Origin of the sequence: Streptomyces sp. NPDC050534, from assembly GCF_044457745.1 — a bacterium.
Taxonomy (GTDB): Bacteria; Actinomycetota; Actinomycetes; order Streptomycetales; family Streptomycetaceae; genus Streptomyces.
The window spans coordinates 110,981-166,111 of record NZ_JBITHF010000019.1; the positions used below are offsets into that span (position 1 = coordinate 110,981).

The window sequence follows — 55,131 nt, forward strand, 5'->3', positions numbered from 1 at the left end:
GGGGCGCGGGGAACTGCGCGATCGACCCGATACGACCCGCACCCGCCGGACGTCCGGAGTCAACCGGGCTCTCAGGCGACCACCACCCCCGAGTCTGCCCGCTCCGCGCGACGCAGCAACGCCGCGGCCGACAGCCCACCGAGCAGGACGGCCACGGCACCTGCCAACTGCCCCGTCTCCAGTCCCGCTGCCAGCCCCGCGGCCGGCACCCGCGACGTCAGCACAGCGCCGAGTACCGCCACCCCCAGGCCGTTGCCGAACTCCGCGAGTGTCCCGTTGATCCCGGCACCGACCCCCGCCTTCTCCGGAGGGATCGCGCTCATGATGGCGTGCGCCATCGCCGGGTTGGCGATCGCGCAGCCGCCGCCGATCAGCAGCAGCCCCGTCAGCGTCCCGGCGTAACCGCCCGTGTCCAGCGTGGCGATGGACACCAGCCCCGCCGACATCAGGACCATGCCCAGCGCGATGGACACGGGCGTGCCCATCCTGGCCGACCACTTCGCCGACAGGCCCGAGAAGTTCAGGGCCACGACGGTCAGCGCGAGCGGCGCCGTCCGCAGTCCGGCCTCCAAGGGGCCGTAGCCGAGGACGAACTGGAGGTGCTGGGTGAGCAGGAAGAGCGCGCCGCCCATGCCGAAGGTGATCAGCACCGCCCCGGTGACGGCGCCCGTGAACCTGCGGTCCCTGAAGAAGTGCGGGTCGAGCATGGGGTACGGGACACGGCTCTCCCAGTACGCGAACGCCGCCAGGACCACGACCGCGACGGCTGCCGTGAGCAGGACGCGTCCCGACGTCCAGCCGTGCCCGGGGCCGGAGATGATCGCGAACACCAGCGAGGCCATGCCGATCGTGGAGAGCAGGGCCCCGAGGAGGTCGGGGCGGTCGCAGCGAGGGTTCCTGGATTCGGGGACCATGACCACGACGGCCACCAGGGCGAGTGCCGCGACCGGCAGGTTGATCAGGAAGATCGCGCCCCACCGGAAGTGGTTCAGCATGAAGCCGCCGATCAGCGGTCCGGCGGCGAAACCGAGCGCGTTGACCGCGGCCCAGATGCCGATCGCCTTGGGCTGCTCCCCGGCCGTGAAGATCTGCATCACCACGGCGAGCGTGGTGGTCAGCAGGAGTGCTCCGCCCACGCCCATGCCGGCCCGCGCCGCGATCAGCTGACCGGTGGTGTCCGAGAGGCCGGCCACCAGCGAGCCGGCGCCGAACAGGACCAGCCCGACGATCAGCATCCTCTTACGGCCGTAGCGGTCGGCCGCGCTGCCCGCGGTGAGCAGCAGGCCGGACTGCACGAGCGAGTAGGCGTTGATCATCCACTGGATGTCGGAGGTGCCGGCGTGCAACTCCCTGGTGAGGGAGGGGATCGCCACGTTCAGCACGGTGTTGTCGAGCAGCACGGTCAGCTGCGCGAGACAGATGACACCGAGGATCAGCCAGCGTCGTGGGTGGCCTTGGGGAGCAGACATGTTGTACACCGTATGGCACTAGCCATACGGTGTACAACGACGTTCTTTCGGCCGCTCCTGCGCCGCGTCAGCCGCTCGCCTTCTGCGTCAGGTCGTAGAAGGCGGCCGAACCGGCCGTCACCTTCTTGAAGTTCTTCTCGACCCACGACGTGATCTGCGAGGAGGTGCCGCTGCTGCTGCCGCCCATGCCGCCGCCGGTACCGGACGAGATGAAGTAGTGGATCTTTCCTTCCGCCACGTACTTCTTGAACTGGGCCAGCGTCGGGGACGGGTCGGTGCCGTTGAAGCCGCCGATCGCCATCACCGGGTCGCCGGTGGAGAGCTGGTAACTCGCCGCGTTCTGGGCGCCGATGGCCGCGGCGGCCCAGGTGTACTTCGAGGAGTCCTTCTCCAGCAGCTTCTTGGCCTGGGAGCTGACGCTCGCGCCGTTCAGCAGGCCACCGGCACCGCCGCCTCCGCCACGCGTGCCACCGCCGGTCCGGCCGCCGGGGGTGCCCTGCTGGTTCTGGCCCGGCATGCCGCCGAGGCCGCCGCGCGGGAAGCCGTTGCCGTTCTGGGTGCCGCCGTTGCCGTTCTGCTGGCCCTGCTGGCCCTGCTGGCCCTGCTGGCCCTGCTGGCCCTGCTGGCCTTGCTGGCCTTGCTGGTTCTGGCCGTTCTGGCCGGGCATGCCGCCGCCGAAGCCGCCGCGCATGCCACCGCCGCCGGGGCCGCCGCCCATCATGCTCGCGCCGGACGGGCCGGCCGTCACGATGGAGCCGGTGTGGCCCTCCTGAAGAGTGCTGAGGGTGTACGCGGTCGGACCGGCCAGCGCGGCCACGAGGCCCACCGCCGCTGCTCCGAGGGCGAGTCGGCGGTCGATCCGGCCCGCGAAGATCAGGCCGAGCGCGGCGGCCAGGCCGCCGATCAGGACCAGGTACTTCAGCCAGGGCAGATAGTCCGAGGTGCGGTTGAGGAGCACGTAGCCCCACGCGGCGCTCGCCACCACCGCGGCCGCGAGGGTGAGCGACGCCCAGGTCTCGCGCCGCTTCTCCCACAGGAGCGCGGAACCCATGCCGATCACGGCCGCGAGGTAGGGCGCGAGGGCCACTGTGTAGTACTGGTGGAAGATGCCCGCCATGTAGCTGAAGACGATCAGGGTCATCAGCAGCGAGCCGCCCCAGACCAGGAACGAGGCACGGGTGACGGACGTCCGCCTGAGCTTCCGGGTGGCCACCAGAGCGGCGACGAGGAGGATCAGCGCGGCCGGCAGCAGCCAGGAGATCTGGCTGCCGATCTCGGAGTTGAACATCCGGTTCCAGCCGGTCTCGCCCCACATGCCGGAGCCGGTGCCGCCGCCACCCCCGCCCACGCTGCCGGTCTCGTCGCCGCTCAGGCGGCCGAATCCGTTGTAGCCGAAGGTCAGTTCGAGGAAGCTGTTGTTCTGCGAGCCGCCGATATAGGGGCGCGAGGACGCCGGCCACAGCTCGACGATCGCCACCCACCAGCCGCCGGAGACGATCAACGCCCCGGTGGCGACGGCCAGTTGACCGAGCCGCTTCTTCAACGACACCGGCGCGCAGACGGCGTAGACGATCGCCAGCGGTGGCAGGATCAGGAAGGCCTGCAGGGTCTTGGCGAGGAACGCGAAGCCGATCGCGGCACCCGCCCACACCAGCCACTTGGTACGGCCGTCCTCGACCGCGCGGACGACCATGTAGCAGGCGACGGCCATCAGCAGCGCCAGCATCGCGTCCGGGTTGTTGAACCGGAACATCAGCGCCGCGACCGGAGTGAGCGCGAGCACCGCGCCCGCGATCAGACCGGCGGCGGGGCTGAACCGGCGCCGTACAGCCGCGTACACGACGGCGACCGTGGCCACGCCCATCAGGACCTCCGGGGCCAGGATCGCCCAGGAGTCGAGGCCGAAGACGCGGACCGACAGCTCCATCGGCCACAGGGAGGCCGGGGGCTTGTCGACGGTGATGGCGTTGCCCGCGTCCAGCGAGCCGAAGAAGAACGCCTTCCAGGACTTGCTGCCGGCCTGGACGGCCGCCGAGTAGAAGGAGTTGGCGTAGCCGGAGGCGCTCAGGTTGTAGAGGTAGAGCAGCAGGGTGGCGGCCAGCAGGCCGAGGAAGGCCGGGCGCGCCCAGCGCGGGTCCTCGGGCCGACCGCGCCACAGTCTGCGGACGAAGGGCTGCTTCGGCTCGCCTCCCTGGGGGGCCGTGGGGGTCACCGGCTCCGGCGGGGTCACCGGCTCCGGCGGGGTCACCGGCTCCGCCGCGGCCGGGCCGGCCGTGGCGGGCGGGCCCCAGGAGGACGGTGCGGGTCCTCCGTCGTAGGTCGTGCGGTCGTAGTGGGTCGTCATCGGGGATCCCTCGGATCGGTCTCGGTCGGACGCACCGGCTGAAGGTGCAGGGTGGCGTCCTCCCAGCTGCGGTCCGCGACTTCACCGGCGCGGATCGGGGTCGTCTCGTGGTGCTGGTGCGCGGCCGGGTACACGACCGGGCGCTGCGGCAGCGGGGACTGGTACGTCCGCTGTCCGTGCGGCTGCAGCCGGTACTGCGGGTACGGGGCCGTGGCGTAGGTCGGCGAGGACGGATTGTGCGAGGCCACCACGGTGGAGTTCTCGCCCTCGGCTCGGTCGGGGAAGACCCACGCGCGGAAGAGCAGGAAGCGCAGGACCGTCGCCGCGAGGTTGGCGGCGATCAGGACCGCCAGCTCGGTCGAGTGCGCGGGGTTCGACGTCGCCGTGTTCAGGGCGGCGAGCGAGCCGCTGGTCAGCGCGAGGCCGATGCCGAAGACCACGAGGCCCTGCGCCTGGTGGCGGACGGCGCCGCCGCGGCCGCGCACGCCGAAGGTCAGGCGCCGGTTGGCGGCCGTGTTCGCGACGGCCGAGACCAGCAGCGCGAGCGCGTTGGCGGTCTGCGAGCCGCCGAACTGCCGGAAGAGGCTGTAGAGGAGGAGGTAGAAGAGGGTCGACAGACCGCCGACGACGCAGAACCCGACGAGCTGGCGGGCCAGCCCCTTCGGCACGTCCTGGATGTCGCGGTCGCGCGGGTCGTCGCCGAACGGCCGGGTGATCCGGTCCAGCGGCAGCGAGCCGGTGGCCAGGGCCCTGCCCACCCGCCACACCCCCTTGAGGTCCTCGGTCGCCGTCTTCACGATGTGGACGGTGGAGTCCGGGTCGTCGACCCAGTCGACGGGAACCTCGTGGATACGGAGCCCCGCGCGCTCGGCGATGACCAGCATCTCGGTGTCGAAGAACCAGCCGGTGTCCTCGACCAGCGGCAGCAGCACCTGGGCGACGTCACGCCGGATCGCCTTGAAGCCGCACTGCGCGTCGGAGAAGCGGGCCTGGAGCGAGCCGCGCAGGATGAGGTTGTACGCCCGGCTGATGAACTCACGCTTGGGGCCGCGCACCACGCGGGAGGAACGGGCCAGCCGGGAGCCGATCGCCAGGTCCGAGTGGCCCGAGATCAGCGGTGCCACCAGCGGCAGCAGGGCGTTGAGGTCGGTCGACAGGTCCACGTCCATGTAGGCGAGGATCGGCGCCTCGGCGGCGGACCACACCGTGCGCAGCGCGCGGCCCCGGCCCTTCTGCTCCAGACGGAAGGTGGCGACCTCGGGGATCTCCGCCTCCAGCCGCGCCGCCACCAGGGGGGTGGTGTCGGTCGAGGCGTTGTCCGCGATCGTGATGCGGAACGCGTACGGGAACGTGCGCCTGAGGTGCTCGTGCAGTCTCAGCACACACGGCTGGAGGTCCTTCTCCTCGTTGTAGACGGGGATCACTACATCCAGGACGGGTGTACCGGCGTCGCCGGCCGGGAGGTGCTCCCGCGCCGGCAGGGTGCCGGGAGAAGAGTCGGTTCGCATGCGAACGACTCTGGTCAAGTGCCCTGTTGCACCCATGTGGTGGCACTGTGCTGCGCCTGTGAGTGCGATTGCCAATTCGTTTCGGGGGCCGGATGGGGCAGGGCCGGGGCAAGCGCCGGCAGATACACGGTGAACACGGTGCGTCCGGGCACGCTGTCCACGGTCACGGCACCGCCGTGCGCGGTCGCGACGGCCTGCACGATCGCAAGTCCCAGGCCGGTGGAGCCTGTTGCCCGCGAGCGCGCCGAGTCGCCGCGCGCGAACCGCTCGAAGACGTGCGGCAGCAGCTCGGCCGGGATGCCCTGGCCGTTGTCCTCCACGTCGACGCACATCCACGGACCCCGCCGCTGCACGCGTGCGGTGACGGTCGTGCCGGGCGGGGTGTGCTTGCGGGCGTTGCCGAGCAGATTGACGAGCACCTGCTGGACACGGGCCGCGTCCGCACTGACCAGCGCGGGCTCGTCGGGCAGGTCGAGGCGCCAGTTGTGGTCCATGCCGGCCGCGCGGGAGTCGCTGATCGTGTCGACGACCAGCGGGATGAGGTCGGTCTGCTCGAACTGCAGCGGCCGTCCGGCGTCCAGCCGGGCGAGCAGCAGCAGGTCCTCCACGAGGAGCGTCATCCGGCCCGCCTCGGACTCGATACGGCCGAGGGCGTGCCGGGTGTCGGGGCCGACCTGCTCCCTGCCGCGTCTGGTCAGTTCGGCGTACCCGCGGATGGAGGCGAGCGGTGTTCTGAGCTCGTGGCTGGCGTCCGCGACGAACTGCCGTACCCGCATCTCGCTCTGCTGCCGTGAGTGCAGGGCGCCGTGGACGTGGTCCAGCATGCGGTTGAGCGCGGCCCCGACCTGGCCCACCTCGGTGTGCGGGTCGGTCTCGGACTCGGGCACGCGCTCGCTGAGGTTCACCTCGCCGGTGTGCAGGGGGAGTTCGGAGACCCGGGTCGCCGTGGCGGCGACGCGGCGCAGCGGGCGGGTGGCCACGCCGACGAGCGCGTAGCCCGCGATGACGGCGGCGCCGAGGCCGGCGGCGGTGACGCTGACTTCTACGAGGATGAGGGTGTTGATGGTGCTGTCGGGATCACTGGTGGGGACGGCCACGTAGTAGTTGCCGGTGGCACCGGTGACGTACTTGACGCGGTAGGTGCCCAGCCCGCTGATGTCCACCGTGTGGATCTTGCCGTCCTGCGAGACGGTGTTGAGCGAGCCGCGGGCAGCCTCGCTGAGATTGCTGGCGGCCATGCCGCTGATGTCGGTACTGTCGTCCGACTTCTGGCCGTACTTGGCGTCGGTGATCTGGCCGTTCTGGACCTGGGCGATGACCGTGCGCTCCGGCTGCGGCCCGTGCGTGACGAACTCACCCAGGTCGAGGGTCTGCGGGTAGGTCTTCCCTCTCCCGCTCTTCTTGACGGGGCCGCCACCGCCGATCGGCCCGCCGATCCCCGCCGCCCGGCCGGAGACCTCGCTCAGCCGGTCGTCCAACTGGCTGTACAGATGCGAGCGCAGCGCCAGCGTCGTCACCGTTCCGATCACCGCGCACACGACCGCGATCAGCACCACGGACGCGACGACGAGCCGTGCCCGCAGGGTGCGCGGCTGTCCCGCCCCCACTCTCGGCTTCGCTCGAGCGGGGGGACCCCCACGTCGCTTCTGCGCCCGCGGTCGTCGCCGTCCGCTCATGAGGCGACGGCGGGCTTGATCAGGTAGCCGGCACCGCGCCGGGTGTGGATCATCGGCTCACGGCCGGCGTCGATCTTCCGGCGCAGATACGAGATGTAGAGCTCGACCACGTTGGCCTGCCCGCCGAAGTCGTACGACCACACCCGGTCGAGTATCTGCGCCTTGCTGAGCACGCGCCGCGGATTGCGCATCAGGAAGCGCAGCAGCTCGAACTCGGTGGCGGTGAGGTGGATGTTGTCCCCGGCCCGCGACACCTCGTGGCTGTCCTCGTCGAGGGTGAGGTCGCCGACGACCAGCACGGAGTCGGAGCGCCGGTCGGCGGCGCCGGAACGGCGGATGAGACCACGCAGCCGCGCGACGACCTCCTCCAGGGAGAACGGCTTGGTGACGTAGTCGTCGCCGCCGGCGGTGAGACCGGCGATACGGTCCTCGACCGCGTCCTTGGCGGTGAGGAACAGGACCGGCACGTCCGGGAGCTCGCGGCGCAGCCGCCCGAGGACGGTCAGGCCGTCCATGTCGGGCAGCATCATGTCGAGAACGACGGCGTCCGGCCGGAACTCCCGCGCGGTCTGGAGGGCACCCGTGCCGTCTCCGGCGCTCCGGATCTGCCACCCTTCGTAGCGGAGGGCCATGGACAGCAGTTCGGTGATCGACAGCTCGTCGTCCACCACAAGCACGCGGACGGGGCTCCCGTCCGGCCTCAGCAGTTCGGTGCGCCCCTGGGGCGAGGTCGTGGTCATGGTGGAAACAGTGTCGGCGCGCTCTGAGAGCACCCTTTCGGCAACCTGTGAATTGCCTGAGAAACGCACAGGTGCCTCTCAGGGGACCCCTGGGAAGCACCTGCCGGGCGCTCGCCGCACGGACCGACCATCATCCGCCGGGCCCAGGTGATCAGGGCGTAAAGCCTGCCTGTGCGCCTGCCTGTGCGCCTGCCTGTGCGCTCCTCACAGCCCGAACAGCCGCGCGCCGTTGTCGTGGCAGACGGCCCGCAGCCAGTCCTCGCCGAGCCCCAGCCGCTCCAGGGAGTGCAGCTGATGGACGTACGGATAAGGGATGTTGGGGAAGTCGCTGCCCAGCAGGATGCGGTCGCCGAGGTCGCCGAGGCGGGACAGGGCCCGGCTCGGGAACGGCGCGAACCCCTCGCTGAAGTCGGTGAACGCCATCGTGGTGTCCAGCCGCACCTCGCCGTACTGCTCGGCGAGGTCGAGGAAGTCCTCGTACTCCGGCATGCCCATGTGCGCGATCACCAGCCGCAGCCGGGGATGCCGGGCCAGCACGCGCGCGATCGGCTCGGGCCCGGTGTGCTTGCCGGGCGCGGGCCCGGACCCGCAGTGGATGACGACCGGGATCCCGGCCTCGGCGAGCAACCCCCAAGCGGGGTCGAGCAGTTGGTTCGCCGGGTCGTACGCCCCCACCTGCACATGGGCCTTGAACACCCGCGCGCCCGCCTCGACGGCCTCCCGTACGTACGCCTCGACGCCCGGCTCCGGGAAGAGGGTGGAGGTGTGCAGGCAGTCGGGCGTACGGCGGGCGAAGTCGACCGCCCAGCCGTTGAGCCACTGCGCCATGCCGGGCTTGTGCGGATAGAGCATGGCGGTGAAGCGGCACACGCCGAACTCCCGCAGCCGCGCGAGTCGTTCCGCCTCCTCCTCGCGATAGGTGATCGGCCACTCGACGCCGCCGGTCAGCGGGCCGAGCGCGTCGAAGTAGTCCCAGACCTTGTGCAGCACCCGCTCCGGCATGAAGTGCGTGTGCACATCGACGAGTCCGGGCAGGCCGAGCCGCTCCCAGAACTGCCGGACCTCTGCGGCCTCCACTGTCTCCGTCATACGCCCTCTCGAACCCTCAGCCGCTTCAGAACAGGCCGTCCTGAACTCCCGCCGCCTCCCTGAACTCCCGCACAGGCACGGTGCATCCATCCTCACCCACGGCCGGGACGATCTCCCACCCGGTCATCAGCCGCGTGTCCAGCACGACGACCCCGCGGCCCGCCGCGAGATGCAGGTCCGGCCCGGCGGCCGCGAGCAGTTCGCCGCTCACCCGTCCGCCGGCGACCAGCTCGCTCACCTCGCCGATGGCGTCCGGCAGCCCGGTCAGCCCGAACACGCCAACGTGATCGACGACTTCACACGGCTCGCGCGCCAGCGACTCCGGCCACCGGTCAAGCGCCACCGCCCGCGCGTGCAGCGCCTCGACCTCGGCCGCCCGCCCGCCCGCGGACTCCGGCAGCCGCGAGCGCACCGCCCGCTTCGCGGCGTACGGAATCCGGTCCGGGACCTGGAGCGCGGCGCGCAGCAGTTCCTCCGTGCGCCGGGCGGCCATCAGCGGTCCCAGGCCGAGCCAGCTGAAACAGACGGCGCCCTGCTCCAGCAGCCGCGCCGAGCCCCGCTCCCCGGCCGTGATCCCGACCTTGACCAGACCGGGCCCGAACCACGCCAGATATACGTGGTACGGCCGCGGGTCGTCCGCGATCGTGTCGGCCGCCACGGAGTGCGCCCGGTCCAGCCGCGCGCACTCCTCGCACCGCGCCCCCGTGCTCCGCCCCGGCACGACCGCCCGCACCGGACACGCATGCCCCCGCGCTCCCACACATGTCCGCACACCCCCGTCCGCGACCCCGAAGGCCAGCCGCTTGCCCCGGGCCGGCGCGCTGCGCCGCCCGCCGTCCCACACCAGCACGGGACCGTCCGCCGACCAGCGCAGCCCCGAGCACTTCCATGCCTGTGCCATCGCTGTCGAGACTAGAGGGCGGCACTGACAACGTGACGTGAGCCGGTGGACGGACTGGGTACCTGCAGGTGCGATGCCGCACGTACCGGACGGGAGAGGGGAGGAGGAGCACTGGAGGAGCGCTTCATGGTGCCGGAAGGACGGAGGGGGCATCGTGGAAGCCGGCGAACCAACTCATACAGACGCTCTCTCCGAAGGGAGACTCACATGAAGCCGCAGCAGTCCTCCCGGCCGAGCACCACCCTGAACAACCTGGTCACAGGCCCCGACGAGAGCGAACTTGCTCCCTTCCTGACCGCCTGGGACACGGCCCACCCGGCCCTCTCCGACCCCGAGTGGCGCCACGTACTGGACGAGATCGCCCACCCGCGCACCACGCAGGCGTTCCGCCGCCTGGCCGACACGGCGTAGCACCCGCGCGACGGCAGCCTCCGACCACACCTCGCTGACCAGCGACATCACAAACAGATCACCCGTTTCGCACACCCTTCACACATCACCCTCCCTGGAACTACGGCCAGTTCACCGCGACGGTGACGGCGACACCCGAGCCGGGGCCGACGGTCACCGAGACCGTCACGGCCAGGCCGAAGCCCCGCCCCACGGCCACCGTCACGAGAACGGCCACCGCGAGGGCCGCGGGCACATCCACCGGAAGCAGCTCAAGTGCACCTACAGCTCGAACGCTTGTCGCTGGACGTACGCCTGACGGCGCGACACGTTCCGCCCCCGCCCTTCCCTACGCCCTTCTCCACGCTCTGACAGCCAACTGGCCGAGCCCCGAGGCACGGATGGCAGCCTCGAAGAGCGCCTTGGAACATATCGGACTAGCCTCCGAAATGAGCGCAAAGTGGATCTTTGTGAAGTGGATCTTTCGACGGTGCGCTCGACCCAACCCAAGGAGGAGAAATGCGCAAGCTCCCCAAGGCGGCTGTCGCGGCCGCCGTCATCGCTCTCGTCGGCTTCATAGGCACCGGCACCGCCAGCGCCGCTCCGAGCGCGCCCGCCGGACACGGCGGCGGATGCAGGTCCCACGACCTGAACCTGGACGTCCTCGGCCAGGTCGGCCTCCTCAACGGCCTCCTGGGCAACGCCATCAACGGCGAGGGCAATCCAGGCGGCCAAGCCAATCACGTCGGCTCAGAATGCGATTGACGAGCAGCGGGATCTGCATCACGTAGCCATGGAGAGGCCCCGGAACCTTCCGGGGCCTCTCACCTGCGTGCTGCCGTATGTACCGGACGCTTCGATCAGGCGGTGTCGATCTGCCAGGCGATCATTCCCGTAGATCCTTCGGCGCCGTCGGCATCGATACGTATCGGCAGCTTGTGCACGGTGATCCGTTGCTGCACGAGCGACTGATCGCACGGCACCTCTGTCTTCGCCCCAGCGCTCGCCGGCGTGAACGTCACGCGCGCACTGCCGCTGCCGAAGCACACCAGATTGAGCTTGTACGTCCTGCCCCGGCGAAAGGTGGGCTCCGTGTGGATGCCGTCGGTCACGCGCTCCGCGCCGGCCTCAACCATCGTTCCGCTGTGAACGGCGGCAAGGGCAGCCTGCGCCTGATCGGTGAGTGTCTTCTCCCGCGCCTCGGCCGCAGCCTGAGACGCGCTCACCGAGGGCTGCGGCGATGTCGTGCCGACAGCCGCGCCGTCACCGCTTCCGGAGGTGCAGGAGGTCAGGAGCAATGCCGACGCTGCCGCAACGCATCCGGCGATCCAGGCCCGCGGGTTCGAATTGGTCATGACGAGGTTTCCCAGAAGCGCCAGCCAACCGCGGACGTGGGCAAGGTCGCTGAGCCATGAGCGAGCTCGACGGTGTTGCAGTCGCTGCCACTGCCGGAGCGGTATCTCTTCCACTTCACGTCGTAGCCCCATGAGCCGTACTGCAGATGGCCGTACTTCCGGCTGCTGACCGGATGGGAGTAGGCATGCCCGGGGGTCACGGTCACACGGGCGCCGATGCTGCCGCTGACGCTGAGCTTGGCCTCCCCGATGAGCTTGCCGGCCTTGAACTCCCCAGTGCCCGTTACGTCGGCCGAGATGATGCCGCCCTTGGTCACGGTCTCGCTCATGGTGCCGCCCGGACCGTCCTTGTAGTCGGTGCCGTTCCACCGGGAAGGAACGTGGACGGCCTCCTTCGAGGTGATGGCGTACCACGTCTCCGGCCGGTCGCACATGGCCGGCCTCTCCTCGCCGAGCGGCTGATCCTCGGCGGCGCCAGTGCCCGCGGTCGTGAGGCAGAGAAGCAATGCAGTGGCAGCGCCGGTCACAACGCGCCGTGAGCTGATGCCCATGGAACACCCTTGCTGGAGGACCGCCCCCGTAGCGATCAAGCCCTTGGACACTATGCGGCGGTCATGCACTCGACCATCACAAGGGCCATGTTCTGAGGAGAGCTTGAGGCTCGCTTTCCAACTGCGTCGGCGGGGTTGGCGGGGTGTGCGCAGGGGCCTTCGTCGGCGTCCGGCCCTTCAACGGCTGCGACTCCGGCCGCCCGTTGAGCCGCCGTCGTCATGACCCCACAGTTCCGCGGCCTGCGAGGAGCACAACGCAAGAGGCCCCGCATCTCTGCGGGGCCTCTCACCTGTGTGCACTCGGCAGGATTCGAACCTGCAACCGTCTGATCCGTAGCTCTATAGAGATCGGCCATCAGGGGTCATCCAGGCTGTCGGAAGGAGGGTGAGGCGTACCGACGGCTATGGTCGGTTGCTGTAGTTGCTGTACTTCGCTGCTGTACTGCAACCGAGGCAAGGGGGGCAGACCCCGAGGAGCCTGCCCCCGCCCGTCACTTGCCCTTCGGCTTGTGCTTGGTCGGGTCAACGAGCTTGTAACCCTGGCCAGCCTTGGGCGTCGGCGGAAGGGGCTTGCCCTTCACGGCCGTGACCTCGGTCTTGGAACCGGGCACCTTGTACTGTCCCGACTCCGGCGCCGGCGTACCCGGCGTGAGCTTCTTGGCCATTCTGATCACCTACCCTTCAAGCTGGATACCGCTCGATGTGGACCCTGCCCTTCTGGATGAAGGGTTGAGCCCTGTAGGGTCGTTGGGCGCCTAGGAACGCACACGACCCCAGTTCGAGCAGGCACCGACCCCGCGTCAGTCCTTCTGAACTGGGGTCTTTCGCGCTGCCGAGAAGAATAGCGCCTCGAGTGGCCCAAGTGGGGTACTCGAACCACAACTTGTGGGTCCGTCAGGTCGTCCGACCACTAGATGTGGGGGTAGCTGCAAGCCTTTCAGGCTACCGTCAGCCACTGACAAGGTCGGGATCTCAATGGGCCGAGTCACGGCGGCAGGCCGCCGTTCATCGATGAAGGACGTCACCCGCCCAGGCTTTGAGATCCGGCCTCATCTATCAGGTCGACTAGCTCAGGCATTTCTCGCCGTCATCCGGCAAGTGACGCAGCCGATGACCGTTCGAGCCGATCCGCTCTGATTCGCCCTCGTTCGTCGCTGCTGGTGTCAGGCACTGACGTCAGAGCCGTCCGTGAGGCTTGACACCTCGTTGCGGAAGACTGCCGTCACCACCTGAACAACGATCAGAACGGTAACCGCGACTACGAGCCAAGTCGCTTGGCGAAGGACGTCAGTCATGGTGTCACCGTTGATCACACAGGCCAGTACCGCACCCAGAGCGATCATGGATTTGTTGCCACTGTCAGTGCCGCATGCGACAGTTTGAAGAAGGCGGTCGTCTATGACGGACAGTCCGCCGAGAGCCGGGTTGGGCATTCGTCCTCCGGTTACTTGGAGGGCGCGCCCGAGGTCTCTTCCCCAAGAGCGGGCGCGCCCTTCGGTGTTGACCCTTAAGACGTTATTGCACGGCACTGACAGATGAGCGCAGCCGTTGTGAAGCGCGGTAATGATGACGAACGGGTATGCCAAGTACCCCCTCTCATCCAACGTGGCGGGAAGCTGGCATTCCGTCAGCTTGCTGACCTGCAGAGAAAGCCGCTCCTATCACACGGCACTGACAAATATGGGCTCCCTCCAGCACGCCACCTTTGCCTCACGTGATGCAAAGTTCCCTATGTCTGCATTTTTCCGTGACTGACTTCACAAAAATACAAAAGTTGGTGAGCCTCACAACCGCGCTCAACCCACCACCTACCCCAGCTCCCATCCCGTCCGCCGTCGACCCACACACCGTGGAGCGGGCGTGGTTCATGGCGTCCAGGTGGAGCGCGCCACTGTACGAACGACCTGGACGCCATGGGCCGCGTCTGCTCGGCTCTGCCTGGGTCGATGGCGGACGGGATGGGAGCTCCCCGCGCACGCCACTACGGACCCGCGGCCGCGAACGGCGCCCCCTCCATCCCGGTGCCGGCCGATCCCCCGCCGGAGGCATCGTCTTAACCGTGGGCCGCTCTATACGGTGATCGACTCATGGCTTCCGGCCCTATCCACATGTGGGCGCGCGTCGGCGCAGCGCGCGCGAGCGGGCCGAAGGCAGGAGCGCGGCGCGCAGCGGAGCCGGGAAGCGCGCCCGGCGGAGCGGAGCGCAGCCGGGGCTTGATGAGGTAGAGAAACCTGTAACAGCTCAGGCCGTGCCGGTTGGAGATCAACTGCCGACCGGCGGTGTGAGCTTGCGGCCATCGTGGGTTCGGATGTGTGGCGCCTCGTCGTCGCGCAGAGCGTCCGTGATGCGGATCGCGTAGACCTCGCTCATCGCCGCAACGGCCTCGTCCGGGGCAAGCCATGCAACCGCGGTCGACTCGTCCGAGAGCTGTTCGTGACCGCCTTCGGGTCGACACCTGAACACCAGGGCAACGACCCCGACGGCCATGTTCTTGTAGACGCCGGTCAGCCGCTCCACGCGAATCTTGATGCCGGTCTCCTCGAACACCTCTCGGAGGACCCCCTCCTCGACGGCTTCCGTACGCTCAAGCACCCCGCCGGGCGGTTCCCACGTGCCGTTGTCGGCACGGCGGATCACCAACACGCGCCCGTCCTCACGCACAACGACTCCCGCCACGGAGACCGAATGGAGCGGCGTTGGCTGTCGTGGCATGAGCCGAGTTTCAGGCAGAGGGCCGGTCAGTGGTGAGGAGTCGGCTGGTGAAGCCCTCGCGGCACAGCCGCTCATAGGCCTCACACACGTCATCCGGTACGGGTTGGCTGATCATGAACCCCTGCTCCGGGTAGATCAGCAGTCGCTGAAGTGCCCCCACCAGCATGTCAATGACCAACCGAGCGTCCTGGATGGAGTCCGCGTACTCCTCCAACGTCATCGGAGTTGACGCGCTGACGATCTCCACTTCGGGCCACAGCTTGCGCGCCGTGGCGTACGCGCGCCTCTCCTCGTACGGCTTGCTGATGAGGAGCACGGAGGAGACATCCACTCCGGCCTCCTCAAGCACAGCCCTGGAAAAGCGGATGTTCTCGCCAGTGTTGCGGGCGTTGGGTTCTACGAGCACGGCTGAGCTGGGAACACCGAGTTCGAGGGCTCGTTCGCGGTAGTGGATGGCCTCACCTTGTGGCATGCGTTCCCGCGTCGTCGGGCTGGTGGCTCCCGTGAACAGAAGGAGGGGAGCCATGCCGCGCTTGTACAGGTCTACTGCCGTATCGGCTACACCCAGGTCGTGGCTACCCAACCCGATCGCGACTGAGCACGGCCGCAGGACGTGGCCCATCTGGTGGTAGTCCCACAGGCGCCGCGCGTCGGCCCATGCCTGAGTGGAGATCATTCCTACCCCTTCTCGCCCTTCGTCGAGTCCGGCACCTTGAAGTCGTACTCCCAGGCGAAGCGCGAAGCCGCGTGCACACCAATGGCGAACTCCACCACTGTGCCAGAGGCCGTGTACGTCGTCCGATGCAGCTCGACGACTGGTTCGCCCGGCGGCAGCTGCAAGAGCTTTACTTCGTCGGCCGTGGCTGCCCTGGCGAAGATCTCCTCTTTCATGTGGTCGATCTCGTATCCCGCGTCGTACAGCACCCGGAATCCGCCGCCGCGACCGGCCGGCCCCGGGGTGGGGTCCACCAGCCGGGTCCCCTCGACGTGTTCGGGTCGGTAGTAACTGGTGAGGGTGTGGGTCGGCTGGTCGCCTTCCTTCACCAGCCGCGCTCGCGCGTACACCTCCGCTCCCTCGGGGAGGCCGTGGGCAGCCGCGACCGTCCGCGGGGCTTCCACGCGACTGACGGTCTGGGTCTGCTCGTTCCGGCGGTAGCTGCGCCCAGAGGCCACGCGGTCCGCGATGAAAGCCACCTCATCACCATCGCGCCACTTTGCCTTGTCGTACCGGCCGATGCCGAGCCGCTTGAGCGGAACCCGTTGTCGCACGACGGTGCCGTGCCCGCGGGACGACGTCACCAGGCCCTCGGCTTCAAGAGCCTTGTAGGCCTGATGCACGGTGGACTTGGAGCCCTCGCCTGCCGCAACTAGCTCCCTGATCTGCGGAAGCTGCTGGCCAGGCGCGTACTCACCCCTCTTGATCTGTTCAGCCAGCTTGTCGGCCAGCTCCCGCCATTTCGGCGCCATCTCACGACTCCTCTCGACGAGATCAGTCAAGCACAGTCCCAGGACTGTTGACAGTCCCAGGACTGCGTGTCACAGTCTCCCTAAGTCGCCCGCAGTCCTAGGACAGCGGGCACGGAGGGTCTTCTTTGGGCTGCTCCGAAGCATCGACTCAGGGAGTACTTCATGCCGTCGTTCAAGATCGACACTTCGACCGCCGTGGTGTTCGTGGCGACCGCGCCGGAACCGAAGATGGTCAACAAGAAGACCGGTGAGCGGGCCGTGGATCGGGAGACCAACGCGAGTCTTTCGACCGTGGGTCTGCTGGTCTCGGATGAGGGGGAGGGGAACCTCTACCAGGTGACCGTGCCGGAGACCGGTCTCCCCGAGGGGCTGGCGCCCGGCATGCCGGTCAAGGTCATCGGCCTGAAGGCGCGTGACTGGGAGAACGAGTTCAACGGCCAGAAGCGGCACGGGATCTCGTTCCGTGCGGTCGCGATCACCCCGGCGGCCTGATCATGGCCGACCTGGCGATGTGGCTGGAGGCCACGGGAGCCCTGGCCGGTGCCGGTGGCCTCGGCTACGCGAAGGTACGCGCGCCGCGCGTGTACTGGTCGCTGGTCGGGATGCCGGTCACCTGGGGCCGCTTCACCCTCTCGTACCGCTCGACGATGGACGTGTGCGGGCTGACGGTGCAGCCGTCGGGGCTGCGGGCGTTCTTCACCCGCAGCGTTGCCCGCCGTGAGGTGCAGCCGGTCCCGCCGAAGATCCGCCGGGTGCGCGGCACGTCGACCGGGCTGCGGGTGACCCTGCGGCTTCCCGCCGGCCTGGAGCCCGCCGACCTGATGGCCTCCTCGGAGCGGCTCCGGCACGCCTGGGGCGTCCACTCGGTGACCGTGATGGAGACGAAGCCCGGTTTCGTCGAACTGCGGATGACCGGCTACGACGTGCTGCGCCGGGTGACGATGCCCCGCAAGGCCCGCCCGCACGACATGGCCGTGCCGGTCGCGGTGCGCGAGGACGGGACCGCCTTCGAGCGGGACTACCGCAAGGCACCGATGGCGCTCACCCTGGGCGCCAACCACTCCGGCAAGTCCATGTATCAGCGCAACCTGATCAAGGGGCTGGCGCAACTGCCGGTGGCCCTGGTCGGCGTCGACTGCAAGCGCGGGGTGGAACAGTCCGCCTTCGCGCCCCGCCTGTCGGCGCTGGTCACCACCCCCGACGATGCCGCCTCACTGCTCTCCGTGCTGGTCGCGGAGATGGAAGACCGTTTCGACCTGCTGAGCCGTCACGGCGTCTCGGACCTGTGGGAACTGCCCGCAGAGCTGCGCCCGGTGCCGGTGGTGGTCCTGGTCGACGAGGTGGCGGAACTGTTCCTGATCTCCTCCAAGAAGGATGAGGAGCGCCGGGAACGGATCGTCACCGCGCTGATCCGGCTGGCGCAGATGGCCCGCGCCATCGGCATCTACCTGGAGATCTGCGGGCAGCGCTTCGGCTCCGACCTGGGCAAGGGCGCCACCATGCTCCGCGCTCAGCTCACCGGCCGCGTGGTGCACCGCGTCAACGACAAGCAGACCGCCGAAATGGGCCTGGCAGACGTGGCCCCGGACGCGGTCCCGGCCGCGAGCCTGATCCCGATGAACCGCCCCGGAACCGCTGTCGCGGCGGACTCCTCCGGCGGCTGGTCGAAGATCCGCACCCCGAACACCAGCCGCGATGAAGTCGTGGCGGTCTGCCGGGAGTTCGCCCACCTGGTCCCGGCTCTGTCGTTCCTCGACCCGTTCCGCCCGCGCATCCCCGCGCCGGCCGTTGAGGCCCCGCTCTTGGTCAAGGAAGGCGACCCGGCATGAGCAACCGCAGCGATCGGGATGAGTTCGGCCAGACCTGGCAGGAACGGGACGACGTCAACCGGCTCGGTGTCCTGTACGAGACCTTGCAGAACGACCTGTACCTCGGTCTGCCCGTGGACCACTTCGTCTCGGTTCTGAGCGACACCTTCGACTCCGAGTTCCTTGCCCGCGCCGATGGCGTCTACCCGCCCATCGGCCACGGCTACCCGCGTCTGGAGTCGTGATCGCCGTGGCCGCGACCAAGAACCGCACCATCCGCGCGGACGCCGTCCTGATCCAAGCCGTCATCGCTGGCGCACTGTCCTTCGCCCACCTGCACGACCTAGCCGAAGCTGCTGGACAGACCGGCTGGAAGGCGTGGGCCTATCCGGTCTCGGTCGACCTGCTTCTCGTCGCCGCCTGGCGCCGACTGCGCACGGCCCGCCGTGACCGCTCTGCCTGGAGCTGGTTCGTGATCGCCCTGTTCGCCTCGCTCGGTGCGAACATCGCGACCGCCGGGCTCCTCGACCTGGCCCAGGTGCCTGCCTGGCTGTGCATTCTCGTGGCTGGCTGGCCCGCCCTGGCCTTCCTCGGCGGAACCCTCCTGGTGCACTCACCCGACACCCCGGCCGCTCCTGCACAGGCTGTGGATGAGGTGGCGCCGCCGGAAGTCGAGATGCACCGCACCGACGAACCCGCCCCCGGCCCGGTCCCGGCCGCGACGGTGCCGGAGCTGACTCCCGCTTCGCCGAAGCCCGAGCCCAGTCCCCCCGTGGTTCCGGCCGCGCTGCTCGACCACGCCCGCAAGATCGCCGACGCCCACCGGGCCTCCACGGGCTCCCCGATGCCCGCCGACGCCCTGTCCGCCCGGCTCCAACTGCCCGCCCCGATGGCCGACGCCATCGCCGCCGAACTCCAACTCGCCTGACAGGAAGGGAGAAACCGCCAGTGACCGCCTACCGCCGCTTCCGCAACGTGATCCGTATCGGGCCCGTGCAGGTCGCCACCGCTTACGACGGCCGTGGCCGCGACAAGCACACCGCCGCCTGCACCGCACCCGGCTGCGGCTTCGCCGCCGACTACGACACCCGTGCTGGCGCCGAACTCGCCGCCCGCACCCACCGCTGCAAGGCCTGACAGGAGATCTCGCCATGCACGTACCGCTCTGGCTCGCCCTGCTCATCGTCGGATGGCTCGGCGTCAAGCTCGCCCGCCCGCCGTGGTGGCTGGTCGCCGTGCTCCTGGTCGGCGGCTACCTCGCCGCCCAAAGCGTCCTCGCCCCTGCCCTCGCCGCCGTCCTCAAGTAGAAGGGACCCGTCCCGTGTTCACGCCCAAGTACCCGCCCCAGGACACCGCCCCACCGGCCGCCACGGCCCCCGTGCCGGCCACCCACACCCCGGCGCCCGTTCAGCCGTCGGCCCCGGCCCCGGTTGTGGCGGCCCCGGTCTCGAACCGGCCGACCGTCCAGCTCACCCCCGGCACCGCGCTCGTCCTGGTCGGCGGCGGCACCGCCGTGGTCCTCGTCGTCGGCGCCGTGCTGGTCTCCATGCTCCTCGCGGTCGCCATCACCGGCATGTCCGTGGCCGTGACCGCCGTAGTACTCCGCTCGATCCTCAACCACGAAAGGAAGCACTGACATGAGCATCTTCAGCAAGCGACCCCACCCGGACCAGGACCGCCACATCGAGGAAGCCAAGCGCCGCGGCGCCCAGCTCAACCGGGAGATCTACGGCCGCATCAAGGACGGGACCGCCACCAAGGACGACAAGCGGATCTGGAACGCCGGACGCAAGCGCTCTGGCCGCATCAAGTAACGCCCTCCGGGGCGGCTCTCTCGCCAAAGAACCGCCGCCCCGGACGGCTCCACCTCTTCCAGATCCAACGGACCCGAAAGGGATGCCTCATCATGCCCCAGCACGCCCCGAACACGCCCGTCTGCCGCGACTGCGACGGCTTCCCCGCCGTCGCCATCACCACCGGTACCCGGCACGACGACGGCACCCGCGTCACCCTCCGCGTCACCTGCTCGACCTGCCAGGGCACCGGCCACACCGCCCGCACCGCGCACCTTGTCCGGGTCGGGAGGTGACGACGTGAAGACCGTGACCACCTCGGCCCACATCGAGCCGGACACCCGTTTCCTCGTCACCCCGTTCGCCGACCGCGCCAACCCCTTCGTCAGCCTCCGCATCGGCGGTGACTTCGTCGAACTCGCGCTGATCGCCCGTCTCGGAACCTCCGAAGCCCTGCGCACTCTCGCCGCTGCGGCCATCGAAGCCGCCGGAGCCCTGGACGCCATGGCCACCGACGCGGCGGAGGTGACCAACCATGGCTGACCTCAGCCCGACCCCGGACCGGCCGGGCCTGCACGTCAGCAAGCCCTCCCCGTCCGCCCCCGCCACCGCATCGGCGGTCTGCCACTGCGGGGCCCTCCGCCACCGCCAAGGGAGACGTCCAGGTCAAGGCACTGGTGGACGGCTACACCGCCCACCACGGCTCCGCCCACGGCAGGAGGTGACCACGTGACCAACACCGCCACCCTGGCGGGCCTCGATGCGGCCACCCTCGGCGACGTGCTGAGGGTGGCCAATCAGGCCGACTTCGACCGCTGGCAAGACCAGATTCGCCGTACCGGCGGCTGCTCCGACCCGATCCGGCTGATCGGCGGCACCAAGACCATCGACCCGGCGACCAAGACCGTGCTGCACGCCTACTCCACGGACACCGAGCCGGGCGGCATGCTCCGCATCGCCTGCGGCAACCGCCGCGCCTCCCGCTGCCCGGCCTGCGCCTGGACCTACGCCGGAGACACCTACCACCTCATCCGCGCCGGACTCGTCGGCGACCCCGACAAGGGCACCCCGCACACCATCCGGGACCACCCCCGCGTCTTCGCCACCCTCACCGCGCCCTCGTTCGGCCCAGTCCACAACCGGCCCGGCAACCGGCCCTGCCGCTGTGGCATCCGGCACGGTGAAGACGCGCCGGCACTCGGCACGCCGCTCGACCCCGACTCCTACGACTACGCGGGTGCGGTGCTGTGGAACAACCACGCATCCGACCTGTGGCGCTACTTCACGATCTACCTGCGCCGCGAGATCGCCAAGCGGGCCGGGCTCACGCAGAAGGACGCGCGGGAACAGTCCCGGGTCTCCTTCGGCAAGGTCGCCGAGTACCAGAAACGCGGCGCGGTGCACTTCCATGCCGTGATCCGCTTCGACGGACCCGGCGGCCCGGACGATCCGCCCCCGGCCTGGGCGACCCTGGATCTGCTCACGGATGCCATCCATGCCGCCGCTGCCCGCGTGGCGGTCGACGTTCCACCGGCCGGGCAGGAACCTGCCCGCACGCTGCGCTGGGGCACCCAGCTCGACGTCCAGCCGATCGGCGCCTTCGGCCACGGCGAAGAGATCACCGAACAGGCCGTCGCCTCCTACGTCGCCAAGTACGCCACCAAGGCCGCCGAGACCACCGGCACCGTGGACCGGCGGATCGGCAACAAAGAGGCCCTGATCCTGCTCGACGTGCCCGACCACCCCGCTCGGCTCATCGCGGCCTGCTTGGACCTGCATGCCCTCTACCCGGATCGGAAGCTGCGGGACTGGGCTCACATGCTCGGCTTCCGCGGCCACTTCTCCACCAAGTCCCGCCGCTACTCCACCACATTGGGCGCCCTGCGCCAGGTCCGCGCCGACTACCGCGCCGCCCAACAACGCGCCGCCCTCGGGCTGCCCGACCTCGATGAAGACGCGGAGGCAACCACCCTCACCCTCGCCCACTGGACCTACGCCGGACACGGCCACACCCCCGGCGAATCCTGGCTCGCCGCCAACATCCACCGCGACATCCAACAGAACCGCGACACCGCACGCGAAGAACTGCCCGCTCAACTGGCCCTGGAAGGAGCCGTCGCATGACCATGACTGTGATCGAACGGAAGTGGTTCACCACACGCGAGGTCGCCGAAATGCTCGGCTACGGCCTCTCCAAGACCAAGATGCTGGTCCTGTCCGGGGAGATCCGCTCCATCAAGGACGGCCGTAACCGCCGGATCCTGCCCCGCTACGTGGACGAGTACGTGGAACGTCGCGCGAGGGAAGCCGAGCAGGGGTGGTCGGCATGAGCGGCAAGCGTGGCAACGGTGAAGGCTCAATCTACCCGTACAAGAACGGCTTCGCTGCGTACGTCTGGGTCGACACCCTCGACGGCAAGCGCAAGCGGAAGTACGTCTACGGCAAGACCCGCGACGAGGTGCACGACAAGTGGATCAAGCTGCATGTTGAGGCCAAGAGCGGGCCAGTGGCTACTCGGCACCGCCCCCTTGCGGCCTTCCTCGCCTACTGGCTCAGCGAGATCGTCAAGCCGAACCTGGCACCGCTGACCTACGTCTCGTACGAGGGGTCAGTGCGGCTCTATATCAATCCGCACCTCGGTGCGAAGCGGATCGACAAGCTCACGGTGCGAGACGTGCGTGAGTGGATCAACAAGCTCGCCACCACTTGCCAGTGCTGTGCCCAGGGCAAGGACGCCAGGCGTCGGCGTGATGCTCAGCGATGCTGCGCCATTGGTGAGTGCTGCGAGGCCCACCCGTCGCGACGTGTCGTTCAGGCGGCTCGGGATGCCCTTCGGGCGGCCCTTACCCACGCTGTGACCGAGGAGGAAATCAGCAAGAACGTGGCCTCCTTGGTCAAGGTCCCCAAGCCTCGGCGTAGGAGGATCAAGCCCTGGTCGGTCACCGAAGCGGGCCGGTTCCTCGCCGACTGCGCCGCTCGCGACGATCACCTGTTCGCAGCCTGGGTGCTCGTGCTCTGCCTCGGCCTTCGTCGGGGTGAGGTTCTGGGTCTGACCTGGAAGTCGATCGACTTCGAGACCGGTGAGCTCTACGTGGATCATCAGATCCAGCGGGCGGGGCGTCAGATCCTGCACCGCGAGACCAAGACCGAGGAGTCCGACGACTTCCTTCCCGTGCCGGCGCTTTGTCTCAAGGCCCTTCGCATGCGCCGCGCACAGCAGATCGGCGACCACAGTGCGGCTGGGGAGCTCTGGCAGGACGTCAGTGGGCTGGTCTTCACCACGAAGTACGGCACCCCGATCGAACCGGGCAACCTCACCCGCATGTTCGCCCTGCGGGCTCGCCGCGCTGGCGTCCGGGTCATTCCTCTGCGGAACACCCGGCACACGTGCAGCTCGCTCCTGGTCGCGCTCAAGGTGCACCCGAAGGTCGCCCAACGCATCCTGCGGCACTCGCAGATCGCCATGACGATGGAGGTCTACGCCGAGGCGAGCGAAGAGGAGGTGCGAGCCGCGATCGGCAAGCTGTCGGACACCATGGGCGGTAGCGGCTGACGCGGTTGCTGTACTTCACTGCTGTACGGCACGACAAAGACCCCACGGGGATGATCCCGAGGGGTCTTTGACCTGTGTGCACTCGGCAGGATTCGAACCTGCAACCTTCTGATCCGTAGTCAGATGCTCTATCCGTTAAGCTACGAGTGCTTGTTTTGTTTTTGCCGGTCCTGGTCCTTTCGGCCCGCTCGCGGCGACAGGAAGAACATTACATGACTGCCGCCGCCATGTGAAATCCGTTTGCCGCACCCCTTGTGACCTGCGAGAACGGCTCTGAGGGCGACTCTGGGAACGACGAAGCCCCGGTCGGGTGGACCGGGGCTTCGGTGATCTTGTCGATCAGGGGCGGAGGCGGAGGGATTTGAACCCTCGATGGGCTTTAAGACCCAAACCGCATTAGCAGTGCGGCGCCATAGACCGGACTAGGCGACGCCTCCAGCACAGCCGCCCGCGCGAGCGCGAGTGGTGCGTGCAGATGATGACACAGTCGAGCGTGGTGTCACCAATCGGCTCCTACGGTACTAGGCAGGCGGGCCGCAGAGCAAAGCCCTTACCGGTGGGGCGGGGCGCGCAACGTCCTGGGGGGTGACGCGTTAGTCAGGTCATGTCGCTCGCCCGGTTCCTGGTCGTCGCCGCCACCGCCGCCACCTCCGTCGTGCCCTCGGTCCTGCCCGCCGCCGCGCACGCCGACGCCGTCCGCCCCGCCCTCGCGCCGCCGCCCGTCCAGAGCGGGGAGCAGACCGGGGACCACCTCACGGTCACGGTCCGGCACAGCGGCGACGGTGCCGACGGGACGTACGAGCTCTACTGCCATCCCGGGGGCGGCACCCATCCCGACGCCGACGCCGCGTGCGCGGCGCTCGACCGCGGCACGACGTGGGGGAAGGACACCTTCGCGCCCGTGCCCGACGACAGCGTCTGCACCATGCAGTACGGCGGGCCCGCCACCGCGCATGTCACCGGGAGCTGGGCCGGGCGGCCCGTGGACGCCTCGTACGACCGCAGCGACGGATGTGAGATCGGCCGTTGGGACCGGCTCGTACCACTGCTGCCCGATCTGCGGCCGCACGGGCTTCCGTAGAAACGCTGCCGTGGAACGCTGCCGTGGAGACCGGCGGCGAGGCGCCGGCGGCGGGACGAAAGCGTGGAGGCGAAGTGGTCGGCACGTGGGCCTGGAGTCAAGGGCAGGCAAGGCCCGCAGGCCAGGGGATGCGGTCACACGTTCTACTTCACTTCCTCGTGCGACCTCCCTCTCATCCGCCGCCGCGACCGCGAGCAGTGCCCGTAGACTCCCTCGCGTGACACGTCGCGGGCAGGTTGGCAAGATGGCCCGAGCGGTCGGCAAGGTGCGGTAACAGGGAGGAAGCGTCTCGTGAGCAGCAGGCCATCCCGAGGCGCTGCTCGCCTCGCAGCCATACTGGACGCGCTGCCCGATGCGTTGGTGCTGGTCAACGCCAACGGGACCGTCGTCAACGCGAACACCATCGCGCTCGAGGCATTCGAAGCGCCCGGGACCGCACTCGTCGGCCGGGGACTGCTCGACCTGCTGCCGCAGTTCGACTCCAAGCTCATCCCCGGCTCCATGCGCCGGCCCGATCACATGGACCCCGCCGGGCGGACCAAGCCGACGCGGATGATCGCCCGGCGGACCGACGGGGTCGAGTTCCCCGTCGAGGTCACCAGCGCCAATCTCGAGAACGGCCAGCAGGCCTACGACGGTTACGGCTACAGCGGCGACGAGCTGCTGATGCTCGTCGTACGGGACCTGACCGGGACCGTGGACACCGAGGCGGAGCTGGCGCGTTCGCAGCGGCAGACCGAGATGATCCTGCGGGCCGCGTCCGAGGGCGTGGTGGGGACGGACACCGACGGGCGGATCGTGCTCGTCAATCCCGCCGCGGCGCAGATCCTGGGGTACCGGGCGAGCGACCTGGGCGGCAAGGAGCTGCACGACCTGGTGCTGCACTCGCGCGCCGACGGCTCCCCGTTCCCGTACTCCGAGTCGCCGCTCGCGGACACCCTGCGCTCCGGGCGCAAGCACCGGGTCCGCGGGCAGGTGCTGTTCGCCAAGGGCGGCGAGAAGGTCTCCGTCGACCTCACCACCGCGCCCGTGCGCGACGGCGACCAGCTCGTCGGCGCCGTGATGACCTTCGCCGACCGGCGGCCGTACGACACGCTCGCCGACGAGAAGGCCGAGCTGGAGAAGCGGCACGCCGAGGAGCTGGAGCGGATCGACGAGGAGCACGCCTCGGAGCTCACCGCCCTGCGCCAGAAGCACGTGGGCGAACTCGAGGCGCTGCAGGAGCAGCACGGCGAGGAGATCGCCGCGGGCGACGAGCGCTACGCCGCCCTCGGCGAGCGCGAGAAGGACCGCTACGAGGCCCTCGCCGCGCGGCACGACCAGCTGCTGACGCTGCTGGGACGGTCGTTGCGCGGCCCGCTGGACGAGCTGCGGCGCGAGCTGGCCGCGCTCGCCGCGGACGACGCCGGGCAGCTGTGGCCCGAGGCCAACCAGGTGCTGCACCATCTGTCGGCCGGCTACTCGCGGATCACCACGCTCATCGACAACGTCCTCGGCTATCAGCTGATCGACGCCGGGAGCGAGCAGATCACCCGGGTGAAGGTGATGCTCGACGCGGTCGTCGCGGCCGGTGTCGACGGGGCCGTCGACCTGATCGGGCCCGGCCGGGTGCAGTTCGCCGTGCACGCGCCGCCCATCGAGGCCGAGGTCGACCCGCAGCGTCTCGCGAGCGCGCTCGCCCATCTGATCGCGGACGTCGCGGGCGTCGACGCGACCGGCAACGCGCCCGTGTCGGCGGGCGGTTACATGGACAACACCGTGGTGGTGGCCGCCGCGCAGCGCGGTGAGGTCGTGCGGATCGAGGTGCGCGGGCCGTACGCCGGGGGAGACCCGGTGCACGAGCCGATCGTGCGCGGGATCGTACGCGCCCACGGCGGTGTGCTGCAGACCCACGAAGTGCCGGGCATGAGCGGCAACGCGTACGTGCTCGAGGTGCCCATCGGCGGCGGCGCCGGTGCCGTGACGGCGGAGATCCCGGCGCAGGCCCCGGGTGCCGACGACGGTCTGTCCGACCGGACCTCCGGCGGCGGGCGGCGCGCACGGCGCTCCTCCGTCGACGCGTTCCTGGGCGGCGAGGGCCCCGGGGAGCCCGGTGACCCGGCGGAGCACGGGGACCCGGAGGCCGTCGCGCCCACCGGCCGGCGGCGCAGGCGTGCCGTCGAGGAGTCGGAGGCAGCCGCGGCCTCGACCGCCCTGGAGGTGTCCGGTGGCACCGGGCGGCGGCGCGGCCGGGCGGCCGAGGGCGCCGTCGTCATGGCGGGCGAGAACTCCGCGGGAACGGCTGCCGCCGGTACGGGTCTGGGCGGGACGGTGCCTCCGCAGGGCGTGCCCGTGCCGGGCGGACGGCGTGCGCGGCACGGCGGCGGCGAGCAGAACGCACTGCCCGCGGCGCTGCCCGCTCCCGCCGCGCCCGGCGACCAGCCGGCGCTCGCCGAGAAGGCCGAGCCGACCGGGCGCCGGCGCCGTGCCCTGGCCGCCGCGCAGGACCGCGCCGCGGCTCAGGAGGCGGCTCCCCGTTCGGTGTTCGCCCTGCCACCCGCGGATGCGGACCGTCCGTCCGAGGCCGTGGCGGCGCAGGCTCCGGTTCCGGCGCAGGGGCGGGCGCCCGTGCCGGCGCAGGCCCAGCCGCAGATTCCGGGGCAGGCGGCGGCGCCCGCTCCGGCGCAGGTGCCCGGCCAGGCCGGCCACGACTCCTCCGCCGGTGCCCCGGCCGACGTCGGCCGGCACGACGCCGTGCCGCACGACCAGTCCGGCGACCACACACCGCCCCAGCCGCATCCGACGAGCGCGCCGACAGGGCGCCGTCGCCGTGCGGTGGCACAGCCCGCGGCCGCGCAGGAGAGCGTGCCCGTCCCGGCGCAGGCGGCCCCCGCGCACTCCGCGCCCGCTCCCGAGGTCCCCGCTGCGAACGGCGCCCAGCCGCTGCCCGCGCCGGGCGCTCCCGTCCAGGAGGAGGCCGCCGGGCCCCTTCCGGTCGAGGCCGCCCCCGGCCGGCCCGCGCACATGCCGCCGCAGCAGCCCGCGCAGACCCCTGCCACCCCGCTCCCGCCGGAGGCCCCCGCGGCGAAGGCGCAGGCCCCGGCGCAGGTGCGGCCCGCCCAGCCGCTGCCCGCCGAGGCGGCCGCCGCGCCCGCCCCGCCCGTCGACCCCAACTCCACGCAGGGACGGGCGATCAGCGTCCGGACCCTGGGACAGGGCGTGCCCTTCACCCGGCAGGCCGCGCAGGTCCAGCAGCCGGCGTCCGCCACTCCCGCGCCGCACAACCCGGCCGCCGGCGGCCGGCGCCGCAAGCTGGGCACGCGGACCGACCTCGCCGCCCCGGACCAGGCGGCCCGTTCGCACCCGCCGGCCGAGCAGGCCGCCGCACCGGCGCAGGCCCAGCCGCAGCCCCAGCCGTCGCTCGCCGGCCAGTCGCGGCTCGCGCAGGCGACCGAGGCCGCCGGGCGGTCGTACGCCATAGGGGCCCCGGACGAGAACGCCACCGAGGGGCCCGAGCCGCTGGACGGACCCGGTGGGGCCGTCGAGATCAAGGACGCGCCGCGGCCGCAGCCGATGGACGACGAACTGCCGCCGGAGCCGCTGGACAACCCGCGCCGGCTGCTGGTGTGGCCCGCGCCGGACGTGACGACGCAGCAGGCGCTGAGCGACCGCGGCTACCGGCCCGTGATCGTGCACTCCCGCGAGGAGGTCGACGCGCAGATCGCGGCCTTCCCCGCCGCACTGTTCGTGGACCCGCTGACCGGGCCGATCACCCGCACCGCGCTCCAGTCGCTGCGCCAGGCGGCGGTGGCCGCCGAGGTGCCGGTCCTGGTGACGGCGGGACTCGGGCAGGCGACGCGGGAGGCGGCGTACGGCGCCGACCCGGCCGTCCTGCTGAAGGCGCTCGCGCCGCGGGACAGCGAGCAGCATCCGCCGCGCGTGCTGCTGATCGAGGAGCACGCGGAGATCGCGCTGGCGCTGACCGCGACGCTGGAGCGGCGCGGGATGCAGGTGGCGCGGGCCGCGAGCGACGCGGACGCGGTGGCGCTGGCGGGGCAGCTGCGCCCCAACCTGGTCGTGATGGACCTGATGCAGGTGCACCGGCGCCAGGCCGGGATCATCGACTGGCTGCGGGCGAACGGCCAGCTCAACCGCACCCCGCTCGTCGTCTACACCGCCGCCGTCGACCAGGCCGACCTGCCGCGGCTGGCCTCCGGCGAGACGGTGCTCTTCCTCGCGGAACGCTCCACGAGCCCCGAGGTGCAGAGCCGGATCGTCGACCTGCTCTCACGGATCGGCACCAACTGACGCGGTGTGCGCGTCGGTCGGTGCCGTCCCGTCGGAGCCTCAGAGGCTGGTGACGTCCAGGTCGCCGTCGGCGTAGCGGCGGCGGAGGACCTTCTTGTCGAACTTGCCCACGCTGGTCTTCGGCACGGACTCGATGATCGTCCAGCGCTCGGGGAGCTGCCACTTGGCGATCTTGCAGACGTCGCTCGCGAGGAAGGCGCGCAGGGACTCGAAGTCGGTGGCCGCGCCCTCCTTCAACACGACGGTGGCCAGCGGGCGTTCGCCCCACTTCTCGTCCGGTACGGCGACCACGGCGGCCTCCGCGACGTCCGGGTGGGACATCAGGGCGTTCTCCAGGTCCACGGACGAGATCCACTCGCCGCCGGACTTGATGACGTCCTTGGCGCGGTCGGTGAGGGTGAGGAAGCCCTCGGAGTCGATCGTCCCCACGTCGCCCGTCTTCAGCCAGCCGTCCTCGCTGAACTTGTCGGCGGGGCGCAGGGGTTCGGCGTCGGGGCCGTTGTAGTAGGCGCCCGCGATCCAGTTGCCGCGCACCTCCAGCTCGCCCGCGGACTCTCCGTCCCAGGGCAGGCGCTCGCCGCCGGGGCCGGTGAGGCGGGCCTCGACGCCGGCCGGGAAGCGGCCCTGGGTCAGGCGGTAGGCGAACTCCTCGTCGGTGCCGACCGCGTGGGCCGGCGGGCGGGCGATCGTGCCGAGCGGTGAGGTCTCCGTCATGCCCCAGGCGTGGCAGACCCGCATGCCCAGGCTGTCGAAGGCCTCCATCAGGGAGGGCGGGCAGGCCGAACCGCCGATGGTGACCTGGGTGAGGGAGGAGACGTCGCGCGGCTTGGCGGTCAGCTCGGCGAGCAGGCCCTGCCAGATGGTGGGCACGGCTGCCGCGTGGGTCGGGTGCTCGGACTCGATCATCTCGGCGAGCGGTGCCGGCTGCAGGAAGCGGTCCGGCATCAGCAGGTTGACGCCGGTCATGAAGGTGGCGTGCGGCAGGCCCCAGGCGTTCACGTGGAACTGCGGGACCACGACGAGGGAGGTGTCCTGGTCGGTCAGGCCCATCGACTGGGCCATGTTGACCTGCATGGAGTGCAGATAGATCGAACGGTGGCTGTAGACCACGCCCTTGGGGTCGCCCGTGGTGCCGGAGGTGTAGCACATGGCGGCGGCCTGGCGTTCGTCCAGCTCCGGCCAGTCGTAGCTGGTCGGCTTGGCGGCGATCAGGTCCTCGTACTCGTGGACCTGGGCGCGGGCGCCGTCGAGGAGGGAGCGGTCGCCGGGGCCGGTGACGACGATGTGCTCGATCGTGGGCAGCCTCGGCAGCAGCGGGGCGAGCAGCGGCAGCAGCGAGCCGTTGACGATGACGACCCTGTCGGCCGCGTGGTTGACGATGAACGTCAGCTGGTCGGCGGGCAGCCGCAGGTTGAGCGTGTGCAGCACCGCGCCCATGCAGGGGATCGCGAAGTACGCCTCGACGTGCTCGGCGTTGTTCCAGGCGAGGGTCGCCACCCGGTCGGAGTCCTGGACCTGGAGGTCCTCGCGCAGGGCGTGCGCGAGCTGGGCCGCTCGGGCCCCGATCTCGGCGTAGGAGCGGCGGTGTGGCTCGCCCTCGCCGGTCCAGGTGGTCACCTGCGATGTCCCGTGGACCGTCGACCCGTGGGTCAGGATCCTCGAGATCAGCAGCGGTACGTCCTGCATCGTGCTCAGCACGGTGTCCTCCCGGGGCGACATTGCCTACGCGGCGGCAAGGGTTGCGCTGATTCTGCGCACATACCGCGCGGTATGTCACTAGGGCCCGGGTGATCGATCAGAACATGTCGGTTCCCAATAGCCACCAGGTGAGCCCCTCACGGCCCACCAAGGAGGCGCATTACCGCACAAGTCCCAGCTCAGGGTCCTCGCGCAGCTTGCTCAGCGCACGTGACACCGCCGACTTCACCGTGCCCACGGACACATCGAGCACCTCGGCCGTCTGGACCTCGCTCAGGTCCTCGTAGTACCTGAGGACGACCATCGCCCGCTGCCGCGCGGGCAGCTTCATGATCGCCCGCCACATCGCGTCGCGCAGCGCCTGCTGCTCGGCCGGGTCGTCCCCGCCGCGCACGGGCTCCGGCTCGGGCAGCTCCTCGCACACGAACTCGTCGACCCTGCGCTTGCGCCACTGCGAGGTGCGCGTGTTGAGCAGGGCCCGTCGCACATAGCCGTCGAGCGCGCGGTGGTCCTCGATGCGCTCCCAGGCGACGTACGTCTTGGTGAGCGCGGTCTGCAGCAGGTCCTCCGCGTCGCTCGGGTTCGCGGTGAGCGACCGGGCGGTACGCAGCAGCACCGGCTGCCGGGCCCTCACGTACGAGGCGAACGACGGGTAGGCGAGGGTCTGCGTCGCCGGTGCGGCGGCGTTCGAAGCGCGGGTGCAGACGGGTGTGGTCATGGCTTAACGCTAGGAGCGGCGGCACCTCCGGCGGATCGGCCGCAGGTCCCGAAGCCGGATCCGCCTCAGGTTGTAGGGGTGGAGGTGGCTGCACCTCCTGAAGGTGGACGAGCGGGCCGGGGATACTGCGGGATGACCCCTGGGGGGCGCCCGGGCACTCAGCCGTCCGCGGCCAGGACCAGGCCCGACGTGGGCACCCCGGTCCCCGCCGTCACCAGCACCTGTTCCGCCCCGGGCACCTGGTTCGCGGCCGTTCCGCGCAGCTGCCGCACCCCCTCCGCGATGCCGTTCATCCCGTGGAGGTACGCCTCCCCCAGCTGGCCTCCGTGCGTGTTGATCGGCAACGACCGCCCGGCGACGAAGTCCGCCGCCTCCCCCTTCCCGCAGAACCCGAACTCCTCCAGCTGCATCAGCACGAACGGCGTGAAGTGGTCGTAGAGGATCGCCACGTCCACGTCGGCCGGGGTGAGCCCGGAGGTGCGCCAGAGCTGGCGGGCCACCACGTCCATCTCGGGCAGGCCGGTGAGGTCGTCGCGGTAGAAGCTCGTCATCTGCTCCTGGCCGCGGCCCGCCCCCTGGGCGGCCGCGGCGATCACGGCGGGCGGATTGCGCAGGTCACGGGCCAGCTCCGGCGTCGTGACGACGATCGCCTGGCCGCCGTCGGTCTCCTGGCAGCAGTCCAGGAGCCTGAGCGGCTCGACGATCCAGCGCGAGGCCGCGTGGTCGGCGAGGGTGATGGGACGGCCGTGGAAGTACGCCGCCGGGTTGGTCGCGGCGTACGCGCGGTCGACGACGGCCACGTGCCCGAACGCCTCCGGGGTGAGGCCGTAGGTGTGCAGATACCGCTGGGCGGCCATCGCCACCCACGAGGCCGGGGTGAGCAGCCCGAACGGCAGGACCCAGCCGAGCGCCGCGCCCTCCGCCGAGGGCTCGCGGTGCTGCACGCCGGAGCCGAAGCGGCGGCCCGAGCGCTCGTTGAAGGCCCGGTAGCAGACGACCACCTCGGCCACCCCGGTGGCGACGGCGAGCGCCGCCTGCTGGACGGTCGCGCAGGCCGCACCGCCGCCGTAGTGGATCCGGGAGAAGAAGGACAGCTCGCCCATCCCGCATGCCTGGGCCACGGTGATCTCCGGGCTGGTGTCCATGGTGAACGTGACCATCCCGTCCACGTCGCCCGGTGCCAGCCCCGCGTCGTCGAGCGCCGCGCGCACCGCCTCCACGGCCAGCCGCAGCTCGCTGCGCCCCGAGTCCTTGGAGAACTCGGTGGCCCCGATGCCGGCGATCGCGGCGCGCCCGCCGAGGCCGTCCTTCCTGCGGACGCTCATCCGGCACCCCCCGGCGGGACGGTGACGGTCACCGTGCCCGTGACATGACTGCCGATGCCGTTCGCCCCGACCACGCGGACCGTCGCGGTGTCGCCGTCGACCGCCTCGACGGTTCCGGTCAACACCATCGTGTCGCCCGGGTAGTTGGGCGCTCCCAGCCGTATGACCACCTTGCGCAGGACGGCCGCCGGGCCGAAGTGGTCGGTGATGTAGCGGCCGACCAGGCCGTTCGTCGTCAGGATGTTCATGAAGATGTCCGGGGAGCCCTTCCGCCGGGCCAGCTCGGCGTCGTGGTGGACGTCCTGGTAGTCGCGGGAGGCGATGGCGCCGGCGACGATCAGGGTGCGGGTGATCGGGATCTCGAGCGGGGGCAGCTCCTCACCGGCTCTCATACGGCGGCCTCCTCGCAGGGACGGAACACGGGCAGCACCAACTCGTCGTCGTACGAACGGAATTCGAGCCGCACCGGCATGCCGACGCGCACCTTGTCGTACGGCACCCCCACCACACCGCTGATCATCCGCACTCCCTCGGCGAGTTCGATCAGGGCGACCGCGTACGGGCCCGCCGCGTCAGCGGCATGTTCGGATGCCGTGAAGGCCGGGAAGGGCGGGTGGTGCATGACGACGTACGAGTACACCGTTCCCTCGCCGCCCGCTTCGACGGTGTCCCAGTCCGGGCTGCCGCAGGCGTTGCAGCCCGGCAGCCAGGGGAAGCGGAGGGCGGCGCAGGCGGTGCAGCGCTGGATGAGCAGGCGGTGCCGTCCGACGCCTTCCCAGAAGCCGGCGTTGTCGCGGTTGACGACGGGGCGGGGGCGGGGCGGGCGCTTCGGACCGGCGCCGGCCGGGGCGTACTTGAGGACGCGGAAGCGGTGCGTGCCCACGACGTCCGGGCCGACCCGGACGTCGGTGCGGGTCGTGATGAAGTACCCCGTGCCCAGCTTGGTCGTCTTGCGCGGCGACACCGACTCGATCACCGTGTCGAAGGTGACCTCGTCGCCGGGGCGCAGCGGGCGCAGATACTCCTGCTCGCAGTCGGTCGCCACGATCGAGGTGCAGCCGGCCTCCTCGAGGAGGGCGAACATCTCGTCGTGGGCAGCCGCCCGCCCCTCGTGACCGGCGAGGCCGCCCATGGTCCACGCCTGGAGCATGGTGGGCGGGGCGATGGCGCAGGGGCCGGTGTAGGCGGGGCTGGTGTCGCCCATCGCCTCGCACCAGTGCCGGATCATCGGCAGGTTGACGGGGTCCCGGCCCTTCCCGGTGAGCGTGGCGGCCCGTCCCTCGTAGGACTTCAGCCGTGCGCCCAGCTCGTCGTCCACGACACCGCACCTCCGACCCTCGGGTTTCTGACTGTCCGTCAGATCCGATGGGCTGTCAAGGTCACTGCGGCACAGGGGGAAACGCCTGCGCGGCGGTGCCGAAGCACCGCCGCGCAGACGCCCTGCACCCCAACGTGCACACCCCGCACCCCCTGCGTCAGGGGCGCCGGCTCACCACAGTTCGCTGAAGTTGATGGCGACGTTCCTGTTCCCCTGGTTGATGGCCGTGAACGCGGAGCCCTTGACCTGGGCCGTGTTGCTCTGGTTCGAGGCGCCGTTGCCGACCGCGTTCTGCTGCGTGGTGGACGAGTTGCCGTTGTTGTCGTGGCCGACACCGCTGCCGATGCTGCTCGCCACACCCGCGTTCGATCCGTTGTCCGCGATGGCGCCGTTGTCCGCCGCCGCGACGCCGGTGAACAGAGCGGCTGCCAGCGGAAGGGCGGAGACGGCGGCGATGACGCGGGCAGTACGGATGCTTGCCATGTTGTTCCTCCAGAACACCAACGTGAAGTACGTGAAGTACGGCTGCTACCAGGGCAGTTGGCCGACCGCCTCGGTGTGGTGCACGACGTCGCATGATCAGAGTTGCCCACCGAATCCCCGGCGAACCACCCCGCAAGGCGCGATTCGCCCTCAAGTGCTACGACAAGTCGATAAACCCCTAACGCGACTTCAGTCGCCCAGGTCGGGACAGTCCGGGCACTCCGGCCCCAAGCGCCGCAAGAGGAGAACCGCTCCGGCACTTTTCCGGCCAACCTCCCCGCCCCGGGCGTGCCGCACTCGATTCCGGCTTCCCTTTTTCGAACGTACGTACGAACATAGAGGCATGGCCACCACCGACCGGCAGGCCACGACGCTGGCCCTCGCACACGCCCTGTCAGCCGCCGAGCGCGGTCTGGCCGTCATACCCCTGTCCCGGACGAAGCTCCCGGCCCTGCGCTCCCCCCACCACGACGACCCCGAACCCGAGCCCTGCCACGGCGAGTGCGGCCGCCTCGGGCACGGGGTGTACGACGCTTCGACCGACCCGGCGCGGATCCGTGAACTGTTCGCCGCGGCCCCCCGGGCGAGCGGCTACGGCATCGCGTGCGGCCTCCCGCCGCACCATCTGATCGGCGTCGACCTCGACACGAAGGTGGGCACGGACTCCTCGGCCGCCCTGCGCGAGCTGGCGCTGCGCCACCTGTTCACGATCCCGGAGACGGTGGTCGTCATCACCCCCAGCGGCGGACGCCACCTGTGGCTGAGCGGTCCGCCGGACGTCGTCGTGCCCAACTCGGCCGGCCGGCTCGCCCCCGGCATCGACATCCGGGGCGCCGGCGGCTACCTCGTCGGCCCCGGCTCCCGCACCGAGCACGGCGTCTACACCACGGCGCCCGGCACCGCCCACCTCGCGCCCGCGGCGTGCCCACCCGCCTTGTTACGGCTGCTGCTGCCGCCGCCGCGCGCGCACCGGCCCACGCCGGCCGCGGCGGGCGACCACGGACAGGGGCTGGTCCAGTTCGTCCTCGCCGCGCACGAGGGGCAGCGCAACACCCGCCTGTTCTGGGCGGCCTGCCGGGCCTACGAGGACGGCATCGGGCCCGCGCTCGTCGATCCGCTGGTCGAGGCGGCCCTGAACGCGGGCCTGACCGAACGCGAGGCACGGGCGACGATCGCTTCGGCGGCCCGGATGACGGGGCACCGGCCGTGAGACCCACGGGGCAGCCGTGGCAGCGCAAGAACCATGAGGAGCTCCATGCACGACCGCTCTGGGGTGCGGACCATGTCGCTGACGCGCGTGGTCCTCGCCACCGGCCGCTCCGTCGACCTCGCCGAGGTGCGGTTCACGTCGACGTACGGCGGGCTGGACGGCTACCCCTGCAAGCCGTTCAACGACCTGGTGATCAGAGGACTCCTCAGCGCCACGGAACAGTCCTTCCCCACCGTCCCGGTGCACCTCGTACCGCCCCCGCGCGAGTACCCCCACCACTTCCCCGGCGCCTACGGCCCGGTCGAGATCCTGCCCCCTGTCGCCTGCGTCGGCTCCTTCCGCTCCACCCCGCTGCACCCCGCCCACGACCCGGCCCTCTCCTACTCGGCCCTCACCGTCATCTGGTTCCAGCGCACCACCCGCATGCCCCACGAGTGCGACGCGGAGGCTTCGCTGCGGGGGGTGGACTGGGAGGGACTGGCCCGGGATCACGAGGTGTAGGGACCTGAGCCGGGGAAGTTTTTGCCTGTGGCCGATATCCGGTGGGGACGGCCCGGCGGGACGGGGGTCCGCGGGTTTCGCGTGAGCAAAGTGAGGCCGAAAACGCCGGGGTAACCGGCCCGTTCGCGTTACAGCCGTGTTGACCATCTCCCGGGCACGGCGCACCCTCACACATAGATGGCAATTGCATCTTGTTTGCCTCGGGGTGTCGTTGCGTGCGGAAAGCCGCATGTGAGGAAGGCCCGCGCGGCAAACCCGTATCGGGAGGCACCCCATGTGCGGCATCACCGGCTGGATCTCCTACGACCGCGATCTGCGGACGGAGTCGGCCGTATTGGATGCAATGACCGAGACGATGGCCTGCCGCGGCCCCGACGACCGCGGCACCTGGGTGCAGGGCCCGGCGGCCCTCGGGCACCGCAGGCTCGCGATCATCGACCTGCCCGGCGGCCGGCAGCCGATGGCGGCCGGCACCCCGCACGGCAGCGTGGCGCTCGTGTACTCGGGGGAGACGTACAACTTCACCGAGCTGCGCCGTGAGCTCACCGCCCGCGGCCACCGTTTCACCACCGACTCCGACACCGAGGTCGTCCTGCACGGCTACCTCGAATGGGGCGAGCAGGTCGCCGAACGCCTCAACGGGATGTACGCGTTCGCCCTCTGGGACGGCCGCCACGACAAGCTGGTGATGATCCGCGACCGTATGGGCATCAAGCCCTTCTACTACTACCCCACCCCCGACGGCGTCCTGTTCGGCTCCGAGCCCAAGGCGATCCTCGCCAACCCCCTCGCCCCCGCCCGCGTCGGCCTGGACGGGCTGCGCGAGCTGTTCACGATGATCAAGACCCCGCGGCACGCCGTGTGGGAGGGCATGGCGGAGGTCGAACCCGGCACCGTCGTCACCGTCGACCGCTCGGGCGTCCACCGCCGCGCGTACTGGGAGCTGGAGACCCGGCCGCACACCGACGACCGCGACACCACCATCGCCACCGTGCGCTCGCTGCTCGACGACATCGTGCGCCGCCAGCTCGTCGCCGACGTGCCCCGCTGCACCCTGCTCTCCGGCGGCCTCGACTCCTCGGCCATGACCGCGCTCGCCGCACGCCAACTCGGCGCGCACGGCGAGAAGGTGCGCAGCTTCGCCGTCGACTTCGCCGGCCAGAGCGACCACTTCGTCGCCGACGAACTCCGCGGCACCCCCGACACCCCGTTCGTCCACGACGTGGCCCGCACCGCCCACACCGAGCACCAGGACATCGTGCTCGACGCACAGGCGCTCGCCGACCCCGAGGTGCGCGCGAAGGTGATCAGGGCCCGCGACCTGCCCGCCGGGCTCGGCGACATGGACGCCTCGCTGTACCTGCTCTTCCGGGCCATCCGCGACCAGTCGACCGTCGCGCTGTCCGGCGAGTCCGCCGACGAGGTCTTCGGCGGCTATCTCCAGTTCTTCGACGAGGAGGCCCGCCGCGGCGGCACCTTTCCCTGGCTGGTGCGCTTCGGTCGCCACTTCGGCGAGGACGCCGAGGTGCTGCGCCCCGACCTGCTCGCCGCGCTCGACCTGGACGGCTATGTCGCCGACGGCTACCGCACGGCCGCGGCAGCCGTCCAACGCCTGGACGGCGAGAGCGACTTCGAGTTCCGGATGCGGCGGATCTGCCACCTCCACCTCACCCGCTTCGTCCGCATCCTGCTCGACCGCAAGGACCGCGCGAGCATGGCCGTCGGCCTCGAGGTGCGGGTCCCGTTCTGCGACCACCGGCTCGTCGAGTACGTCTACAACACGCCCTGGGCGCTGAAGTCGTTCGACGGCCGGGAGAAGAGCCTGCTGCGGGAGGCGACCGCCGACCTGCTCCCGAAGTCGGTGTACGACAGGGTCAAGAGCCCGTACCCCTCCACGCAGGACCCCAAGTACGCGGTCGCGCTCCAGGACCAGGCCAAGGACCTGCTGGCCCGGCCCGCCCACCCGGTCTTCGACCTCGTCGACCGCGAGCGCCTGCACCGCGTGGCCCACCACGACGCCCCCGTGAACAACCAGGCCCAGCGGCGCGGTCTGGAACGGGCGCTCGACCTGGCGCAGTGGCTGGACATGTACCGCCCGGAGATCCGTCTGGGCTGATCCGGGGCCGGGTCCCGAGATGCCCGGGTCCGGGACGGACGGCAGCATGAGGAGCGAGAAGCGCGGAACCCGCCTCAGTGACGTCGATCGCGGAGGGACGCGGCACATGGCGTCGATCGCGGAGGGATGCGGTGGACCTGGACACAGTCGCGGACGAGCTGTACGGACTGCGGCCGGAGGACTTCACCTCCGCCCGTGACGCACGGGCGGCCGAGGCCCGCAGGGCCGGCGACCGCACGCTCGCCGGCGAGATCGGCAAGCTGCGCCGGCCCAGTCTGCCGGCCTGGGCGAGCAACCTGCTGGTCCGCGAGCGGCCCGAGGAGGCCGAGTCGCTGCTCCGGCTCGGCGCGGGGCTGCGCCAGGCCCACCGCGACCTGGACGGGGAGCAGCTGCGCGAGCTGAGCCGGCAGCAGCACGTCGTGATCGACGCGTTGTCCCGGCAGGCGCTGCAGCTGGCGGACCGGGCCGGGCACCCGATCGGCGAGGACGCCCGCCGCGAGGTCGAGACCATCCTGCACGCCGTGCTCGCCGACCCCCACGCCGCGACGGAGTGGGCCACCGGACGCCTGGTCAGGGCCTTCGACCAGGTCGCGGGGTTCCCGGCGGCGGCGGACGGTGCCCGCCCCCGGCCCGCGAAGACGGCGCGGAAGCGGGAGGGGACGCGGCCCGCACGAAGCGGCGGCAACAGCGGCAGAGCCGACGACGAACGCCGCCGCCGGCTCGGACAGGCCCGGCAGAAGGCCGAGGACGCGGAGCGGGAACTCAGGGCCCGCCGGAAAGCGGCCGAGGACGCCGGCCGGAACGCGGACGACGCGCGGGAACGGGCCGAGACACTCGCACAGCGCGTCCGGGAGCTGACCGACGAACTGAGGAGCGTCGAGAAGGACCAGCACCAGGCCGAGGAGGCCGCGCGCAAGGCGCGCGAGCAGGCCCGCGAAGCCGACCGGCGCGTCCGGGAGGCCCGCCGCCGCGCCGGGACCGCCGCCGCCCGGGTCACGCGCCTCGGCGATCAGGGGCCGCCGCGCTCCGTGGGGCTCGCGTGAAGTTCGCGGAGCTTGACGTTCTTCTCCTGGGAGCATCAAGCTGCCGATGCCCATGAGGTCGCCCGCCTGGTCTGCGAGCGCGGCGGCCTGACCTGACGCCACGCGCCCGGAACGCGGTCAGGGGCACCTCTCACAGCGTCCGCATACGTTCTCAGCCCTCGTCGATCTTCGAGGGTTCTGTGGCAGCGCTGGAGGACGCTCCCGTGAGGTACTCGAAGGTGCCGGTGATGTCCAGGACCCGGTCCAGGCTTGCGGGGCGGTCGTCCAGATGAAGCCGGACACCGACGGCGGAGGTGCGGCGGCAGATCATCAGCAGACTGGACAGCCCCATGGAGTCGGCCGTGCCGAGCCCGGCGCAGTGCAGGTGCAGGTGATTCAGCCCAGGCCGTGCGGCGAGTTGGGTGGTGACTGTCTCCAACAGGAAGTCGGCCGTCCCGTAGTCGAGATCGCCCTCGATCTCTATCCGCAGCCTGTCCTCGGCATCGACCGTGGTCAGCTGCAGGTGAGTGTGAGGCAGCGTCGTCATGCGGGGTTCCCCGTGGAGATGTGGCCAGTGGTCAGGGCCTGGGTGCCGTGTTCGATGATGCGGGAGGCCCGCGGAAAGTCCTTGAGTTCCGTGGCGAGGAGGTGCAGCGCCGGCGGCAGGCTCTGTGCGGGCACACCGCGCGCCACGAGTACCTCGGCGGTCCAGGTCAGGAATCGGGCAAAGAGCCCTTCGTCGCCGAGGTAGAGGGCGACGGCGAGGAACTCCACGATGTGCGCGAGGTCCTCCGCCGTGCGCTCGCGCTGCATGTCGCCGTAGGTGCGCATGGCGGGGAATGCGTCCTCGAGGCCGGTGAAGACGCTTCGGACCAGGGAGGCGCTGTTGCGGGACACCAGCGTGTATTCCTGGTCGACCAGGTGGGGCAGGTCGTCGACCTGCTGGTGGTCCGGCCGCGGGCGGGTCAGAGGTCCCCGGGCAAGGATGTCGGCGGCGGCGCGGGCGTCGGGAGCCCATGCGTCCGCCCCCAGAAGTTCGGCGTAGCGGCCGTCAGGGCCGAAGGCGGCGCCTCCGACCAGAACGGGCACCCCGACGGTCTGGCATGCGGTGATCGCAGCGTGCGCGGTGGGCAACCGGGTGGCGATCGAACCGGAGAGCGCGACCGCGTCCGCGCGGGTGCGGTGCAGGTGGGACATGAGGTGCGGGGCCGGTACCTGGGCGCCGAGGTAGTCGACCTGCCAGCCGCGCAGCTTGAGTACCTCGGCCAGCAGGCGTGCGGGCAGCGCGTGCCACTCGCCGTCCACGCAGGCCACCGTGACCCTGCCCCGGGTGGGGGCGGTGCGGGCGGCCGGGTGCAGGGTGAGTGCGGCCACGGCTCGTTCGTTGATGGCGGTCGCGGCATGTTCCCGGGCGACGCTGATGCGGTTGGCCGCCCATTCCGCGCCGACCTTGCCCTGCACGGTCGCGATCACGTCCAGCAGCACGCTTTCCGCGTCCAGACCCTCGTCCACGGCGTGCAGGATCAGCCCGGTGGCCGCGTATTCGTCGCCCTCGAGGACCGCTTCCCACAGGTGATCGGTCAGCTGCTCGAGGCTGGTGCCGCCGTCGAGGCGGGCCGGGGTGCCGGTGCTCATGCGGTGCACCTGCCCCGGGTGTGGCCGTTCACCGAGCCGATGTGGTGGGTGCGGGGTGCGGAGATCACTACGACCGCCATGTCGTCGTGGCGTCCGCTGCCGAGCCACTGGGAGGCGAGCATCAGGACGTGTTCCACGATGCCCTCGGCGGGCAGGCCGGCACACCCGGCGAGCGCGCGCTTGAGACGTTCCTCACCGAACATGCCCTTGCCCATCGGGCCCCCTCTGGCTTCGGTGATCCCGTCCGTGTACAGGACGCAGGATTCCCCTGGTTCCAAGGTGACGGGAGCGGTGTGCACGCGGACGTTCGGCAGAGCGCCGACCAGGGTGCCGCGCGTGTCGGCCTCCTCGACCGTGCCGTTCGCGCGGATGATCAGCGGGCTCGGATGGCCGGCGCTGGTCAGCCTGAGATCCACCGCGCTGCCACTGCGGACGGCGGAGGCCAGGACCAGGGTCGCGAAACGGGTGTCGTGAGAGTTCAGCAGTGCGGTGTTCAGCAGGCTGAGCATCCGGTGGTGATCATCCGCCAGGGGCAGCAGAGCGTGCAGCGTGTTGCGGATCTTGCCGGTCAGCACGGCGGCTTCCAGGCCCTTGCCGCACACGTCCCCGAGCGCGATGAGGGAGGCTTCGCCCTCGACCGCGGCGGGATGCACGTCGTAGAAGTCACCGCCGATCCGCTCGTGATCGGCCGACGGGCGGTAGCCGCCCGCGAAGTCCACCCCGGAAATCCGGTGCAGGGCCGGGGGCAGCAGCTCCCGCATGAGGACCTCGGTGATCGCGTGCTGCTCCGCGTACAGGCGCGCGGCCGACATCGCCGCCCCCGCCCGCCCGGCGAAGAGACGGGCGAACACCTCCTCCTCTTCGGTGAAGGCGGCTGCGTCCGCCGAGCGCAGCAGGACCAGGGCCCCGGCCGGGACGCCGTGCCCGGGCAGCGGAGTGATCACTATCGAGCCGACGGGTCCGAACCCCTCGGGCACCAGCCACTCAGGTGCCAGGGACGGATCGATCCATCGTGACGGCACCGGTGGGAAGCCGCGCAGCGCCTCCCCCAAGCCCGGAACGTCGTACGGGTCCACCGACTCCTGCGACACGGAAGGGGTGCCGCCGCGCAGACAGGAAACCACCGGCAGCGTGTGACCACGGGCCGGCGCGATGGCCAGAGCCGCGTCGGCGAGGCTCTCGGCGGCCATCTGCGCGGTCACGTCCATGCAGTGCCCCAGATTGAGGGAGGAGAGCAGCGCGCTCGACGCTTCGGAGAGGAAGGCGGTCCGCTCCCGCTCCATGCGCAGAGCTTCCCGCGCCAGGTGGTGATCGGTGTCATCGACCAGCCACCACACCACGGTGCCGTCCTCGCGCACACTGGAGTGTGCGTCGAACCGGCGCTCGCCGATCACGCCCGCAGGTGCCGTATCCGCGGCTCGACCGGCAGGCCGTTGGGAAGGAATCAGCGCCTGGTGTGCCTCGGACAACCACGCCGGGACCGCATCCGCGAGAGAGATCCCGGGGCTCGCCGCGGGCAGAAGAGCGCCGGCAGCGTCGTTGCGGGCCACCACCGTGCCTGCGGGATCAGCGATCAGCACAGGACAGGGAGCGCTACCCCACAGAAGGTCCGGTTCCGCGCCGGTACGAGTCTGTGCAGGGGAGAAAGCCAATAGTCGAGGATCCGCTGGGCGAACCCCTCACCTCATTCAGTCGCAGGAAAGTTGCCTGACGGCAACCATCGCCCACGGCCCCTCACATGGCAAGCTCGTCACCCTCTGCGCACACAAACGTCACAACAGCGGTTTTCAAGACCTGAGCCGTCGTCGCCGTGTCACCGGCCGCCGTCGGTTCCGACGTGGAGCGGTCAGGTCGAATCGATAGGCGTACCGGGACGCGGCGAACAGGTTGTCCTCTGCGATGCCGGATGCACCCATGAGAATGCTGAGCGGCCCGCTGAGCATCATCACGCCCCCGGCGAACAGGGACGCGCCGCTGAGCCTTTCGCTGCGGTCCGGCCCCCCGTACCCTCGCCGCGTCTCGTTCGGCACTGCCGCGATGGCCGTCACCTTCCTGTACAGCGCGCTCACCGACGCACAACGCCCGTGCGACGCCAGCCACGCTCCCCTGACAGGCCATGGGGAGGCCGTGGACTCCGTGCCCGATCGAGCGGGGAACCACGGGGAACGGCGGGCAGCACCCGTCACCGGCGACGAGAACGGCCCCCGACCATCTCACCTGGTCAAGGGCCGTTCTCACTGCTCGTCGTGCGGAGGCGGTGGGATTTGAACCCACGGTGACATCGCTGCCACGACGGTTTTCAAGACCGTTCCCTTCGGCCGCTCGGGCACGCCTCCCCGCGCCGCCGATCACGAGCAGCGCGGGGACAAGAGTAACGGGTGGGCACGCGCGCGCGTGGGCCAGATGTCGCGAACCCGGGGAGGCACGCGCGCGTGGGTCGGTGGGTCAGCTGTCGCCCGTGCGGGAGCCGAGGGTGAGCTGGACCGTGTGGGTCTTGCCGTCACGTTCGTAGGTGATCGTGACCTGGTCGCCGGGCTTGTGGGTCCAGATCTCGCCGATCAGGGTGGGCCCGGAGTCGATCACGTGGTCGTCGAGCTTGGTGATCACGTCGCCGGGCTTGAGGCCGGCCTTGGCGGCGGGGCCGCCCGACTCGACGGCGTCGGCGCCGCTGGCGCCCTGCTCGGTGATCTTCGCGCCGTTGCTGGAGTCCTCCAGGGAGACCGACGCCCCGATCTTCGCGTAGACCGGCTTGCCGTTCTTGATCAGCTGCTGGGCGACGAACTTGGCCTGGTTGATCGGGATGGCGAAGCCCAGGCCGATCGAGCCGGACTGGCTGCCGCTGCCGCCGAGCCCGCCGTTGCTGGTGGACTGGATCGCGGAGTTGATGCCGATGACGTTGCCCGACGCGTCGAGGAGCGGGCCGCCGGAGTTGCCGGGGTTTATCGAGGCGTCCGTCTGCAGGGCGCTCATGTACGACGCGTTGCTGCCGGTGCCGTCGCTGGAGGCCACCGGGCGGTCCTTGGCGCTGATGATGCCCGTCGTCACCGTGTTGGACAGGCCGAAGGGGGCGCCGATCGCGATCGTGGAGTCGCCCACGGCCACCTTGTCGGAGTTGCCCAGGGTCAGCGGCTTGAGGTCGGACGGGGCGTTCTTGAGCTTGATCACCGCCACGTCGTAGCCCTGTGCGTGGCCGACGACCTCGGCGTCGTACTTCTTGCCGTTCGGGAAGGTCGCCGTGAGCTTGCCGCCGTCGACCGCGTCCGCGACGACGTGGTTGTTGGTGACGATGTGGCCCTGGGTGTCGAAGACGAAGCCGGTGCCCGTGCCGCCCTCGCCGCTGGTGGACTCGGCCTGGATGGTCACCGTGCTGGGCAGGGACCTGGCCGCCACGTTCGCCACCGTGCCGGGGTCGCGCTTGACGGAACCGCCGCTGTCGGACGCGGAGACCGTCGTGGAGCCGGAGGAGTCGTTGTTCTTGGCCAGCGTGTAGCCGAGGCCGCCGCCCAGGCCGCCGGCGACGAGCGCGGCGACCAGGATCGCGGCGACGAGGCCGCCGCGGCCCGACTTCGGCGCGGGCTGCTGGTAGGTGGTGCCCCATCCGGTGCCCGAGCCGCCCGAGTCGGACCCGCCGGAGTACGCACCGCCGCCGGAGCCCGGATCGGCGTAGGACGGGGTGGTGGGCGGCGGGGGCGGCCAGGAGGCGTCCGGGGCCGAGCCCTGGGACTCACCGGGCCCGTGGCCCTGCGGGGCGCCCGGCCCCTGAGGGTCCTGCGAACCCGCCGAGGCGTAGGCGGGGGCGTGACCCGCGTGCACCAGCTCCTGCTCCGGGGCGCCGGGGGCGCTCGGAGGCACCGGCGGAAGCGGCGCCGTCGGGGCGCTCCCGCCGGAGGCGTCGGGTGCCGAGGGAGTGGGAGCGTCCACCGGCACGGGAGGTGCGGACGGGGCCGGGGGTACCGCGGTGCCCTCGTTCTCGGTGCTCACAGCTTGTCTCCTCGGTCCACGGCTGTTCTTCTCGGTCGCACTCGGTCACGCTCGTTCACGTTGGTCGACGGTCCGGCGCGATGCAGCTGTGCTTGTTCTTTTGTATGCCGTCAGCTTTTCCCATGAGCCGTCAGGGCACCATAAGCGGTGCCTGTGCGTCCGGGGCCATCCTTTATATAGGCCATGACAGGCAAAAGGGGCGCAATCTATGCTCCTCCGATCGCACGACTACCCAGCAGCGGTGGCACCATGACGCGGTGACTCACGCACGGCAGCACCGGATCCAAGTCGTCGCCCACCGCGGAGCCTCCGAGGAGGCCCCCGAGCACACGCTGGCCGCGTACAAGAAGGCGATCGAGGACGGTGCAGACGCCCTCGAGTGCGATGTACGCCTGACGGCGGACGGCCATCTCGTCTGCGTCCACGACCGTCGCGTCAACCGTACGTCCAACGGGCGGGGCGCGGTCTCCGCTCTGGAGCTGGCCGACCTGGCCGCCCTGGACTTCGGCTCGCGCAGGTCGAGGGAGTTCTGGCGCAACCGCGACGAGGAGCCCGACTGGGAGTTCCTGCCCGAGGACCGCCACGACACCTCCGTACTGACGCTGGAGCGGCTGCTGGAGCTGGTCGCGGACGCCGGAAGGCGGGTGGAGCTGGCGATCGAGACCAAGCATCCGACCCGTTGGGCCGGTCAGGTGGAGGAACGGCTGCTGATGCTGCTGAAGCGTTTCGGCCTGGACGCCCCGGCCTGCGCCGAGGAGTCGCCCGTGCGCGTCATGAGCTTCTCGGCGCGGTCGCTGCACCGCGTGAGGGCCGCCTCGCCGTCGCTGCCGACGGTCTATCTGCTCCAGTTCGTCTCGCCCCGGCTGCGCGACGGACGGCTGCCGGCGGGTGTCCGGATCGCGGGCCCCTCGATCCGGATCGTGCGCAACCACCCCGCGTACATCGAGCGGCTGAAGCAGGCCGGGCACCAGGTGCACGTGTGGACCGTGAACGAGCCCGAGGACGTGGAACTCTGCCTCGACCTGGGCATCGACGCCATCATCACCAACCGGCCAGGCGCCGTTCTGCACCGGCTCGAGCGCTGAGCCGCTTTCGTCACTGTCCGAACCCGCTTCAGTGGTAAAGACCTGTGAAGAACCCTTGACCCATGTACCCCTTCGGCACCATTCTCCAGACTTGCTCACAGTCGAAATCCAGCCATTCGGCTACAGGGAGTGCTCCGGCGCGTTCGCTCCGTGTTCGATCGTTGCGAATGCGTCACCGAACGTGGAATGGCCGGTTTCCGGTACAGGCCAGTGGGGCATCCACACCGTGGCGTGGGGCAAAGGAGGTCTCGGGGGTGGCGTTGGTGGTGGCACAGGAGGTGCCGACGTCGTCGAGCATGGCCGTACCCCATGGCCCTGCGGGCGTGGGGCAGGCGAGGCATCGTATGCGCGAGCAACTGCGCACGGGCGGTGTGTCGGACACGGTCATCGACGATGCAGTACTGATTCTGTCCGAACTCTTGAGCAACGCGTGCAAGCACGGCCGGCCACTGGGTGACGCCCTCGCCGGGGACGGCGACGTACGGGCGGCCTGGCGCGTGGACCGCGGCGGCCGGCTCACGGTGGAGGTCACGGACGGTGGCGGACCCACCCGCCCGGCTCCGGCCACCCCGTCGATCACGGCGCACGGCGGGCGCGGCCTGAACATCATCACCGCACTGGCCGACGACTGGGGCGTCCGGGACGACGCCCGCGGCGAGGTCACCGTGTGGGTCGTGGTGCACGAGGGCATCCCGAACCGCGAAACCGGCCCGGTCCGCGAACCTTTTCCTACGCGCGTCACCGCCCCGCCGCCGAGGTCCGCGCCGATGCCGAGCCGGGGCTTCGCGGACGCCTTCGACGATCTGGACTGACCGCACTGGGCCGTCCGCGGGATCCGAGGTGAACGGGTCGCAGGTTTCCGTCGGTCATGGCGTGAACGGCTAGGCTCCCGCCGTACCAGACGAGCCGTAACCGGGAGACACCCACGATGGCCAAGAAGCGACCTCAGACGAAGGCCAAGCCACAGATCACGGACGGAGAGGTCCCGGTCGTCGGCGCGCGCGAGCCCTGCCCCTGCGGCAGCGGCCGGCGTTACAAGGCCTGTCACGGGCGGGCCGCCGCACACGCCGCGACCGAGCTGGTGCACCGTCCCTTCGAGGGCCTGGCCGGCGAGTGCGACTGGGTGGCGATGCGCGAGCTGGTGCCCGCGGCCACCGTCGAACTGCACCTGAAGGGCGGCCTGCCCGAGGGCGTCCCGTCCCTGACCCTCGCGACCGTGCTGCCGATGGCCTGGCCGGCGCTGCGCCGCGACGACGGCTCGGTACTGCTGGGCCTGCAGAACGACACGGCGTCCGGCGACGTCAGCCGCGACCTCGCCGACAACCTCCAGCGTGCGCTGGCCGCCCAGCCGGGCACGCCGGTCGAGGGCCGCCGCGCTCCGGCCGACGGCCCTCGGCTGCAGGACCTGCTCGACCCCGAAGGCGTGTTCGAGCCAGTTGTGCACAGCGGCTTCGAGTTCTGGGTCCCGGACGCGGAGAACGCCACGCCGGAGGTGACCGCCTCGCTGGAGCGGGCCAACGCCGCGGCCATCCCGACCGCCAGGCTCACCGGCGTGGACGCCGCCTACTGGTGCGAGACGCCCGAGAAGAACCACCTGCGCTGGGTCATGCCGCACCCGGAGGAGCAGCTTCTGGACGCCCTCGCGCGGCTGCACGCGGCGGGCCGCTCGAGCCTCGGTGAAGGCACCCGTCTCGTGGGTTCCTTCCGCGCTCACGGGCTCACCGTGCCGGTCTGGGACCTGCCGAGCGGGGTCGGCGCGGAGGATGTCGAGAAGCCGGCGGCCGAGTTCGCGGAGCGTCTCGCGACCGCCCTCGCCGCGGACGCGCCGCTGACCGCCGAGGAGCGCCGCGCCCGCGGCGGCCTCACCAACCGGCAGGTCACGCTCAGTTGACGGATCCGGCACGATCGGGTCCGGCTGACCTGCCGGTCAGCTGGACCCGATCATCCGGAATGACCTGATCCGCTCACAAGTCCCGCTCGGTTCAAGCAAATACGTGACTGGAAAGTCGGGATCGAATTTGCGAACCGCCGATCTCTTGTTACCGTTCGAGTAGCCCGGTTGCTGGTGCATCCCCCGTCGCCAGCAACCGGGCCTTTTTCTGTCCGGAGTTCCTTTACGGAATGCAACTGGACGTCAACTGCCGGTGGCCGCAGAGGAGTTGCTACCGGAACGGAGCAGCAGCGGACCGTTCGCCGCCTGCCCCGCGAATTCCGCGACGGCCGTGTAGGCGGAGGGCTCGCCCCGGCTGTGCTCCCGGGGCGTCTCGCACATTCCCGGCTCGTGGTCGGCGCCCACGGCGCACTTCATCTGCACCGTGCGGCCCTCCGGCCCCATGAGACTGAGCACGGAGTCCAGCGCCCCGCCCGTCACATTGCGGTAGTAGGTGCGCGCCCAGGTGTCGTCGCCCTGCGTGAGCACACAGGTCTGCGCCTCGATGCCGTCGGGCGAGGTGAGTTCGGGACCGCAGCGGACAGCGGTGGCCAGGCCGAGACCGAGCAGCAGGGGGGAACCCGAGGGGGCGGCGGAGCGCGCCTTGGCGTCCTCGTCGCGCGGGGAGGACCGTACGGTTTCGCGCGCCGGAGCGCGTACGACCGTGCGGTCCTCGTCGCCCGACGGTCCCGCGAACGCCACGGCCAGCGGCAGGGCGACCGCGCATGCCACGACGCCCACCAGGGCGAGGAGACGAACCTTTCGGGGGTCTGGCCCGCCGCGGGGCGGCCGTGGGGCGCTGTGTCCCCCAGAATGTCGCAGCATGATGCGGAAGATAGCCATCACACGAGGGCGCGCGGACCCGTGCGCGCCCGACACCCTTACAACTCGGGCGCGCTCACACCCGTACGAGTGAGGGCCTCGACGGCGGCATCCACCACGGCCTCGACGTCGGGGACCCACGGGGAGGCCGAACCGGGCAATGGTGCGCGCTCCCAGCGGATCTCGCCCTCGCCGGTCTCGGACGGGGGCAGGGCGAGGTAACCGCCCTCGCCGTGGAAGCGCAGGGAGCCGGGGACGAAGTCCTTGGCGTAGAGCAGTTCGCCGAGCTGCTCCATGGAGTACGGCCGCACGAGGATCGCCCAGCGGCTCGGCGAGGCGACGACCGGGCCGAGGCGCATGCCCAGGCGGTCGAGCGCGGTGAGCGTGTGCGCGGCGGCGAGGGCCGGCAGGCTCACGGCACAGGGCGCGACGCCTCCGGTGGCCAGCACGATCGGCGCGGCCGGCCGGTTGGTCCACCACCAGCGCACCATCCGGGCGTCCGTGGTGGCCGCCAGGAGGCCGGGGTCGAAGGGGTGCGCACCGGGCACCGTGCAGTCCGCGTCGGGGCAGCCGCAGCGGGAACGCCCCTGAGGGTCGGCCGTCGCGCCCGGGAGCACGGGCCACTGCCATTGGGTCGCGAAGGTCAGTGCCGCGCCGATCAACTCAGGCCTTCCGTCGTTGCGCTGGGACAGGAGCCTGCGTCGCCTTCCGAGGATCTCGCGCATGAGCGCTCGTTCCTTTCCGTTGCACCGCTGGCAACACCGTGGGCCACATCACACCATGTGTCGATCACTTCACTGTGCGTACCTGTTGGCGCATCACACCCCGGCCGTGGGCACGGGGAACCCCTATGGGTCGAACGTTGACTGCATCCGTGGCTGCCTCGTCCATGCTGCATCCATCAAAAGCATGGGCGTGGCGCGGGGGTGGCGAAGTCTGGCGTTTTGCCGTCCCGTGTATTTCTCTTCGCCTCTGCCACGGGAGGATGGGGCACGGTCGCTAAGACGCCCGGGGCGGACACCAGGTTCCGAGTGGCGGCAACCACCCCTGGCCTTCACCGAGTACGTACCCATCACGACCGCTGTGACGCTCTGTGGAGCAAACCCAGTCGACCGCAATAGGCCGTAACCCGAGTCAGTTTTAAGCCAAATTTGCTTTTGGGCGAAGGGACCACTGGTTACCCCTGGACACCAGGAATCCCGGCAGGACAATGCTGGACATCCCCTCACGAGTGCGTGTACATGTGGAGACACTGCTGGCGACGCAGAATGACATGGGGGTTTGCGATGCTTTTGAGCAGTACGCACCGGTCGGAAAGCCGGACGCCATGAACGCCCCTCACCTTCCGAAAGTGGCTGGAATCGATTCAACGGTTCCCTCGCCCGCACACACTGTCGCGCCCGCGCCCGCAGCTTCCGGTGGTTCTCCGGTCTCTCCGCCGCATCCACCAGGCGCGTTGCTCACCGACCGTCTCGCCGGCTGGGTCTCGGACCTCACGACACTGCACGAACTCACCGAACGCCTGGCCCGCACGGACACACTGGCCGACGCCCTCACGGAGGTGCTGCGCGCCGGAGCCGCCCTCGTGGGCGCCCGGCGCGGTCTCGTCGTCCTGGAACCCGGCGATGGACTCGGCCCGGACACGACGATCGGCCTCGGCCTCGCCCGCGCCGATCTCGGGCACATCGAGACGGTGCCGCGCAGCGCCATGTCCTACGGCCGCATCCTCGACGGACTGCCGGGCTCGGACGGCGAGATCGCCGAGCCGGACCTCTTCGCCGAGGACGGACTCGACCCGCGGCACCGCGAAGTGGCCGCCCGCCTCGGCTACGCCGCGTGCTACGCCCTCCCCCTGGCCGGCGATCACACGGGCCGGCTGGGCGCGGCGGTCTGGCTGTACGACGAGCCCGCCGAGCCGAACGAGCGCCAGCGCCACCTCGTCGGGCTCTACGCCCGCTACGCCGGCGAGCACCTGGCCCGGCTGGTGGAGGTGGAGCGCACGCGCGCGTGCATGGCGACGATGTCGGAGGAGCTGCTGCCGTCCCGGCTCCCCCGCGTGGCGGGCGTCCAGCTCGCCGCCCGGCACCGCACCGGTCCGCGCGGCGGCGGCGACTGGTTCGACGCGCTGCCGCTGCCGGACGCCGCCCTGGGTCTCGCGGTGGGCTCCGTGACGGGCTCCGGGCCGAGCGCGGTGGCCGCGATGGGCCGGCTGAGAGCATCCCTGCGCGCGTACGCCGTGATGGAGGGCGAGGACCCGGTCGCCGTGCTGTCCGATCTCGAGCTGCTGCTGCGGCTGACCGAGCCCGCGCGGTCCGCCACCGCCCTGTTCGCCTACTGCGAGCCCGCGCTGCGCAAGATCACGCTGGCCGGTGCCGGGCACTGCCCGCCGCTGCTGGTCGGCGAGCGGCGCACGGAGTTCGTGGAGACCTCGGTGTCCGCGCCGCTCGGCATGCTCGCCTGCTGGGAGGCGCCGAGCGTGGAGCTCGAGGCGGAGCGCGGCGAGACGGTGCTGCTCTACACCGACGGGCTGCTGCACCGCACCGGCGACCCCACCGACCGCGCCTTCGCCCGGCTGCACGCCGCGGCGGCCGGGGTGCCCAGGGCGCTGCGCGGCGACCCGGACGCGATCGCCGACCACGTGCTGCGGACGGTCCTGCCCGACGGGCTGGACGAGACAGAGGACGAGGAGGACGTCGTGCTGCTGGCGGCGCGCTTCGAGTAGCCGCCCGAACAGGACTTCCGCCCCTGGGCCCCCTTCCGTACGACCGTACGATGGAGGGGGTCCAGTGCCGTATCGAGGAGGATGACCGTGGCCGACGAGCTCACACCGGCTGAGTCCATTGCTGCTACCGCAGCGGGCCCGGAAGAGAGCGAAGAGCCGATCAAGCAGCGTAAGAACGGCCTGTACCCGGGCGTTTCCGACGAGCTTGCCGAGAGCATGAAGTCCGGCTGGGCCGACACGGAGCTGCGCGACCTGGAGCCGATCGCCCAGGCCGCCGAGACCGCCGAGCGCCGCGCCGCGCTCTCCGCGCGCTTCCCGGGCGAGCGTCTGGTGATCCCGGCGGGCAACCTCAAGACGCGCTCGAACGACACGGAGTACGCGTTCCGTGCGTCGGTGGAGTACGCATACCTCACCGGCAACCAGACCGAGGACGGCGTCCTCGTGCTGGAGCCCACGGCCGACGGCCACGAGGCGACGATCTACCTCCTGCCGCGCTCCGACCGCGAGAACGGCGAGTTCTGGCTGTCCGGCCAGGGCGAGCTGTGGGTCGGGCGCCGGCACTCCCTCACCGAGGCCGGGAAGCTGTACGGCATCCCCGCCTCCGACGTGCGCGAGCTGGCCGAGTCCCTGCGCGAGGCCACCGGTCCGGTGCGCGTGGTGCGCGGGTACGACGCCGGGATCGAGGCGGCCCTGACCGACAAGGTCACCGCCGAGCGGGACGACGAGCTGCGCGTCTTCCTGTCCGAGGCGCGGCTGGTGAAGGACGAGTTCGAGATCGGTGAGCTGCAGAAGGCGGTCGACTCGACCGTGCGCGGCTTCGAGGACGTCGTGAAGGTCCTCGACAAGGCCGAGGCGACCTCGGAGCGCTACATCGAGGGCACGTTCTTCCTCCGCGCGCGCGTGGAGGGCAACGACGTCGGCTACGGCACCATCGCCGCCGCCGGGCCGCACGCGTGCACGCTGCACTGGGTGCGCAACGACGGGGCGGTGCGCTCCGGTGAGCTGCTGCTCCTGGACGCCGGTGTCGAGACGCACACGTACTACACCGCGGACGTCACGCGCACGCTGCCGGTCAACGGCCGCTTCAGCGAGATCCAGAAGAAGATCTACGACGCCGTGTACGACGCCCAGGAGGCCGGGATCGCGGCCGTCAAGCCGGGCGCCAAGTACCGCGACTTCCACGACGCCGCGCAGCGGGTGCTCACCGAGCGGCTCGTCGAGTGGGGGCTCGTCGAGGGCCCCGTGGAGCGGGTGCTGGAGCTCGGGCTCCAGCGGCGGTGGACGCTGCACGGCACCGGGCACATGCTCGGCCTCGACGTGCACGACTGCGCCGCCGCGCGGGTGGAGTCGTACGTCGACGGCACGCTGGAGCCGGGAATGTGCCTCACCGTCGAGCCGGGGCTGTACTTCCAGGCCGACGATCTGACGGTGCCCGAGGAGTACCGGGGGATCGGGGTGCGGATCGAGGACGACATCCTGGTGACGGAGTCCGGGAACCGGAATCTGTCGGCGGGGCTGCCGCGCCGCTCCGACGAGGTCGAGTCCTGGATGGCCTCACTCACGGGCTGACGGTTGGATGGATGGCCGGGTACGAAGGTCGTGCCCGGCCATTGGTATGCGGTCTGCGGGTAGTCGTGGGCTGGTCGCGCCCGCGCGGCGCAGCCACACATTTACAGTGCCTCGCGCCCCTGAAAGAAGGGCGCTCTTGCTCACGGGGGTTGATAGGTGGACGGCTTCCTGGCCGGTGTCGGTGTCGATCTGCACGTCGAGACCGATGACGGCGAAGGACGGCGGGTCGGGCTCGAGCGAGCCCTACGGGACGCCGTGCGGGACGGGCGGCTGGCGCCCGGGACCCGGTTGCCGGCGACCCGGCGGCTGGCCGAGGAACTGGGTATCTCCCGGGGTACCGCAAAGGCGGCCTACGACCAGCTCGTCGCCGAGGGGTATCTGACCGCGCGGCAGGGGTCGGGGACGCAGGTCGCCTCGCTGCCCTCGCTCGACGCGGCTGCGCCGGAGGCGGCGGCACGCGCGCGTACGCCGCGTTTCGATCTGCGGCCCGGCAGCCCGGACGTCGGGGCGTTCCCGGCGGCGGCCTGGCTGCGGGCGCTGCGCCGGGCGATAGCGACGGCGCCGCTGCTGGCGTACGACTACGGGGATCCGCGCGGCCGGATCGAGCTGCGCACCGCGCTGTCGGGGTATCTGGGCCGCGCCCGGGGGGTCATCGCGCCGCCCGAGCGGATCGTGATCACCTCGGGGTACGTACAGGGGCTCGCGCTGCTCACGCGGGTGCTCGACGGGGGCACGATCGCCATGGAGGACCCGGGGCTGCCGTTCCACCGGGAGGTGGTGCGGCGCAACGGCGGGATCGTGGTGCCCGTGCCGGTCGACGAACGGGGCGTGTGCGCGCAGGAGCTGGGGGACGCCGGGGCCGTGGTCGTGACGCCGGCCCATCAGTACCCGACCGGTGTGACGCTGCACCCCGAGCGGCGGCGGGCGGTCACGGACTGGGCACGCGCGCGGGGCGGGCTGATCGTCGAGGACGACTACGACGGGGAGTTCCGCTACGACCGGCAGCCCGTCGGCGCGCTCCAGGGGATGGCGCCGGGGCAGGTCGTCTATCTGGGGACGGCCTCGAAGACGCTCGGGCCCGCGCTGCGGCTCGGCTGGATGGTGCTGCCGCCGCACCTGGTCGACGCGGTCGCCGACGCCAAGCTGCACAGCGACCACCACACCGAGTCCATCGGGCAGCTGGCGCTCGCCGAACTCATCGACAGCCACGCCTACGACCGCCATGTGCGCGCCTGCCGGCTGCGCTACCGCAGACGCCGCGACCAGCTCCTCGACCGGCTCGGCGGCCGGAGCGAGGTGCGCGGGATCGCCGCCGGGCTGCACGCACTCGTGGAGGTCGCCGACGAGGAGGAGGCGCTGAAGCGGGCGGAGGCGGAGGGGCTCGCGGTCGGGCACCTGGGCGACCACTGGCACACGCCCGGTCCGGACCGGCCGCAGGGGCTCGTCGTCGGATACGGGACACCCCGGGAGCGGGTCTACCCGGAGGCACTCGAGGCGTTGCGGAAGGTGCTCGCGGGGGAGTGACCCCGTTCCTCCGCCGCTGTGCCCTCGGTCAGACCGGCCGGACCGGTGTGTTCACCGGCAGCGAGTCGAGGAAGAGGGCGCCCGCGAGCAGGCCCGCGCTGCCCCGCGGGCTCCACGCGCGCGCGTGCAGGTCGGCGTCCAGGGCCCGCAGGGCCTCGGCGCCCGCCTCCGTCGCCGTGCCGCCGGTGTCCAGGACGCCCCGCGCCCCAGCCTGCACATGCCGCAGCCCCGACGGGCCCGCGGTGTGGAGCAGTTCCGTGTCCTGGAGGGTGGACATCACGGTGAGCAGGGCGTCCAGCCGAGCCTGTGTTTCCGTGGCGCCCGTCGAGCGGGACCGGTCGAGGGCGTCCAGCGCCCGCCGTATGTGCGGGAAGCCGGCGCGGGCCTCGCCCCGCGCACCCGCCGCGCCGTACTTCGCCGAGACCGACGAGCCGCGCGAGGGTCTGCGTGGGGCGCCCTTGTCCGTGAAGGCGGCGATCTTCTTGGCGGCGGCGGCCACGTCGCGTCCCCCGGCCCGGGGGTCGAACGCGGCCGCCGCGACGAGCAGGCCGAGCGCCCACAGGGCGCCGCGGTGACCGCCGCCGGCGAGGCCCGCCGAGTGCTCGGTGGACCGGCCGATCGCGCCCAGTTCCGCACGGAGCACCGAACTGGGCGCGCCGGTGCGGCGGCCGGCGGCCGCCATCGCCGCGAGGCCCGGCGCCAGCGCCTTGGCCGACCACAGCAGGGAACCGTGGTCCGGCCACAGAGC

At 70.8% G+C, this 55,131-nt stretch carries 54 protein-coding genes, 3 tRNA genes and 1 pseudogene (1 of these 58 running past the window's edge); 28 read left to right on the forward strand and 30 right to left on the reverse strand.

Annotation, left to right across the window (positions count from 1 at the left end):
• Positions 1-71 precede the first annotated feature (71 nt).
• The 7 genes from ACIBN2_RS42405 to ACIBN2_RS42435 all read right to left on the reverse strand — a co-directional run bounded on the left by ACIBN2_RS42405 (position 72) and on the right by ACIBN2_RS42435 (position 9,727).
• Complete coding sequence (locus ACIBN2_RS42405; RefSeq protein WP_399142931.1) at positions 72-1,469, reverse strand: MFS transporter; 1,398 nt, start codon at positions 1,467-1,469, stop codon at positions 72-74.
• A gap of 67 nt (positions 1,470-1,536) precedes the next feature.
• The gene (locus ACIBN2_RS42410) at positions 1,537-3,813 is read right to left on the reverse strand and encodes a glycosyltransferase family 39 protein (protein ID WP_399142933.1); all 2,277 of its coding nucleotides are present in this window, start codon (positions 3,811-3,813) and stop codon (positions 1,537-1,539) included.
• On the reverse strand, positions 3,810-5,321 hold the full coding sequence (locus tag ACIBN2_RS42415) for a glycosyltransferase (protein WP_399142935.1): 1,512 nt from the start codon (positions 5,319-5,321) through the stop codon (positions 3,810-3,812). Before ACIBN2_RS42415 ends, ACIBN2_RS42410 begins: the two co-directional genes overlap by 4 nt.
• Positions 5,322-5,335: 14 nt before the next feature.
• The gene (locus ACIBN2_RS42420) at positions 5,336-6,997 is read right to left on the reverse strand and encodes an ATP-binding protein (protein WP_399142937.1); all 1,662 of its coding nucleotides are present in this window, start codon (positions 6,995-6,997) and stop codon (positions 5,336-5,338) included.
• Entirely contained in the window at positions 6,994-7,737 is a 744-nt protein-coding gene (locus ACIBN2_RS42425) for a response regulator transcription factor (RefSeq protein WP_399142939.1), read from the reverse strand. The genes ACIBN2_RS42420 and ACIBN2_RS42425 overlap by 4 nt, the downstream gene beginning before the upstream one ends.
• Before the next feature lie 204 nt (positions 7,738-7,941).
• Positions 7,942-8,826, reverse strand: coding sequence for an amidohydrolase family protein (locus tag ACIBN2_RS42430; RefSeq protein WP_399142941.1), 885 nt, complete (start codon positions 8,824-8,826; stop codon positions 7,942-7,944).
• A 25-nt stretch (positions 8,827-8,851) separates the two neighbouring features.
• On the reverse strand, positions 8,852-9,727 hold the full coding sequence (locus ACIBN2_RS42435; protein ID WP_399142943.1) for a DUF2797 domain-containing protein: 876 nt from the start codon (positions 9,725-9,727) through the stop codon (positions 8,852-8,854).
• Between the two features lie 207 nt (positions 9,728-9,934).
• On the opposite strand from ACIBN2_RS42435, the gene ACIBN2_RS42440 reads away from it, so the two are divergent.
• A complete protein-coding gene (locus tag ACIBN2_RS42440; RefSeq protein WP_399142945.1) occupies positions 9,935-10,138 on the forward strand; it encodes a hypothetical protein in 204 nt (67 codons plus the stop codon).
• 100 nt (positions 10,139-10,238) lie between these two features.
• Here the strand turns inward: ACIBN2_RS42440 and ACIBN2_RS42445 are convergent, their stop codons facing one another.
• On the reverse strand, positions 10,239-10,379 hold the full coding sequence (locus ACIBN2_RS42445) for a hypothetical protein (protein ID WP_399142947.1): 141 nt from the start codon (positions 10,377-10,379) through the stop codon (positions 10,239-10,241).
• A gap of 257 nt (positions 10,380-10,636) precedes the next feature.
• On the opposite strand from ACIBN2_RS42445, the gene ACIBN2_RS42450 reads away from it, so the two are divergent.
• On the forward strand, positions 10,637-10,882 hold the full coding sequence (locus tag ACIBN2_RS42450; RefSeq protein WP_399142948.1) for a hypothetical protein: 246 nt from the start codon (positions 10,637-10,639) through the stop codon (positions 10,880-10,882).
• 95 nt (positions 10,883-10,977) lie between these two features.
• On the opposite strand, the gene ACIBN2_RS42455 is transcribed toward ACIBN2_RS42450, so the two are convergent.
• From ACIBN2_RS42455 to ACIBN2_RS42480, 6 genes are all read right to left on the reverse strand, one after another.
• Positions 10,978-11,472, reverse strand: a complete 495-nt coding sequence (locus tag ACIBN2_RS42455) for a hypothetical protein (protein ID WP_399142950.1) — start codon at positions 11,470-11,472, stop codon at positions 10,978-10,980.
• Positions 11,469-12,023, reverse strand: coding sequence for a hypothetical protein (locus ACIBN2_RS42460; RefSeq protein ID WP_399142951.1), 555 nt, complete (start codon positions 12,021-12,023; stop codon positions 11,469-11,471). Before ACIBN2_RS42460 ends, ACIBN2_RS42455 begins: the two co-directional genes overlap by 4 nt.
• Before the next feature lie 491 nt (positions 12,024-12,514).
• Complete coding sequence (locus ACIBN2_RS42465) at positions 12,515-12,688, reverse strand: hypothetical protein (protein WP_167531786.1); 174 nt, start codon at positions 12,686-12,688, stop codon at positions 12,515-12,517.
• A gap of 1,597 nt (positions 12,689-14,285) precedes the next feature.
• Positions 14,286-14,735: an NUDIX hydrolase gene (locus ACIBN2_RS42470; protein ID WP_399142954.1), complete on the reverse strand. Its 450-nt coding sequence runs from the start codon at positions 14,733-14,735 to the stop codon at positions 14,286-14,288.
• A gap of 10 nt (positions 14,736-14,745) precedes the next feature.
• Positions 14,746-15,411, reverse strand: coding sequence for a YdcF family protein (locus ACIBN2_RS42475; RefSeq protein WP_399142956.1), 666 nt, complete (start codon positions 15,409-15,411; stop codon positions 14,746-14,748).
• Positions 15,412-15,413: 2 nt separating this feature from the next.
• Positions 15,414-16,202 carry a GntR family transcriptional regulator gene (locus tag ACIBN2_RS42480; RefSeq protein WP_399142958.1) on the reverse strand — a complete coding sequence of 263 codons (789 nt, stop codon included), beginning with the start codon at positions 16,200-16,202 and terminating at the stop codon, positions 15,414-15,416.
• A 162-nt stretch (positions 16,203-16,364) separates the two neighbouring features.
• Between ACIBN2_RS42480 and ACIBN2_RS42485 the strand changes: the two genes are divergently transcribed.
• The 14 genes and pseudogenes from ACIBN2_RS42485 to xerC all read left to right on the forward strand — a co-directional run bounded on the left by ACIBN2_RS42485 (position 16,365) and on the right by xerC (position 23,356).
• Entirely contained in the window at positions 16,365-16,694 is a 330-nt protein-coding gene (locus tag ACIBN2_RS42485) for a hypothetical protein (RefSeq protein ID WP_043433451.1), read from the forward strand.
• Positions 16,695-16,696: 2 nt separating this feature from the next.
• On the forward strand, positions 16,697-18,031 hold the full coding sequence (locus ACIBN2_RS42490; RefSeq protein WP_399142959.1) for an FtsK/SpoIIIE domain-containing protein: 1,335 nt from the start codon (positions 16,697-16,699) through the stop codon (positions 18,029-18,031).
• The gene (locus tag ACIBN2_RS42495; RefSeq protein ID WP_399142961.1) at positions 18,028-18,255 is read left to right on the forward strand and encodes a hypothetical protein; all 228 of its coding nucleotides are present in this window, start codon (positions 18,028-18,030) and stop codon (positions 18,253-18,255) included. The genes ACIBN2_RS42490 and ACIBN2_RS42495 overlap by 4 nt, the downstream gene beginning before the upstream one ends.
• Positions 18,256-18,260: 5 nt before the next feature.
• On the forward strand, positions 18,261-18,938 hold the full coding sequence (locus ACIBN2_RS42500; protein ID WP_399142963.1) for a DUF2637 domain-containing protein: 678 nt from the start codon (positions 18,261-18,263) through the stop codon (positions 18,936-18,938).
• A gap of 20 nt (positions 18,939-18,958) precedes the next feature.
• Positions 18,959-19,147: a mobile element transfer protein gene (locus tag ACIBN2_RS42505; RefSeq protein WP_208783122.1), complete on the forward strand. Its 189-nt coding sequence runs from the start codon at positions 18,959-18,961 to the stop codon at positions 19,145-19,147.
• Positions 19,148-19,161: 14 nt separating this feature from the next.
• Complete coding sequence (locus tag ACIBN2_RS42510; RefSeq protein WP_399142965.1) at positions 19,162-19,317, forward strand: hypothetical protein; 156 nt, start codon at positions 19,162-19,164, stop codon at positions 19,315-19,317.
• A 14-nt stretch (positions 19,318-19,331) separates the two neighbouring features.
• On the forward strand, positions 19,332-19,646 hold the full coding sequence (locus tag ACIBN2_RS42515) for a SpdD protein (RefSeq protein ID WP_399142967.1): 315 nt from the start codon (positions 19,332-19,334) through the stop codon (positions 19,644-19,646).
• Between the two features lies 1 nt (position 19,647).
• Positions 19,648-19,824, forward strand: a complete 177-nt coding sequence (locus ACIBN2_RS42520) for a hypothetical protein (protein ID WP_399142969.1) — start codon at positions 19,648-19,650, stop codon at positions 19,822-19,824.
• A 92-nt stretch (positions 19,825-19,916) separates the two neighbouring features.
• Positions 19,917-20,099, forward strand: a complete 183-nt coding sequence (locus ACIBN2_RS42525) for a hypothetical protein (protein ID WP_399142970.1) — start codon at positions 19,917-19,919, stop codon at positions 20,097-20,099.
• A 4-nt stretch (positions 20,100-20,103) separates the two neighbouring features.
• Positions 20,104-20,346: a hypothetical protein gene (locus ACIBN2_RS42530; protein WP_399142972.1), complete on the forward strand. Its 243-nt coding sequence runs from the start codon at positions 20,104-20,106 to the stop codon at positions 20,344-20,346.
• Positions 20,339-20,528: pseudogene (locus ACIBN2_RS42535) on the forward strand (hypothetical protein). The gene ACIBN2_RS42530 and the pseudogene ACIBN2_RS42535 overlap by 8 nt, the downstream one beginning before the upstream one ends.
• A gap of 4 nt (positions 20,529-20,532) precedes the next feature.
• Complete coding sequence (gene repSA / locus ACIBN2_RS42540; RefSeq protein WP_399142974.1) at positions 20,533-21,927, forward strand: replication initiator protein RepSA; 1,395 nt, start codon at positions 20,533-20,535, stop codon at positions 21,925-21,927.
• On the forward strand, positions 21,924-22,133 hold the full coding sequence (locus ACIBN2_RS42545) for an excisionase family DNA-binding protein (protein ID WP_399142975.1): 210 nt from the start codon (positions 21,924-21,926) through the stop codon (positions 22,131-22,133). Before repSA ends, ACIBN2_RS42545 begins: the two co-directional genes overlap by 4 nt.
• The gene (gene xerC / locus ACIBN2_RS42550; RefSeq protein ID WP_399142977.1) at positions 22,121-23,356 is read left to right on the forward strand and encodes a tyrosine recombinase XerC; all 1,236 of its coding nucleotides are present in this window, start codon (positions 22,121-22,123) and stop codon (positions 23,354-23,356) included. Before ACIBN2_RS42545 ends, xerC begins: the two co-directional genes overlap by 13 nt.
• Positions 23,357-23,433: 77 nt before the next feature.
• On the opposite strand, the gene ACIBN2_RS42555 is transcribed toward xerC, so the two are convergent.
• Both ACIBN2_RS42555 and ACIBN2_RS42560 read right to left on the reverse strand, forming a co-directional pair.
• Positions 23,434-23,506: transfer RNA gene (locus tag ACIBN2_RS42555), tRNA-Arg, on the reverse strand.
• A 196-nt stretch (positions 23,507-23,702) separates the two neighbouring features.
• A tRNA-Ser gene (locus ACIBN2_RS42560) sits at positions 23,703-23,793 on the reverse strand.
• Positions 23,794-23,960: 167 nt separating this feature from the next.
• On the opposite strand from ACIBN2_RS42560, the gene ACIBN2_RS42565 reads away from it, so the two are divergent.
• Positions 23,961-24,437, forward strand: a complete 477-nt coding sequence (locus ACIBN2_RS42565) for an SSI family serine proteinase inhibitor (protein ID WP_399142979.1) — start codon at positions 23,961-23,963, stop codon at positions 24,435-24,437.
• Positions 24,438-24,728: 291 nt separating this feature from the next.
• Positions 24,729-28,724, forward strand: coding sequence for a PAS domain-containing protein (locus tag ACIBN2_RS42570; RefSeq protein ID WP_399142980.1), 3,996 nt, complete (start codon positions 24,729-24,731; stop codon positions 28,722-28,724).
• Positions 28,725-28,763: 39 nt separating this feature from the next.
• On the opposite strand, the gene ACIBN2_RS42575 is transcribed toward ACIBN2_RS42570, so the two are convergent.
• From ACIBN2_RS42575 to ACIBN2_RS42600, 6 genes are all read right to left on the reverse strand, one after another.
• Entirely contained in the window at positions 28,764-30,443 is a 1,680-nt protein-coding gene (locus ACIBN2_RS42575; RefSeq protein ID WP_399142982.1) for a long-chain fatty acid--CoA ligase, read from the reverse strand.
• A gap of 139 nt (positions 30,444-30,582) precedes the next feature.
• Positions 30,583-31,140, reverse strand: a complete 558-nt coding sequence (locus tag ACIBN2_RS42580) for a SigE family RNA polymerase sigma factor (protein WP_399142984.1) — start codon at positions 31,138-31,140, stop codon at positions 30,583-30,585.
• A gap of 158 nt (positions 31,141-31,298) precedes the next feature.
• Positions 31,299-32,465, reverse strand: a complete 1,167-nt coding sequence (locus ACIBN2_RS42585) for a lipid-transfer protein (protein ID WP_399142986.1) — start codon at positions 32,463-32,465, stop codon at positions 31,299-31,301.
• The gene (locus ACIBN2_RS42590; protein ID WP_399142988.1) at positions 32,462-32,857 is read right to left on the reverse strand and encodes a MaoC family dehydratase; all 396 of its coding nucleotides are present in this window, start codon (positions 32,855-32,857) and stop codon (positions 32,462-32,464) included. Before ACIBN2_RS42590 ends, ACIBN2_RS42585 begins: the two co-directional genes overlap by 4 nt.
• The gene (locus ACIBN2_RS42595) at positions 32,854-33,783 is read right to left on the reverse strand and encodes a bifunctional MaoC family dehydratase N-terminal/OB-fold nucleic acid binding domain-containing protein (RefSeq protein WP_399142989.1); all 930 of its coding nucleotides are present in this window, start codon (positions 33,781-33,783) and stop codon (positions 32,854-32,856) included. Before ACIBN2_RS42595 ends, ACIBN2_RS42590 begins: the two co-directional genes overlap by 4 nt.
• Positions 33,784-33,954: 171 nt before the next feature.
• Positions 33,955-34,266, reverse strand: coding sequence for a hypothetical protein (locus ACIBN2_RS42600; RefSeq protein ID WP_393866475.1), 312 nt, complete (start codon positions 34,264-34,266; stop codon positions 33,955-33,957).
• A gap of 343 nt (positions 34,267-34,609) precedes the next feature.
• Here ACIBN2_RS42600 and ACIBN2_RS42605 point away from each other — a divergent pair, with 343 nt between their 5' ends.
• From ACIBN2_RS42605 to ACIBN2_RS42620, 4 genes are all read left to right on the forward strand, one after another.
• Positions 34,610-35,476, forward strand: a complete 867-nt coding sequence (locus ACIBN2_RS42605) for a bifunctional DNA primase/polymerase (protein ID WP_399142991.1) — start codon at positions 34,610-34,612, stop codon at positions 35,474-35,476.
• Positions 35,477-35,521: 45 nt separating this feature from the next.
• Positions 35,522-35,977, forward strand: coding sequence for a hypothetical protein (locus ACIBN2_RS42610; protein ID WP_399142993.1), 456 nt, complete (start codon positions 35,522-35,524; stop codon positions 35,975-35,977).
• 274 nt (positions 35,978-36,251) lie between these two features.
• Entirely contained in the window at positions 36,252-38,093 is a 1,842-nt protein-coding gene (gene asnB / locus ACIBN2_RS42615) for an asparagine synthase (glutamine-hydrolyzing) (RefSeq protein WP_399142995.1), read from the forward strand.
• Between the two features lie 131 nt (positions 38,094-38,224).
• The gene (locus tag ACIBN2_RS42620) at positions 38,225-39,136 is read left to right on the forward strand and encodes a hypothetical protein (RefSeq protein ID WP_399142997.1); all 912 of its coding nucleotides are present in this window, start codon (positions 38,225-38,227) and stop codon (positions 39,134-39,136) included.
• A gap of 151 nt (positions 39,137-39,287) precedes the next feature.
• Here the strand turns inward: ACIBN2_RS42620 and ACIBN2_RS42625 are convergent, their stop codons facing one another.
• The 5 genes from ACIBN2_RS42625 to ACIBN2_RS42645 form a co-directional block, all read right to left on the reverse strand.
• Complete coding sequence (locus ACIBN2_RS42625) at positions 39,288-39,662, reverse strand: STAS domain-containing protein (RefSeq protein WP_399142998.1); 375 nt, start codon at positions 39,660-39,662, stop codon at positions 39,288-39,290.
• Complete coding sequence (locus tag ACIBN2_RS42630; RefSeq protein WP_399143000.1) at positions 39,659-40,750, reverse strand: B12-binding domain-containing protein; 1,092 nt, start codon at positions 40,748-40,750, stop codon at positions 39,659-39,661. Before ACIBN2_RS42630 ends, ACIBN2_RS42625 begins: the two co-directional genes overlap by 4 nt.
• The gene (locus ACIBN2_RS42635; protein WP_399143001.1) at positions 40,747-42,330 is read right to left on the reverse strand and encodes a PP2C family protein-serine/threonine phosphatase; all 1,584 of its coding nucleotides are present in this window, start codon (positions 42,328-42,330) and stop codon (positions 40,747-40,749) included. Before ACIBN2_RS42635 ends, ACIBN2_RS42630 begins: the two co-directional genes overlap by 4 nt.
• Positions 42,331-42,999: 669 nt before the next feature.
• Positions 43,000-43,086: transfer RNA gene (locus ACIBN2_RS42640), tRNA-Ser, on the reverse strand.
• A gap of 109 nt (positions 43,087-43,195) precedes the next feature.
• The gene (locus ACIBN2_RS42645; RefSeq protein ID WP_399143003.1) at positions 43,196-44,731 is read right to left on the reverse strand and encodes a S1C family serine protease; all 1,536 of its coding nucleotides are present in this window, start codon (positions 44,729-44,731) and stop codon (positions 43,196-43,198) included.
• Between the two features lie 257 nt (positions 44,732-44,988).
• On the opposite strand from ACIBN2_RS42645, the gene ACIBN2_RS42650 reads away from it, so the two are divergent.
• From ACIBN2_RS42650 to ACIBN2_RS42660, 3 genes are all read left to right on the forward strand, one after another.
• Entirely contained in the window at positions 44,989-45,816 is an 828-nt protein-coding gene (locus ACIBN2_RS42650; protein WP_399143005.1) for a glycerophosphodiester phosphodiesterase, read from the forward strand.
• 167 nt (positions 45,817-45,983) lie between these two features.
• Complete coding sequence (locus tag ACIBN2_RS42655) at positions 45,984-46,628, forward strand: ATP-binding protein (RefSeq protein WP_399143006.1); 645 nt, start codon at positions 45,984-45,986, stop codon at positions 46,626-46,628.
• A gap of 116 nt (positions 46,629-46,744) precedes the next feature.
• Positions 46,745-47,707 carry a DUF5926 family protein gene (locus ACIBN2_RS42660; RefSeq protein ID WP_399143008.1) on the forward strand — a complete coding sequence of 321 codons (963 nt, stop codon included), beginning with the start codon at positions 46,745-46,747 and terminating at the stop codon, positions 47,705-47,707.
• Between the two features lie 243 nt (positions 47,708-47,950).
• On the opposite strand, the gene ACIBN2_RS42665 is transcribed toward ACIBN2_RS42660, so the two are convergent.
• Entirely contained in the window at positions 47,951-48,478 is a 528-nt protein-coding gene (locus ACIBN2_RS42665) for a hypothetical protein (protein WP_399143040.1), read from the reverse strand.
• A 149-nt stretch (positions 48,479-48,627) separates the two neighbouring features.
• A complete protein-coding gene (locus ACIBN2_RS42670) occupies positions 48,628-49,293 on the reverse strand; it encodes a bifunctional DNA primase/polymerase (RefSeq protein WP_399143010.1) in 666 nt (221 codons plus the stop codon).
• Between the two features lie 485 nt (positions 49,294-49,778).
• Between ACIBN2_RS42670 and ACIBN2_RS42675 the strand changes: the two genes are divergently transcribed.
• From ACIBN2_RS42675 to ACIBN2_RS42685, 3 genes are all read left to right on the forward strand, one after another.
• Positions 49,779-51,290, forward strand: coding sequence for a PP2C family protein-serine/threonine phosphatase (locus ACIBN2_RS42675; protein ID WP_399143012.1), 1,512 nt, complete (start codon positions 49,779-49,781; stop codon positions 51,288-51,290).
• A gap of 81 nt (positions 51,291-51,371) precedes the next feature.
• On the forward strand, positions 51,372-52,859 hold the full coding sequence (locus tag ACIBN2_RS42680) for an aminopeptidase P family protein (protein WP_399143014.1): 1,488 nt from the start codon (positions 51,372-51,374) through the stop codon (positions 52,857-52,859).
• A gap of 156 nt (positions 52,860-53,015) precedes the next feature.
• A complete protein-coding gene (locus tag ACIBN2_RS42685) occupies positions 53,016-54,383 on the forward strand; it encodes a PLP-dependent aminotransferase family protein (protein ID WP_399143016.1) in 1,368 nt (455 codons plus the stop codon).
• A 28-nt stretch (positions 54,384-54,411) separates the two neighbouring features.
• On the opposite strand, the gene ACIBN2_RS42690 is transcribed toward ACIBN2_RS42685, so the two are convergent.
• A protein-coding gene (locus ACIBN2_RS42690) for a triphosphoribosyl-dephospho-CoA synthase (protein WP_399143018.1) crosses the window boundary here: on the reverse strand, positions 54,412-55,131 show its 3' portion. It continues 141 nt past the right edge of the window; the window shows 720 of its 861 coding nt (coding positions 142-861); its start codon lies beyond the right edge, outside the window — the gene reads right to left on this strand; the stop codon is at positions 54,412-54,414.

Excerpts from the sequence above, each read along its gene's own strand:
- ACIBN2_RS42495 (WP_399142961.1), top strand. The coding sequence starts at position 18,028 with ATGAGCAACCGCAGCGATCGGGATGAGTTCGGCCAGACCTGGCAGGAA.
- ACIBN2_RS42510 (WP_399142965.1), top strand. The coding sequence starts at position 19,162 with ATGCACGTACCGCTCTGGCTCGCCCTGCTCATCGTCGGATGGCTCGGC.
- ACIBN2_RS42545 (WP_399142975.1), top strand. The coding sequence starts at position 21,924 with ATGACCATGACTGTGATCGAACGGAAGTGGTTCACCACACGCGAGGTC.
- ACIBN2_RS42565 (WP_399142979.1), top strand. The coding sequence starts at position 23,961 with ATGTCGCTCGCCCGGTTCCTGGTCGTCGCCGCCACCGCCGCCACCTCC.
- ACIBN2_RS42435 (WP_399142943.1), bottom strand. The coding sequence starts at position 9,727 with ATGGCACAGGCATGGAAGTGCTCGGGGCTGCGCTGGTCGGCGGACGGT.
- ACIBN2_RS42425 (WP_399142939.1), bottom strand. The coding sequence starts at position 7,737 with ATGACCACGACCTCGCCCCAGGGGCGCACCGAACTGCTGAGGCCGGAC.
- ACIBN2_RS42630 (WP_399143000.1), bottom strand. The coding sequence starts at position 40,750 with ATGAGCACCGGCACCCCGGCCCGCCTCGACGGCGGCACCAGCCTCGAG.
- ACIBN2_RS42455 (WP_399142950.1), bottom strand. The coding sequence starts at position 11,472 with ATGACCAATTCGAACCCGCGGGCCTGGATCGCCGGATGCGTTGCGGCA.
- ACIBN2_RS42585 (WP_399142986.1), bottom strand. The coding sequence starts at position 32,465 with ATGAGCGTCCGCAGGAAGGACGGCCTCGGCGGGCGCGCCGCGATCGCC.
- ACIBN2_RS42680 (WP_399143014.1), top strand. The coding sequence starts at position 51,372 with ATGACCGTGGCCGACGAGCTCACACCGGCTGAGTCCATTGCTGCTACC.
- ACIBN2_RS42625 (WP_399142998.1), bottom strand. The coding sequence starts at position 39,662 with ATGACGACGCTGCCTCACACTCACCTGCAGCTGACCACGGTCGATGCC.
- ACIBN2_RS42410 (WP_399142933.1), bottom strand. The coding sequence starts at position 3,813 with ATGACGACCCACTACGACCGCACGACCTACGACGGAGGACCCGCACCG.
- ACIBN2_RS42470 (WP_399142954.1), bottom strand. The coding sequence starts at position 14,735 with ATGCCACGACAGCCAACGCCGCTCCATTCGGTCTCCGTGGCGGGAGTC.
- ACIBN2_RS42605 (WP_399142991.1), top strand. The coding sequence starts at position 34,610 with ATGGCCACCACCGACCGGCAGGCCACGACGCTGGCCCTCGCACACGCC.
- ACIBN2_RS42415 (WP_399142935.1), bottom strand. The coding sequence starts at position 5,321 with ATGCGAACCGACTCTTCTCCCGGCACCCTGCCGGCGCGGGAGCACCTC.
- ACIBN2_RS42610 (WP_399142993.1), top strand. The coding sequence starts at position 35,522 with ATGCACGACCGCTCTGGGGTGCGGACCATGTCGCTGACGCGCGTGGTC.
- ACIBN2_RS42525 (WP_399142970.1), top strand. The coding sequence starts at position 19,917 with ATGCCCCAGCACGCCCCGAACACGCCCGTCTGCCGCGACTGCGACGGC.
- ACIBN2_RS42580 (WP_399142984.1), bottom strand. The coding sequence starts at position 31,140 with ATGACCACACCCGTCTGCACCCGCGCTTCGAACGCCGCCGCACCGGCG.
- ACIBN2_RS42590 (WP_399142988.1), bottom strand. The coding sequence starts at position 32,857 with ATGAGAGCCGGTGAGGAGCTGCCCCCGCTCGAGATCCCGATCACCCGC.
- ACIBN2_RS42440 (WP_399142945.1), top strand. The coding sequence starts at position 9,935 with ATGAAGCCGCAGCAGTCCTCCCGGCCGAGCACCACCCTGAACAACCTG.
- ACIBN2_RS42405 (WP_399142931.1), bottom strand. The coding sequence starts at position 1,469 with ATGTCTGCTCCCCAAGGCCACCCACGACGCTGGCTGATCCTCGGTGTC.
- ACIBN2_RS42600 (WP_393866475.1), bottom strand. The coding sequence starts at position 34,266 with ATGGCAAGCATCCGTACTGCCCGCGTCATCGCCGCCGTCTCCGCCCTT.
- asnB (WP_399142995.1), top strand. The coding sequence starts at position 36,252 with ATGTGCGGCATCACCGGCTGGATCTCCTACGACCGCGATCTGCGGACG.
- ACIBN2_RS42520 (WP_399142969.1), top strand. The coding sequence starts at position 19,648 with ATGAGCATCTTCAGCAAGCGACCCCACCCGGACCAGGACCGCCACATC.
- ACIBN2_RS42490 (WP_399142959.1), top strand. The coding sequence starts at position 16,697 with ATGGCCGACCTGGCGATGTGGCTGGAGGCCACGGGAGCCCTGGCCGGT.
- ACIBN2_RS42430 (WP_399142941.1), bottom strand. The coding sequence starts at position 8,826 with ATGACGGAGACAGTGGAGGCCGCAGAGGTCCGGCAGTTCTGGGAGCGG.
- ACIBN2_RS42460 (WP_399142951.1), bottom strand. The coding sequence starts at position 12,023 with ATGGGCATCAGCTCACGGCGCGTTGTGACCGGCGCTGCCACTGCATTG.
- ACIBN2_RS42655 (WP_399143006.1), top strand. The coding sequence starts at position 45,984 with ATGCGTCACCGAACGTGGAATGGCCGGTTTCCGGTACAGGCCAGTGGG.
- ACIBN2_RS42670 (WP_399143010.1), bottom strand. The coding sequence starts at position 49,293 with ATGCGCGAGATCCTCGGAAGGCGACGCAGGCTCCTGTCCCAGCGCAAC.
- ACIBN2_RS42675 (WP_399143012.1), top strand. The coding sequence starts at position 49,779 with ATGCTGGACATCCCCTCACGAGTGCGTGTACATGTGGAGACACTGCTG.
- ACIBN2_RS42485 (WP_043433451.1), top strand. The coding sequence starts at position 16,365 with ATGCCGTCGTTCAAGATCGACACTTCGACCGCCGTGGTGTTCGTGGCG.
- ACIBN2_RS42480 (WP_399142958.1), bottom strand. The coding sequence starts at position 16,202 with ATGGCGCCGAAATGGCGGGAGCTGGCCGACAAGCTGGCTGAACAGATC.
- ACIBN2_RS42420 (WP_399142937.1), bottom strand. The coding sequence starts at position 6,997 with ATGAGCGGACGGCGACGACCGCGGGCGCAGAAGCGACGTGGGGGTCCC.
- ACIBN2_RS42465 (WP_167531786.1), bottom strand. The coding sequence starts at position 12,688 with ATGGCCAAGAAGCTCACGCCGGGTACGCCGGCGCCGGAGTCGGGACAG.
- ACIBN2_RS42450 (WP_399142948.1), top strand. The coding sequence starts at position 10,637 with ATGCGCAAGCTCCCCAAGGCGGCTGTCGCGGCCGCCGTCATCGCTCTC.
- ACIBN2_RS42660 (WP_399143008.1), top strand. The coding sequence starts at position 46,745 with ATGGCCAAGAAGCGACCTCAGACGAAGGCCAAGCCACAGATCACGGAC.
- ACIBN2_RS42475 (WP_399142956.1), bottom strand. The coding sequence starts at position 15,411 with ATGATCTCCACTCAGGCATGGGCCGACGCGCGGCGCCTGTGGGACTAC.
- ACIBN2_RS42575 (WP_399142982.1), bottom strand. The coding sequence starts at position 30,443 with ATGTCGCCCCGGGAGGACACCGTGCTGAGCACGATGCAGGACGTACCG.